Origin of the sequence: Vibrio sp. 10N.247.311.49 (assembly GCF_041467655.1) — a bacterium.
In the GTDB taxonomy this organism is placed as follows: Bacteria; Pseudomonadota; Gammaproteobacteria; order Enterobacterales; family Vibrionaceae; genus Vibrio; species Vibrio crassostreae_C.
In genome coordinates, this window is sequence record NZ_JBFSVA010000020.1 from 1 (window position 1) to 57,671 (window position 57,671).

At 45.2% G+C, this 57,671-nt stretch carries 50 protein-coding genes (1 of these 50 running past the window's edge); 35 read left to right on the forward strand and 15 right to left on the reverse strand.

What is annotated here, in order from left to right; genetic code table 11:
- Window positions 1–509 precede the first annotated feature (509 nt).
- The 5 genes from AB6E54_RS17245 (at window position 510) to AB6E54_RS17265 (ending at window position 3,302) form a co-directional block, all read left to right on the forward strand.
- Window positions 510–764, forward strand: a complete 255-nt coding sequence (locus tag AB6E54_RS17245) for a hypothetical protein (protein WP_017065030.1) — start codon at window positions 510–512, stop codon at window positions 762–764.
- Window positions 757–1,725 carry a glycosyltransferase gene (locus tag AB6E54_RS17250; RefSeq protein WP_372106772.1) on the forward strand — a complete coding sequence of 323 codons (969 nt, stop codon included), beginning with the start codon at window positions 757–759 and terminating at the stop codon, window positions 1,723–1,725. Before AB6E54_RS17245 ends, AB6E54_RS17250 begins: the two co-directional genes overlap by 8 nt.
- Before the next feature lie 266 nt (window positions 1,726–1,991).
- Window positions 1,992–2,315, forward strand: coding sequence for a hypothetical protein (locus AB6E54_RS17255; protein ID WP_240799474.1), 324 nt, complete (start codon window positions 1,992–1,994; stop codon window positions 2,313–2,315).
- Between the two features lie 191 nt (window positions 2,316–2,506).
- Window positions 2,507–2,860 carry a DUF2513 domain-containing protein gene (locus AB6E54_RS17260; RefSeq protein ID WP_157938691.1) on the forward strand — a complete coding sequence of 118 codons (354 nt, stop codon included), beginning with the start codon at window positions 2,507–2,509 and terminating at the stop codon, window positions 2,858–2,860.
- Window positions 2,861–2,894: 34 nt separating this feature from the next.
- Window positions 2,895–3,302, forward strand: coding sequence for a hypothetical protein (locus AB6E54_RS17265; RefSeq protein WP_372106773.1), 408 nt, complete (start codon window positions 2,895–2,897; stop codon window positions 3,300–3,302).
- A 5-nt stretch (window positions 3,303–3,307) separates the two neighbouring features.
- Here the strand turns inward: AB6E54_RS17265 and AB6E54_RS17270 are convergent, their stop codons facing one another.
- Together AB6E54_RS17270 and mpaA are read right to left on the reverse strand one after the other, a co-directional pair.
- Entirely contained in the window at window positions 3,308–4,363 is a 1,056-nt protein-coding gene (locus tag AB6E54_RS17270; protein WP_372106775.1) for an ISAs1 family transposase, read from the reverse strand.
- A 447-nt stretch (window positions 4,364–4,810) separates the two neighbouring features.
- Window positions 4,811–5,518 (reverse strand): murein tripeptide amidase MpaA, encoded by a 708-nt coding sequence (gene mpaA / locus AB6E54_RS17275; protein WP_372102130.1) that lies wholly within the window; start codon window positions 5,516–5,518, stop codon window positions 4,811–4,813.
- Window positions 5,519–5,666: 148 nt separating this feature from the next.
- Here mpaA and AB6E54_RS17280 point away from each other — a divergent pair, with 148 nt between their 5' ends.
- The 8 genes from AB6E54_RS17280 (at window position 5,667) to AB6E54_RS17315 (ending at window position 15,084) form a co-directional block, all read left to right on the forward strand.
- Window positions 5,667–7,292 (forward strand): ABC transporter substrate-binding protein, encoded by a 1,626-nt coding sequence (locus AB6E54_RS17280; protein ID WP_102320879.1) that lies wholly within the window; start codon window positions 5,667–5,669, stop codon window positions 7,290–7,292.
- Window positions 7,293–7,462: 170 nt separating this feature from the next.
- The gene (locus AB6E54_RS17285; protein ID WP_372106776.1) at window positions 7,463–8,365 is read left to right on the forward strand and encodes a LysR substrate-binding domain-containing protein; all 903 of its coding nucleotides are present in this window, start codon (window positions 7,463–7,465) and stop codon (window positions 8,363–8,365) included.
- A gap of 84 nt (window positions 8,366–8,449) precedes the next feature.
- On the forward strand, window positions 8,450–9,334 hold the full coding sequence (locus AB6E54_RS17290) for a carbohydrate ABC transporter permease (RefSeq protein WP_017074494.1): 885 nt from the start codon (window positions 8,450–8,452) through the stop codon (window positions 9,332–9,334).
- A gap of 23 nt (window positions 9,335–9,357) precedes the next feature.
- On the forward strand, window positions 9,358–10,305 hold the full coding sequence (locus tag AB6E54_RS17295) for a carbohydrate ABC transporter permease (protein ID WP_102428702.1): 948 nt from the start codon (window positions 9,358–9,360) through the stop codon (window positions 10,303–10,305).
- 6 nt (window positions 10,306–10,311) lie between these two features.
- On the forward strand, window positions 10,312–11,592 hold the full coding sequence (locus AB6E54_RS17300) for an extracellular solute-binding protein (RefSeq protein WP_065584077.1): 1,281 nt from the start codon (window positions 10,312–10,314) through the stop codon (window positions 11,590–11,592).
- A gap of 105 nt (window positions 11,593–11,697) precedes the next feature.
- The gene (locus AB6E54_RS17305) at window positions 11,698–13,167 is read left to right on the forward strand and encodes a CehA/McbA family metallohydrolase (protein WP_102332228.1); all 1,470 of its coding nucleotides are present in this window, start codon (window positions 11,698–11,700) and stop codon (window positions 13,165–13,167) included.
- Window positions 13,157–13,891, forward strand: coding sequence for an HAD family hydrolase (locus tag AB6E54_RS17310; protein WP_102332227.1), 735 nt, complete (start codon window positions 13,157–13,159; stop codon window positions 13,889–13,891). The genes AB6E54_RS17305 and AB6E54_RS17310 overlap by 11 nt, the downstream gene beginning before the upstream one ends.
- Window positions 13,892–13,947: 56 nt before the next feature.
- Window positions 13,948–15,084: an ABC transporter ATP-binding protein gene (locus AB6E54_RS17315; RefSeq protein WP_017064948.1), complete on the forward strand. Its 1,137-nt coding sequence runs from the start codon at window positions 13,948–13,950 to the stop codon at window positions 15,082–15,084.
- Between the two features lie 159 nt (window positions 15,085–15,243).
- Here the strand turns inward: AB6E54_RS17315 and AB6E54_RS17320 are convergent, their stop codons facing one another.
- From AB6E54_RS17320 to AB6E54_RS17335, 4 genes are all read right to left on the reverse strand, one after another.
- On the reverse strand, window positions 15,244–16,656 hold the full coding sequence (locus AB6E54_RS17320) for a fructose-specific PTS transporter subunit EIIC (protein ID WP_102320881.1): 1,413 nt from the start codon (window positions 16,654–16,656) through the stop codon (window positions 15,244–15,246).
- Window positions 16,657–16,669: 13 nt separating this feature from the next.
- Window positions 16,670–17,110, reverse strand: a complete 441-nt coding sequence (locus AB6E54_RS17325) for a PTS sugar transporter subunit IIA (protein WP_102332226.1) — start codon at window positions 17,108–17,110, stop codon at window positions 16,670–16,672.
- A gap of 266 nt (window positions 17,111–17,376) precedes the next feature.
- A complete protein-coding gene (gene manA, locus AB6E54_RS17330) occupies window positions 17,377–18,594 on the reverse strand; it encodes a mannose-6-phosphate isomerase, class I (RefSeq protein ID WP_102332342.1) in 1,218 nt (405 codons plus the stop codon).
- A gap of 89 nt (window positions 18,595–18,683) precedes the next feature.
- A complete protein-coding gene (locus AB6E54_RS17335) occupies window positions 18,684–20,588 on the reverse strand; it encodes a fructose-specific PTS transporter subunit EIIC (protein WP_102332225.1) in 1,905 nt (634 codons plus the stop codon).
- A gap of 378 nt (window positions 20,589–20,966) precedes the next feature.
- On the opposite strand from AB6E54_RS17335, the gene AB6E54_RS17340 reads away from it, so the two are divergent.
- Together AB6E54_RS17340 and AB6E54_RS17345 are read left to right on the forward strand one after the other, a co-directional pair.
- Window positions 20,967–21,806 (forward strand): helix-turn-helix transcriptional regulator, encoded by an 840-nt coding sequence (locus AB6E54_RS17340; RefSeq protein WP_102332224.1) that lies wholly within the window; start codon window positions 20,967–20,969, stop codon window positions 21,804–21,806.
- A 565-nt stretch (window positions 21,807–22,371) separates the two neighbouring features.
- Entirely contained in the window at window positions 22,372–24,150 is a 1,779-nt protein-coding gene (locus AB6E54_RS17345; protein WP_372106778.1) for a sodium:solute symporter family transporter, read from the forward strand.
- A 149-nt stretch (window positions 24,151–24,299) separates the two neighbouring features.
- Here AB6E54_RS17345 and AB6E54_RS17350 read toward each other — a convergent pair whose 3' ends face one another.
- Together AB6E54_RS17350 and AB6E54_RS17355 are read right to left on the reverse strand one after the other, a co-directional pair.
- The gene (locus AB6E54_RS17350) at window positions 24,300–25,073 is read right to left on the reverse strand and encodes a PTS sugar transporter subunit IIA (RefSeq protein ID WP_280544229.1); all 774 of its coding nucleotides are present in this window, start codon (window positions 25,071–25,073) and stop codon (window positions 24,300–24,302) included.
- Window positions 25,074–25,080: 7 nt separating this feature from the next.
- Window positions 25,081–25,383, reverse strand: a complete 303-nt coding sequence (locus AB6E54_RS17355) for a PTS fructose transporter subunit IIB (protein WP_004732927.1) — start codon at window positions 25,381–25,383, stop codon at window positions 25,081–25,083.
- Between the two features lie 338 nt (window positions 25,384–25,721).
- On the opposite strand from AB6E54_RS17355, the gene AB6E54_RS17360 reads away from it, so the two are divergent.
- On the forward strand, window positions 25,722–27,587 hold the full coding sequence (locus AB6E54_RS17360) for a fructose-specific PTS transporter subunit EIIC (protein WP_372106780.1): 1,866 nt from the start codon (window positions 25,722–25,724) through the stop codon (window positions 27,585–27,587).
- Between the two features lie 126 nt (window positions 27,588–27,713).
- Here the strand turns inward: AB6E54_RS17360 and AB6E54_RS17365 are convergent, their stop codons facing one another.
- On the reverse strand, window positions 27,714–28,298 hold the full coding sequence (locus tag AB6E54_RS17365) for a TetR/AcrR family transcriptional regulator (protein WP_017061660.1): 585 nt from the start codon (window positions 28,296–28,298) through the stop codon (window positions 27,714–27,716).
- A 139-nt stretch (window positions 28,299–28,437) separates the two neighbouring features.
- Window positions 28,438–28,611: a hypothetical protein gene (locus AB6E54_RS17370; protein WP_017061661.1), complete on the reverse strand. Its 174-nt coding sequence runs from the start codon at window positions 28,609–28,611 to the stop codon at window positions 28,438–28,440.
- Between the two features lie 495 nt (window positions 28,612–29,106).
- Between AB6E54_RS17370 and AB6E54_RS17375 the strand changes: the two genes are divergently transcribed.
- Entirely contained in the window at window positions 29,107–31,086 is a 1,980-nt protein-coding gene (locus AB6E54_RS17375) for a methyl-accepting chemotaxis protein (protein ID WP_229648208.1), read from the forward strand.
- A 121-nt stretch (window positions 31,087–31,207) separates the two neighbouring features.
- Here AB6E54_RS17375 and AB6E54_RS17380 read toward each other — a convergent pair whose 3' ends face one another.
- Window positions 31,208–32,371, reverse strand: coding sequence for an amino acid permease (locus AB6E54_RS17380; RefSeq protein WP_102332219.1), 1,164 nt, complete (start codon window positions 32,369–32,371; stop codon window positions 31,208–31,210).
- Between the two features lie 490 nt (window positions 32,372–32,861).
- On the opposite strand from AB6E54_RS17380, the gene AB6E54_RS17385 reads away from it, so the two are divergent.
- From AB6E54_RS17385 to AB6E54_RS17395, 3 genes are all read left to right on the forward strand, one after another.
- Window positions 32,862–34,097 (forward strand): MerR family transcriptional regulator, encoded by a 1,236-nt coding sequence (locus AB6E54_RS17385; RefSeq protein WP_102332218.1) that lies wholly within the window; start codon window positions 32,862–32,864, stop codon window positions 34,095–34,097.
- A complete protein-coding gene (locus AB6E54_RS17390) occupies window positions 34,098–34,667 on the forward strand; it encodes a GNAT family N-acetyltransferase (RefSeq protein WP_102332217.1) in 570 nt (189 codons plus the stop codon).
- Window positions 34,668–34,903: 236 nt separating this feature from the next.
- On the forward strand, window positions 34,904–35,452 hold the full coding sequence (locus AB6E54_RS17395) for a carboxymuconolactone decarboxylase family protein (protein WP_017061666.1): 549 nt from the start codon (window positions 34,904–34,906) through the stop codon (window positions 35,450–35,452).
- A 114-nt stretch (window positions 35,453–35,566) separates the two neighbouring features.
- On the opposite strand, the gene AB6E54_RS17400 is transcribed toward AB6E54_RS17395, so the two are convergent.
- The gene (locus AB6E54_RS17400; protein WP_017064936.1) at window positions 35,567–36,994 is read right to left on the reverse strand and encodes a PLP-dependent aminotransferase family protein; all 1,428 of its coding nucleotides are present in this window, start codon (window positions 36,992–36,994) and stop codon (window positions 35,567–35,569) included.
- 124 nt (window positions 36,995–37,118) lie between these two features.
- On the opposite strand from AB6E54_RS17400, the gene AB6E54_RS17405 reads away from it, so the two are divergent.
- Window positions 37,119–38,018: a DMT family transporter gene (locus tag AB6E54_RS17405; protein ID WP_102429238.1), complete on the forward strand. Its 900-nt coding sequence runs from the start codon at window positions 37,119–37,121 to the stop codon at window positions 38,016–38,018.
- A gap of 103 nt (window positions 38,019–38,121) precedes the next feature.
- Here the strand turns inward: AB6E54_RS17405 and AB6E54_RS17410 are convergent, their stop codons facing one another.
- Window positions 38,122–38,547 (reverse strand): DUF3010 family protein, encoded by a 426-nt coding sequence (locus AB6E54_RS17410; protein ID WP_017071370.1) that lies wholly within the window; start codon window positions 38,545–38,547, stop codon window positions 38,122–38,124.
- 259 nt (window positions 38,548–38,806) lie between these two features.
- Here AB6E54_RS17410 and AB6E54_RS17415 point away from each other — a divergent pair, with 259 nt between their 5' ends.
- Entirely contained in the window at window positions 38,807–40,444 is a 1,638-nt protein-coding gene (locus tag AB6E54_RS17415; RefSeq protein WP_372106782.1) for a methyl-accepting chemotaxis protein, read from the forward strand.
- A 175-nt stretch (window positions 40,445–40,619) separates the two neighbouring features.
- On the opposite strand, the gene AB6E54_RS17420 is transcribed toward AB6E54_RS17415, so the two are convergent.
- Window positions 40,620–40,967 carry a DUF3316 domain-containing protein gene (locus AB6E54_RS17420; RefSeq protein WP_017076504.1) on the reverse strand — a complete coding sequence of 116 codons (348 nt, stop codon included), beginning with the start codon at window positions 40,965–40,967 and terminating at the stop codon, window positions 40,620–40,622.
- A gap of 209 nt (window positions 40,968–41,176) precedes the next feature.
- Between AB6E54_RS17420 and AB6E54_RS17425 the strand changes: the two genes are divergently transcribed.
- Entirely contained in the window at window positions 41,177–42,046 is an 870-nt protein-coding gene (locus tag AB6E54_RS17425; RefSeq protein WP_372106784.1) for a LysR family transcriptional regulator, read from the forward strand.
- Window positions 42,047–42,160: 114 nt separating this feature from the next.
- Here AB6E54_RS17425 and AB6E54_RS17430 read toward each other — a convergent pair whose 3' ends face one another.
- The gene (locus AB6E54_RS17430; RefSeq protein ID WP_372106786.1) at window positions 42,161–43,822 is read right to left on the reverse strand and encodes a methyl-accepting chemotaxis protein; all 1,662 of its coding nucleotides are present in this window, start codon (window positions 43,820–43,822) and stop codon (window positions 42,161–42,163) included.
- A gap of 275 nt (window positions 43,823–44,097) precedes the next feature.
- Here AB6E54_RS17430 and AB6E54_RS17435 point away from each other — a divergent pair, with 275 nt between their 5' ends.
- From AB6E54_RS17435 to phnE (AB6E54_RS17490), 12 genes are all read left to right on the forward strand, one after another.
- Window positions 44,098–44,610, forward strand: a complete 513-nt coding sequence (locus AB6E54_RS17435) for an RNA methyltransferase (RefSeq protein WP_017061674.1) — start codon at window positions 44,098–44,100, stop codon at window positions 44,608–44,610.
- Between the two features lie 87 nt (window positions 44,611–44,697).
- Window positions 44,698–45,534, forward strand: a complete 837-nt coding sequence (locus AB6E54_RS17440) for an SGNH/GDSL hydrolase family protein (RefSeq protein WP_372106787.1) — start codon at window positions 44,698–44,700, stop codon at window positions 45,532–45,534.
- Between the two features lie 119 nt (window positions 45,535–45,653).
- Window positions 45,654–46,544: a LysR family transcriptional regulator gene (locus tag AB6E54_RS17445; RefSeq protein WP_372106789.1), complete on the forward strand. Its 891-nt coding sequence runs from the start codon at window positions 45,654–45,656 to the stop codon at window positions 46,542–46,544.
- Window positions 46,545–46,635: 91 nt separating this feature from the next.
- Window positions 46,636–47,643 carry an N-acetyltransferase DgcN gene (dgcN, locus tag AB6E54_RS17450; protein WP_102332208.1) on the forward strand — a complete coding sequence of 336 codons (1,008 nt, stop codon included), beginning with the start codon at window positions 46,636–46,638 and terminating at the stop codon, window positions 47,641–47,643.
- A gap of 57 nt (window positions 47,644–47,700) precedes the next feature.
- Window positions 47,701–48,687: an N-acetyl-D-Glu racemase DgcA gene (gene dgcA, locus AB6E54_RS17455; RefSeq protein ID WP_102332207.1), complete on the forward strand. Its 987-nt coding sequence runs from the start codon at window positions 47,701–47,703 to the stop codon at window positions 48,685–48,687.
- Window positions 48,688–49,069: 382 nt separating this feature from the next.
- The gene (locus AB6E54_RS17460) at window positions 49,070–51,043 is read left to right on the forward strand and encodes an ATP-binding protein (RefSeq protein ID WP_102332206.1); all 1,974 of its coding nucleotides are present in this window, start codon (window positions 49,070–49,072) and stop codon (window positions 51,041–51,043) included.
- Window positions 51,040–52,392 (forward strand): sigma-54 dependent transcriptional regulator, encoded by a 1,353-nt coding sequence (locus AB6E54_RS17465; protein ID WP_102332205.1) that lies wholly within the window; start codon window positions 51,040–51,042, stop codon window positions 52,390–52,392. The genes AB6E54_RS17460 and AB6E54_RS17465 overlap by 4 nt, the downstream gene beginning before the upstream one ends.
- A 295-nt stretch (window positions 52,393–52,687) precedes the next feature.
- On the forward strand, window positions 52,688–53,908 hold the full coding sequence (locus tag AB6E54_RS17470; RefSeq protein ID WP_102332204.1) for a glycerophosphodiester phosphodiesterase family protein: 1,221 nt from the start codon (window positions 52,688–52,690) through the stop codon (window positions 53,906–53,908).
- Between the two features lie 300 nt (window positions 53,909–54,208).
- Complete coding sequence (gene phnD, locus AB6E54_RS17475; RefSeq protein ID WP_004732989.1) at window positions 54,209–55,249, forward strand: phosphate/phosphite/phosphonate ABC transporter substrate-binding protein; 1,041 nt, start codon at window positions 54,209–54,211, stop codon at window positions 55,247–55,249.
- 129 nt (window positions 55,250–55,378) lie between these two features.
- On the forward strand, window positions 55,379–56,149 hold the full coding sequence (gene phnC, locus AB6E54_RS17480; RefSeq protein ID WP_004732991.1) for a phosphonate ABC transporter ATP-binding protein: 771 nt from the start codon (window positions 55,379–55,381) through the stop codon (window positions 56,147–56,149).
- Window positions 56,137–56,961: a phosphonate ABC transporter, permease protein PhnE gene (gene phnE, locus AB6E54_RS17485; protein ID WP_102332203.1), complete on the forward strand. Its 825-nt coding sequence runs from the start codon at window positions 56,137–56,139 to the stop codon at window positions 56,959–56,961. The genes phnC and phnE (AB6E54_RS17485) overlap by 13 nt, the downstream gene beginning before the upstream one ends.
- Window positions 56,961–57,671 carry the 5' portion of a phosphonate ABC transporter, permease protein PhnE gene (gene phnE, locus AB6E54_RS17490; protein WP_004732994.1) on the forward strand. 93 nt of this gene lie beyond the right edge of the window, so the window shows 711 of its 804 coding nt (coding positions 1–711); it begins with the start codon at window positions 56,961–56,963; the stop codon falls past the right edge of the window. The genes phnE (AB6E54_RS17485) and phnE (AB6E54_RS17490) overlap by 1 nt, the downstream gene beginning before the upstream one ends.

Sequence of the window (57,671 nt, forward strand, 5' to 3'; positions counted from 1 at the left end):
AAAATCTTCGCTAAGAGCGTTTGAGGTGGTCTGAGGGCTGTTTCTGATAGCAAACGCGCACATTTACCATAATAGGAATAATGAACACCTAGTTTATGCACTAACTTTGTTATTATCTATGCCTTAATTTTTTAGCGTTTTTAGGTCTGATATGAAAAAAATGGCAAAATTCAGAGTGATATTTTTACTCTTAGCAACCTCGATGTTGTCAGCTTGTGTGTATACATCCAATGTTGATTATGTGCGTATTTCGGTGATTGCGATCGCCTGTTTCGGTTTATTCCGATCACCGGATCCTACCTTTTTTCTCTCTTCTTATTTTTACTCTAAGTGATCGGAGAATCGCGGAATCAGTGATCGGTTTAAACCGAAATGGGTGATCGGATAATCACGAAGTGATTTCGCACACATCGGTACGATGTATAAGTGCGCATTTCCTCATAATCAGAAATGTGTTTTCACAGCATTGTGATGGTAAAATACCCAAGTATCAACAACAGGATTTGACCATGACAACAAAACTAGAAAAGCTAAAGCGAAAACAAGAGCAACTGAAAGAGCAGATACAAAAAGAGGCACAACGAGTTAAAGCTCAAAACAGAAAGAATGACACAAGACGAAAGATTCTTTTAGGGACGATGGTATTAGATAGGATGTCAAAAAATGACGAGTACAAACAAAAGATCCTATTAATGTTGGATTCTTATTTAAAAAATGAACGTGATAGACTTCTATTTTCGTTAGAGGATAAAAAGCATGACTAGATGTATTCTTCACATACACTCCCAGCCATTACCACCAAATAAAAATAGTGGTGGTGCAAACCGATTGGTTGATTGGTTAGCAAAAGAACAATCCAATATGGGATTTAAAATATATGTATTGTCTCCAGAAGGTTACTCAACAAAACAATATACTCACATTACATTGACAGATGAAGCGAAATGTAATTTACAAAAACTTTCAACATTAATCCCAAAAGATATTACAGACATAGAATATCATGGAGGATTATCCACGGAAATAATATTTAAGTTACGAGATAGATATAAAAACTTTATATCTATCTGCCACGCAGGAGATGGAATTCAGTGTAATACTGTGTTTGTATCAAAAAGCCACGCATCTCAGTCTAAATATAATAAAAATAAAATTAATTTTAATTACATCTATAATGGAATCCCAGAATCAGAATTTGAATATAACGAACAAAAAAAAGGATATTTTCTTTTTTTAGCCAAAGTAAAAAGAAGTAAAAAAGGAATACAGACAGCAATAAAAGTAGCAAAGAAAACAAAATCAAATTTGATTGTGGCTGGCGGACACCGACTAGGCTCACCAGAAACATGGTTTAAATGGCATCCATTAATTACACCAGTTGGATTTGTGAATGGTGATTTTAAAAAAGACTTGTTAAGAAACGCAAAAGCATTACTTGTTCCAATATCTTGGGAAGAACCTTTTGGGCTAACAATTATTGAAGCAATGCTATCAGGAACACCTGTAATAGCATACAACAGGGGGGCAATGAGTGAATTGATAGTACATGGTGAAACAGGGTTTCTGTGTGAGAATGAAGACGAATTTATCAAAGCGATGTCACTTACCCATCAGCTAAATAAGAAAAAAATGAGAGAAAGAGCGGTAAAATATTTCTCATCCTCAGCAATGGCAATAGGTCATCTCAAAATGCTCGATCAGGCATCAACAAAGCAGTGGGAATAAGTGCGTGAAATGCCCCTTATGTTAAATGCGCTACTTAGCTATTAAAAATCAATGCTAGAGGCTCTAAAATCGACGTAGAGCGCATTACACCACACAAACCACACCCAGATAGCTGCGTATTTCGGTGATTGCGATCGCCTGTTTCGGTTTATTCCGATCACCAGATCCTACCTTTTTTCTCTCTTCTTATTTTTACTCTAAGTGATCGGATAATCGCGGAATCAGTGATCGGTTTAAACCGAAATGGGTGATCGGATAATCCCGAAATGACTGAGCGGAATGCTCCGAAATATGCAGATTATGGAACAAAGTTTACTGAAGAACAGGTTTCTCAAATAGAGAAAAAGGTGACAACTAAGAATGATCTAATCAGAATTTTTGGTGAACCGTCTATAAAAACAGTAATCAGCGAAACTGGTGAAAAGTGGGTGTATTCTTATACTGGAGGTAGTGCTTCATCCCAAGCTTTTACAATGAAAACAACATCCGATATCACAACGCACACGATTGATATCTTGTTAGAAAATGGTGTCGTTGTGAATTTTGCAGAAACCAAAAACAAACAAAACATGAATATGTCAGTAGAATAGTATTGAACATTGTACTGGTGTGCGAACCCAGATTTAGACACAAGAACGGCTCCCAATTGGGAGCCGTTCTTCGTTACGGAGTCACGCCGATTGAACATAATAGGAATAATGAACACCGACTTTATGTTGATGTGTCAATGCATTACAATATGCGCTTATTTGATTACTGGAGAGTTACTTTGAAGCGAGATATGGAATTAATTCGCAGCTTATTACTCGCGATAGAAGAAAGTCCGAATGACTATAAACTCGATAAGTATGATGGTGGTGTGGTTCGATATCATGAGGCTCTACTTGTTGAGAAAGGGCTAGTCGAGGGTTCGATAAGTAAAGAGTTAGGAGGAATTGAACCACCATTCGTTCGTATTTATAAGCTAACTTGGGATGGTCACGAGTTCATCGACAACCTTCGTGACGAAAGTGTTTGGAATTCAATCAAAAGTGATTTCAAAGAAGCTAGTTTTTCTACTATCGCTAAAGTCAGTAAAGATTTAGCTGAGGGATTAGCAAAGAAAAAACTAGAATCGATATTGAGCTATATTTAATAATAATATCAATGATTTATAATAAAGATGAGAGATGAGTAGTAAGATAGCTTTTTTCGCAATTGTATTTTCTTTGATTTCTGGATGTGCAGGTTTCAATGACAAAATGACACCTTCTGTGTCTATCCATCAGGATCAATTTGATGGTTCACTTCGTATTGAGCAGCCCCCTGTTAGCGCCTCCTCTAGCTTATCTGAAGGATGGCACACTTTAGGTTTTCAATGGAATCAAAAATTTCCCAATGTGGTCTTTCTTGAAGTCGGTGTGAGTGGCATTACAAATGTCATGGGAGTTGCATTTAATGTTGATGGTCAAATCATCGAAAATGTAAAAGAGGCCAGCAAATTAACTAAGTATGGTGATTGGTCAACTCGTAGACTTGTAATGCCACTCTCCGATTTTGTGAAGGTCTCTCAAGGCCAGGGCGGGAGCATACTTTGATGGATTTATAACCCAAAGAAGACTCTAGCCCGATAATCGTCGTTCCATCCCGCTTTTTTCAACTTCACCTTTTGACTTGGCGCACCGCAATCACATTGCTTAAGCATGTTCATTACAAAGCGTCTGAACAACGCTATGTTCTCAACGGCACCATCCAAAGTGATTCGAGAGCTATCCTCTTTAAAAACAACATCTAATACGTAGTGTTGGCTGTTTTCAATTCGCCAGTGTTGACGAATATAATGACCAAGTAATTTGTGATTCGGCGACATGGAACTTATGTAGTATGACGTATCTACGGTGCCTTTCCCGTTTATCACTCGGTGGCGTTCCACTGCTATAATGCTTCTTACCGTCGGCCATTTCTTTGCTAGTTCTTCGGGCAACTTAGCCTTAAGTTGAAAAACGTATCGCTCTTCGTTACGACCATGATGTGTCTCTTTGATTTCAGTGACTATTTTCTCTTTCCTAGCATCGAAGATAGCCTGAAACTGTTCAACAACATGCGCTTTCTTTTCTTTTATCTTCTCTAGGGTTTCGCGCTGGCAATGCAGCGCATCAATCGTGACCACACTGCCTTTTACATTTATAACATCAAGCATTTGGCGCACAACACTGATCTCGCCATTCTTGTTTTCCGTCGGTTTTTGGCTCAGAACAAGGCCACGCTCAGTGTCATATGCCGTGACCAACTGCAACGCTGTTTTCCTGTCATTTCGATAAGAGCCACGCAGGACTTTTCCGTCGAATGCGATTATGGGTTTATTTTGGTTGGCTCTTTGTTCGTTTATCCACAAGGCCAACGCTTCAAGCAATGACTCCGCAACAACTGAGCGTAATATGCGTGCTATTGTGTGTCGTCGGGGGATTCCATGTTTGAATGGCCTGTACTTTCTTAACCAGCTTAACTTCTCTTCCCCATAAAATTCAATGTCTTGCCATCCTTCGCACCCAGATGCAATAGCACTAATAACGAGGAACATAACGTCAATAAGGTCATGTTTTTGGTTAATGTCAGAACGAGTATCTTCGATGACGGATAGGTGCTCAATTAAGTTCAAAATGGCTGTCTAGCTAAGGGTTTGACGCTATTAGATCATATTTGTTAACAAAGTGCGATCCCGCCCTGCTCTCAAGGCAAAGATGTAAAAATGAAAGTCATCCAAATAGATACTTATTCGGTATCTTCGTTTGGTTCAGCTAACTCGGGCGCAGTAGTTAACACAAAATTTGCTCCATTCGTTCAAAAATTGAAAGAGCAAAATATACAAATAAAAACAGATGTTTAACGAAGGTTTTGCGTGTAGCACCTTGTACTAATATGGGACATCTTTCTGATGGTGATTTACCATAACGGCACTTAGTGCGCACCTAACCCAATACTTTTGCTAGCGCGATGCTACTCACCGCACTAGCACTTCACAAGTAAATTTGCCATACCTGTAGTTATTGATGGTTTTCTAATTTAGAAAAAACACTGGCAAGCTTTTGTCCAAAAATGAGTTGCGCTAACTTCCCTCACACCCCAACACAGCCACAAACGCATCCAAATATTGCTCGATAGTTAAATCCGCAGAAACGGGCGGCAGTTCTACGGTAATACACGGTAAGTTTCTTTCTTGGCACCATGTACCGAATGAGCCTGGGGTTTCGTAATCCACGTCTTCCACGAGTGGTAGGTTGAACTGCTTGCCTAGCCAAGTGGCGAGTTCCGATTGGGTTGGGTCGTCGACCATAGCGAGTGGTTCGTGGAAAGAGATGACGAACTTGGGTTGGCGTTGCTCAATGAGGTTAATGAGCGACTGCACTTCCGGTTCAAGCAGATCGGCTTGTCCCGTTTTTACTTTTACATCTCTGACTGGTGTGTGAGAACTCCAGCGATAGACGGTCCCGTTTTCTGTCCAGTTCTGAGTCGGAAAGGCGCGGTTTAGATCGACTTGGTTAGCGTTGGCACGAGTACCCAATTGATTGCCGTCCGGGTTCATCGACAGGATTACATCGTGTCGTAAGTTGGCGGCAGGCAAACATCTTAGCGCGCAAGATAAACCTGCGATAGAAGCCGTTTCATCACCGTGTGTGCCTGCTAAAATCAGCCCGCGAGACTCGCTTTCTACTTGCGCGGGGAAATAGAGCAAGGGTGCGCCCAATACCGAATTTCCATATGACAGCGGCTTTATTGAAAATGCAGCTCTTTCCGTTCTTGGAATTAAACTCACCTTAATCTCCTGATTGATCAAGTACTATCAAATAGTCACTACTATTTAGATGACCTCTATTAAATAAACCATAGCGTCAAAACTCGTCAACAGTCGCATTGTTAATTTTATTACTTGCTTCAAAGATAGGCTAGGAGAGCAAAAACATATGGATTTTAAGAAACATTCAACGGCTTTACTCATTTCATCTCTATTGACCCCTTTTATCTCAGTAACTGCCGTTGCTGACACATTGCCTGCGGGAACTTCTCTGGCGAAAGAACAACATTTAGTTCGTGCTAACGATGCAGAAGCGGCGACGCTTGACCCTGCGAAAGCAGAAGGCCTGCCAGAAATGCACATTCTACGTGACCTATTTGAAGGTTTAGTGATTCAAGATCGCGATGGCAATATCACCCCAGGTGTTGCACAGTCTTGGGAAACCGAAGACAACCAGACGTTTGTATTCCACCTACGTAAAGACGCGAAATGGTCGAATGGCGATCCAGTGACGGCCGATGATTTCGTGTATGCGATAAGACGCGCGGTCGATCCTAAAACGGCATCGCCGAATGTTTGGTATCTCAAGCTTACTCAAATCAACAACATTGCTGACGTAGCCGAAGGCAAAAAGCCCGTTGAAGAGTTAGGTATCTCTGCAGTCGATAAACACACGGTGAAATTCGAACTCGATAGTAAAGTGCCTTACTTTGTGGCGATGACAGGCCACACATCCATGATGCCAGTGCACAAAGCAACCCTAGAAAGTAGTGACAAGCCGTGGAGCGATCCTAAGCAATTTGTTGGTAATGGTGCATTCGTACTAGATGAGTGGGTGGTGAACGAGCGCATTGAGCTTAAGAAGAACCCGACGTACTGGGACAGTTCAGATACCCACTTAACCGAAGTAACTTATATTCCGTTTGAGAATCAGAATGCCTCGATTAACCGTTATGCGGTGGGCGAGGTCGATATTACTTCGGACGTGCCTACACACATGGCGCAGCAGCTTAAAAGCAAATATCAAGATGCGTTTACCACAGTGCCTCTGTTGTGTACTTACTACTACGCATTCAATACTACGCGACCACCTTTTGATGATGCGCGAGTACGTAAAGCTGTCTCTTATTCTATGATGCGTGACGTTATCACCAATGGTGTGACTCAGGTGGGCAACTTACCGGCTTATACCTTTGCTCATGAGTACACGGCTGGTTTTGATGCGACACAACCTGAATACAGTACTTGGACTCAGAAGGAGCGTGATCAAAAAGCAAAAGAGCTACTGAAAGAAGCGGGCTACGATGCGTCTAATCCGTTGGACTTCAAACTGCTTTACAACACCAGTGAATCGAACAAGTCCATAGCAGTGGCGATTGCATCAATGCTGAAAGGCAACTTAGGTGCACAAGTTGAGCTTGAAAACCAAGAGTGGAAGTCTTACTTGGTGTCACGTCGCCAAGGTGATTTCGATGTAATGCGCGCCTCTTGGTGTGGTGACTATAACGAAGCATCAACCTTCTTGAGCCTATTGCGCTCTGGTTCTTCGGGTAACTTTGCTCGTTACAATAACGACAAGTACGACGCAGCAATGGACAGCGCCTTAGCTGCAACCAGTGAACAAGATCGCCAAGGTTTCTATGATCAAGCAGAACAGTTGTTGGCAGAAGATATGCCGATCGCACCAATTTACTACTACATGCAGGCTCGTCTAGTACGACCAAGTGTTGGTGGTTTTGCGAAGAACAATGTAGAAGGGCGTATCTATTCTAAGGATCTCTACATCAAAGAGTAATTGCGTTTGATTCACGCGGCGACACACCGCTAAGAACATGAAATAAAGAAAAGGGACGTTGATCATAAATATCTGATCAACGTCCCTTCGTCATTAATCTGTAACGGTAAGCGCAAAAAACTGAAACCTGATTGAAGTATTTTTCACTTTTATTTCAATCAGGTGAAGCCATGTTACCCCCTCTACGTGCCCTTGTTGCGTTCGAAGCTGTTGCCCGCCTCGGTTCTATTGGCGCTGCTGCGCGCGAGCTTTGTGTTACCCAAGCTGCGGTGAGTCAGCAGCTTAAAAGTTTAGAAACCTTTCTCGATACCACATTGTTTGAGCGAAGCTCCAAAGGCGTAAAGCTGACGTCAGCTGCCCAGCACTATCAACCGATTGTTGCGGGTTCATTAGCACACCTGAAATTACAGACTCAAATCCTCTTCGGGGAAAAAGAAACCGACGTGTTGAGCCTGCGCGTTAATCACACCTTTTGTCATAACTGGCTGTTACCTCGACTGCCAGCCTTCTATAAGAAATACCCTTTTATCAGGCTCGATATTCAGCTGGTGGACTGGCCATCAACCAACCCTTGTCAGAATGTCGATATCGAGCTGACCAACGGCAAGGTCGAAAGCGAAGACACCCATAGCGAGCGACTGTTTCAAGAACATTGGCAGTTAGTTTGCAGCCCTCAATTCAAATCCGAGCATCAAGAATTACTCAGCAAGCATGACTTTGTTGCTCTGCCGACGGTTCAGGTGAAAGGCTACCGAGAGAATTGGTTGCAATGGCTCGGCCATAACCAATTCGAGATGACATTACCTAAGGTTCTGCTCGAAGTGAGTAACTCTTTACATGCCTTAGAAGCGGTTAAGCACGGTATTGGAATGTTGCTGGTGCGTTCGCTCGCGGTGTCTGAATTGCTCAAGAAAGAAGACCTTGTGTTGGCAAACGAATCCTCAATGCCTGCTGAATCTGCCCACTATTTGATTACTAAACACCGACGCAGTGCCAAGGTGAATTTCTTTTGTGATTGGCTTTATCACCAGATGGAAGACGGTGAACTGGAAGAAAGATTTTCTAATGGGTAGCCATAAAAAAAATGAAGGGCGCTCTTACTAACCTGTCACACAAACCCCTTAATTTAACCGCATACAAATAAGGACGAGGTCACCATGAGTGCTTTCTCACAACCAATGAAAAACCGCTTAAAGGTACTGTTATTTACCGCACCGTTGTTGGTGCCACTGTTTACTTTTTGGCTCGTACCATTTGGTTACTCAATTTATATCAGCTTCACCGATTGGGATTACATCTCGCCAGATTATTCGTTCATCGGTTTAGAAAATTACGAGTACATGGTTGAGGACTATGAGTTCATTCAAGCAGTACTCAACACGTTTTGGTTCTCTGTCGGAGTGGTGATTCCAACCATCATTCTTGGGCTTGTGTTTGCGATGTTGTTGCACAAAAACTTCAAGGGCAGCCAGTTCTATCGTGCGGTGATCTTCTCTCCTTGGATCACGCCAACGGTCGCGGTGTCGATTGTGTGGTCTTGGGTGTTCGAGACGAAGTCAGGCTTGGCCAACCACTTATTAGAGTCGGCAGGGTTTAGCGCAATTCCATGGTTAGAGAACGGAAACACAGCCTTGATTGCGGTGATTATCGTGACGGTTTGGCAGGCGATTGGTTGGACGATGCTGTTTTACATCAGTGCGCTCAACAAGATTCCAGAGTCCCTGTATGAGGCCTCTTTGATCGATGGTTGCAGCAGCTTAACGCGATTTTTGAAGATAACGTTGCCGCTGATTTCACCAACCACATTCTTCTTAGTAGTGGTCAACATTATCACGGCAATGCAGGCGTTCGATCAGTTCCAGATCCTAACGCAAGGCGGGCCGGGCGGTGAGACTCGTACCTTGTTGTACTTGTTCTACCAACAAGCGTTTGAGCGTTACGAAATGGGACCTGCGGCCGCAACATCGTTAGTGATATTCCTGATTACTGGATTGTTGGCACTTATTAATACTTACATCGGCAAGCGCTGGGTGTACTACTAGTCGATTTTTGAAAGGACAGAATTATGACCACGCAAGTATTGGATGCCAATCAAGTCTTAAATCAAAGAGCGGCTGAATCTAAAGTCACAACCCAAACGAAAGCGGCCAAATCAGAGATTGCGTCAAAGAGAAGCTCAGTGGATCGCCGTTCGTTTATCGCACTGGCTAAGCACCTGTTCTTGGCAACCTGCGGAACCATTATGGTGTTCCCGTTCTTATGGATGTTGTCTGGTTCTCTGAAAACCAATGATGAGATCTTTGCTAACCCACTGGACTTGATTCCAGAGCAGTTTCGCTGGGAGACCTTTGTCGAAACCTTCCACAGCGCGCCGTTTGGCTTGTACATCTTCAACAGCTTTAGCGTGGCTTTGTTCACGACTCTGTTGGTGATTGTGAATTCCGCGATGTTTGCATACGCGCTGACTCAGCTGAAGTTTCGCTCGAAGACCGTGCTCTATTTCATCGTGATGGGCTGTTACATGCTGCCGGGTGCAGTGACTTACATTCCGTCTTACATCACTTTGGCAAAACTGGGTTTGTTGGATTCACACATGGGCTTAGTTGCGTCGAACGCGGCGTCGGTTTTCGGTGTGTTTTATCTACGCCAAGTGTTTATCAAGGTGCATCCGTCGCTGATTGAAGCGGCACGAATTGATGGTGCAGGTGAGCTCAAGATCTTATGGGCAATCATCTTACCGCAATGCCGAGCAGCAGTCGCAACACTGTTCCTCATCACTTTTATTACCAATTACAACAGCTACATGTGGCCAAGCCTGGTGATTACGACTCAGGATTTAAATCTGATCGCTACTGGTATTCGTCACTACTTTATTGCCGAAGGTAACTATGGGTTGAACTGGTCGCAAATTATGGCGGCGAGCACCATTGCAGTATTGCCTTTGTTAATTCTATTCGTCATTTGTCAAAAGACGATTCTTTCAGGTATCGCCGATAACGGCGTAAAAGAGTAAACGGAAATGAAACTAAAAACTCTCGCACTAGTGTGTGCTGGCGCAGCAAGCGCGTCGATGTTCTCTAGCAGTGTTCTTGCGGCAACCGAAGTTAACTTTTGGTATTCCGGTGGTACTAAGCCACAGCAAATGATGACTAAGCTCATCGAAGAGTTCAACGCGAGCCAAGATGAGTATGTGGTGAAGCCTGCATTGCAAGGTAACTACACGGAAACCTACCAGAAGCTGCAAGCTGGTTTAGCGTCGAAAACGGCACCTGAACTTGTGCTATTAGATTCAGGTCGTGCGGAAGCGATGCACGGGCGTGGTCTGAGCCGTGACCTAACGCCGTTCATGGATGAAGAGTTCAACTTCTCTGATTTCATTGGCGCGTTTAAAGACCAAGTGACGGCAGACGACGGCACCATCATCGGCTTACCTGCTTACGGTACGACTCAAGTGTTTTACTACAACAAGCAGGTATTGGCAGATAACGGCTTTACCGAGCAAGACCTAAACACATGGCAAGGCGTGGCTAAAGTCGCGGAGAAAGTTACTCAACGTGATGACAAAGGCAACGTGACCTTTTACGGCTGGGAGCCGATGTGGGGCCAAGACAACATGATTGACGCGGCTTTCTCTAACGGTGCGAAGATCATCAGTGATGATGGCAAAACAGTGCTAATCGATTCAGCTGAATGGGTTGAGGTGTGGGACAGTTTCCGTAAGTGGATCCACGACGATCAAATCATGCGTATTCACTACGGCGGTCAAGGCTGGGAATACTGGTACAAAACCATTGATGACGTGATGAAAGACAACGCATTGGGCTATACCGGTTCATCAGGTGACCAAGGTGACTTGGACTTCACTAAGCTTTCAGCAACTACACAGCCGGGTTGGGGTTCAAACCCTTCTGCGCCACAAGCGGGTGCGCTGGTTTACGTAATGCCAAAAGGCACAGATGACGCAGCAGCGAAAGGTGCATTTGAGTTTGTTGAGTTCTACACCAACGCGAAAAACACGGCAGCATGGTCGATGTTTACGGGCTACATCCCTGTGCGCAACAGTGTTTCTGAAGTTCCAGAATACCAAGCGTTCACCAAAGACAACCCACAAGCTCTGATTCCGTTGAAGCAAGCAAACACGGCGACCAAAGATTTCCTTGACCCTACCAACGGTAAGATTATGGATGCGCTGAAGGTGGCTGCAGACCAGATTCAAATCCAAAACGTGCCTGCTGACAAAGCGCTAAAACAAGCGGCTAAGAAAGCGCAACGTGCACTAGACCGAGCGAATCGTTCTTAATCTGCAAAGTGGATTAACACTATCTTTGCATGCATAAAGGCCCATCTACTCGGGTGGGCCTCTTTTTGACCCAGTCCTTCAATTAGGACGAATTTGGTGAAGACAATGACCCAATTTCAAGGTGAACTGCCGTTTGGCAGAGTACGTATCCCCTTTGATGTACCAGCAGGTTCTCACTGCGTAACCATTACTGGTACGACGGTGAAAAAAGGATTCTTATACGCTGCGGCATACGATGCCAACCAAGCATTTCGTGGCAAGGTGTTGTTTGAAAAGGCGCACAAGTCACTCACTATCCAACCGGAAAACTCTGGCTTAGGCGCGATTGATGGTGTGACCCCGCCGGGCGAGTGGTTCTTAGAACTTTATAACCTTGAAGGTGAGTTTCGCACTGAGCGCGCGATGCAGTATCAAGTGGATGTTCTTTGCTCTGATGAGTTAGTGAATAACGATATTGAGCTAGAACTGAACCCAACGGTGACAAGTGAACATGATATCGAGTTCGATTACAGCCACATGCTGAGTTCTGATTCTCGCTGGTATCGTGGCGACTTACACGCTCACACTCAGCTTTCTGATGGTCACAATACCTTGGCTGCGGCTAAAGATATTGTTGAATCTCAAGGGCTCGATTTTTTCTTCTTCACTGAGCACAACATTTGCCAGCCTAAGCTGCCCGTTTCAACACAGTGTTTGTTCTTACCCGCGTTAGAAGTCACAACCGATCTCGGACACTTTAATGTACATGGCCCAGTTAAGTCTTTAGACCTGAGAGACGTTGAACACAGCAGCCAAGCGACCATGGAAGCGGGATTGAGTTTAGCTAAAAGTGGACACAGTTCCCTTGGCATTAATCACCCGATGATGAAGCCGTGGCATTGGCATTACGATCAAGTGGATCTCAGCCAAGTGTCTACGTTTGAAGTGTCCTGCGACCCAACGTGGTCGACCTCGCCAAAAGCGACCGAAGAGGCGTTATTGGTTCTCAATGACATGTGGAATTGTGGCCAACGCATTACGGCGATTGGCGGCAGTGATTCACACCTTGAACCCCATGAACGCAATCCAAAATCGGATGAACCTTCTATCTACGGTGACCCATCAACTTTCGTTTACAGCCATGGTTTGAGCGGCGAAGGCATCTTGTCTGGTTTGCGTAATGGGCAAGTTTACCTAGAGCGCCGCTGTGGCCTGAAGTTTGACATCAACTTAGGCGACTTGCTACCGGGTAATGACTCTCAAGGACAGGCACTTAGTTACCGTATTGCAGTTACTGATTCAGAAAACCCTTACTACGCTGAGTGCGTGGTCGATGGCGAGATTATTGACCGAATCGTTTTGAGTGATGAGCTACAAAGTATCCATATTGATGAAGGCTACCGTTGGTGTCGAGTGGATATCCGTCGTGGAGAACTTTCTTCTGCATTAATCAACAGCCCTCAACCCGTATCTGACGAACGTGAGTTTGAAGGCTGCATCAACGCCGTATTCGACGGCAAACAACCAGAATTTAACCAACCCCTAGTGCGTACTTGGGGAGAACTAATGGAGCGAATGAGCCGTGATGAAGTTTAAGGCGATGTTATTTGATAAAGACGGCACATTGTTAGAGTTCCACAAGATGTGGCTTAACGTTTCTCGTGGTGCTTGTGAGCGTGTGAAATCTTACAGTGACCAACACCAAGGTAATCAAACTGTCACACCTGTTGAGTTACTCTTGGCCATCGGTGTTGAAGGTGATGTGGTTGATAACTATGGACTATTAGCCTCAAATCCAGTGGAAGATACCGCAACAGCGTGGTTCAACATGCTGCAACCGAATGTCTCGCTCACTGAATTCACTAAGGTGACCAAAGCCGCTTTCAATGATGAAGTGGAAGAGAACCCAAGCTGGATTGAAGCCCTGCCGGGTGTGGCTGAAAAGCTTGACCTGTTTAAGCAGCAAGGCATGATTTTAGGTATCGCGACCGCAGACACCAAAGACTCGACCATCTACACACTGGAGCAATCGGGTTTGAGCGAGATGTTCGATTATGTTGGTTATTCTGATGGCGATATCGAACCTAAACCAGCGCCGGCACTACTCAATGCCTTCTGTGAGCAATGCGGTATTGAGCCACATGAAGTGATCATGTTTGGTGACACGGTTTCAGATATGGAATTTGGCCGCAATGCAGGCGCAAGCAATGTTGGTGTGCTGACGGGTACGGCTCAACACAGCGAATTAGAACCAGTAGCGGATCTGGTTATCGCATCGGTTGCCCATTTTGAGCTCAATCAACTGCAAGAACGTGGCTAAAACGTCCACGACAGATTGCAAAGATAGTATTTAACGAATTGATTTAAGGACAGGTTATGGCTGAAGTCACACTGAGAGGGGTAGAAAAAACCTACCCAAATGGTTTTAAGGCTGTGCACGGTGTCGATCTGAATATTCGCGAAGGTGAGTTCATGGTGTTTGTTGGGCCGTCTGGCTGCGCAAAATCCACGACACTTCGCATGATCGCAGGCCTTGAAGATATCTCAGAAGGTGATGTCTACATTGGCGATAAGCGTGTAAACGAATTGCCACCTAAAGATCGTGGTATCTCGATGGTGTTTCAGAACTACGCGCTTTATCCGCACATGTCGGTGTACGAAAACATGGCTTTTGGCCTGAAGCAACAGAAGCTGCCAAAGCATGAAATCAATGAGCGAATTGAAGATGCAGCCAAGACTCTGGATATTGAACATCTGCTAAATAATAAGCCGGGTGAAATGTCGGGTGGTCAAAGGCAGCGTGTGGCGCTTGGCCGTGCGATGGTGCGTAAGCCAGATGTGTTTTTGTTTGACGAGCCCTTGTCTAACTTGGATGCAAAGCTGCGTGTTTCGACTCGTGTCAGCATTGCACAGCTGCACAATAACCTGAAGCAAGAAGGGCAGAACGCCACCATGATCTATGTGACACACGATCAGGTGGAAGCCATGACCCTTGGCGATCGCATCTGTGTGTTGAATCAAGGTGAGATTATGCAAGTCGATACGCCAATGAACCTTTATCAGTACCCAGCAAACAAGTTTGTCGCAGGCTTTATTGGTTCGCCAGCGATGAATCTTCTCAAGGTGAGATTGGATGAGATTGATGGCGTGATGAACGTGGTCTCTGAAAGTGGGACTCGTTGGACACTGCCACAAGACAAGCAGATTATCGCTCGTGAAAAGATGGGTGAGTGGGTATGGTTTGGTGTTCGTCCAGAGCACATTCAACTGGCTAATCACGATGCGCCGCTGGCGGAAGTGAATACTCAAACGCACAGGCTTGATGTGGTTGAGTCGATGGGTAATGAGCTGTATCTCTACTTTAAACTCGGTGCAGATAAGCTGGTGGCTCGCGTGCCTTTTGATGCGGATCGCACGGCAAACAGTGGTGAAGAAACGGTGCTGCATTTCAACACCAGCCAATGTCACCTGTTCGATTTAGAAACCGAAGAGACGCTCGATCCTAAGAGCTGATTCTGTTGATCCTACGAGTTGTTTTGTAAAAAGAAATCCCCATTCGTTGACTAGACGAATGGGGATTTTAGTTACTAGGGGTAGTTACTTTATCAATAGTGAACATTCACTAATTTATTGATTATTTAGATAACCTTTGGTTTTAAATAATCTTAGGTTTTAGATAGCCACCATAGTCGCGGCTTTCTTCATTGCTTCCTTGGTTGAACACTCAATCACGTTCGCGTTAGCAAAGCGGTGAGCGTCTTTCACTTGAATATCGTGAGCCAAGATAACCAGCTTCGCGTTCGCCACATCTAGGTCGGTGATGCGGTTCTGAATACCGTTTTGACCTTGAGTTTCTACTTTGATTTTCAGACCCGCTGCCGCACCTGCTTTTTCTAGTGCTTTCGCCGCCATGAAGGTGTGTGCAACACCAGAAGGGCAACATGTTACAGCTACGATGTCGTACTCGCCTTCGCCTGCTGCAGGAGCGGCTTGAGCTTGTACTGGCGCTTCAACCATGTCTTCTTCTGTTTCTACCGCTACCGGTTTCCAGAAGCCTACGATAACGGCTGTGGTTAGCGAGCCAAGCGCAATACCGACGACGTACATTGGAATGTTGCTTGATACTGGCGCAGTGATTAGGCCGCCCCACGGTGCGTGCAGTAGAACGTCTGTCATGAAGCCGAATACACAGCCCACGATACCACCGGCAACGATTGAAGGAAGAACGCGCATTGGGTCATTCGCTGCGAATGGGATAGCACCTTCAGAGATACCGATAGAGCCCATGATTGCTGCCGCTTTACCTGCTTCTTGCTCTTGTTTAGAGAACTTGTTTTTGAATAGGAAAGTCGCCAGAGCCATACCTAGAGGTGGAGTACAAATCGCGATGCCAACGCCGCCCATTAGCCAAGGTTGTGTGTCTACTTGAGTTTGGGCAAATAGGGTCGCGACTTTGTTGATAGGGCCGCCCATATCAAACGCCGTCATACCGCCAAGGATTGTGCCCAGAACCATCTTAGATGCACCAGCCATTGAAGCTAGGAACTCGTTCATTGAAGACATGAACAGTTTAATTGGCTCACCGATGCCCCACAGTACGATACCTGCAGAGATTAACGTACCTAGAAGCGGGTAGATGAAGTACGCACCTAGTGCCGTCATGTTTGCAGAAAGTGGGATCTTCTTAAGTTGGAACACCACGCCACCGGCGATAAAGCCTGCCACGATACAGCCAAGGAAACCGCCGCCCATGTCAGCCATGATGCCAGAAGAGATCATTGCAGGTGCTAGTGCTGGTTTATCTGCAATGGAGTAACCAATAAAGCCGCCAAGAATGATTGGGAAAAGAACAAGGCCTTTGATACCGATATTAGAGATGTCTGCCAGCAAGCCGTCTGCTGGTACGGCACCTTTGCCTGATGCCATTACCGCTAACGCCAACAGAACACCACCGGCTACGATGAAAGGCAGCATGTGTGAGGTTCCGAAAAGCAGGTGGCCTTTCATGGTACTAAGGAGTTTTTTAAAGTCGCTACTACTGTTTTTATTATTAGTATTCGTAGCTTGAGTTGTTAGGGTGCTCATAATTTTCTATGCCTTATGAATTAATTAAAATATTAAGGATCTGTTGTTCGTCTTTTGCGTTATGGATATATTGAATAAATTCATCGCTGAATTTTCCAAATAGTTCTTGTAATACATAAATATGATGGTCAGCACCGTTGTCTGGTGAAGCAATCATAAAAAATACGGTTGGATTAATGCCGTCTTCATCGCCATATTCGATGCCTTCGCACTTTACACCGACAGCGATTGCCGGCTCAGTGACCGCCTTGCTTTTTGAGTGTGGGTAAGCGATGCCGTCCATCGAGGTAATGCTTTGAGATTCACGAATTTCGATGTCTGCCAAGAAGGCTTCTTTATTACTGATTCGGTTGTTCTCAAATAACATGCTTGCCAATTCTTCAAACAGTTCTTTTTTATTATTCGCTTGAAGGTTGTTATTAATTAAGTTGACGTTAGTTAGCTGTGTGATCATTTATTAACTCATTCACTATTGAAGTTCTTGAATTAAAATTAATGGATTAACCCGATTCGCGAAATAGCAAATAAAAGCCCTTCATTGTACATTTGTACCAAGCAAAATTAAGTGTGATTTGCATCATTCATCCAGTGTGAGATGAGTCATATTTAATGGTGTACTTCGGTGTTGAAATAACTTTCTGTAGGAAGAAAAATGCCCCGCAAAGCAGGGCATTATCAGTGTTTGTATCTACTCGGGAGAGCTAGATTTACTTGATAGAGCTAGCTGTAAGCACGCGCCACGCGTCCAACGCAATCCAGTTTGTAGCTCTCTGCGTAAGCTGGAATGAACACCGATTGGCCTTTCTCTATTACGCAGGTTTCACCACATTGATGAGTTAGCACCATGGGTTCATCGAGTGGTAATAGGATCTCGGCGCCTTCGGTTGTGATCTGTCGTTGCTGCGAATTTTGTACGATAGAGAACTTAAAATCCTCGACTGGAATTTGGTATTCCATCACATCACCTTGCTCAATAGGGCTGAGCAGTAGCCTATCTGCAGGCTTTTCATTGAATTGAGTACAAGAGACTAATTCATTGATATCCATGTACTTAGGCGTCAACCCTGCGCGGAGTACATTGTCTGAATTCGCCATCACTTCTAAGCCCGTACCTTTAATGTAAGCGTGGGGCGTCTCGGCATCCAGATACATGGCTTGCCCCGGCTTTAGCGTGATAACGTTCAATAGCAGCGGAGCAAACAGGCCGACATCCCCCGGATACTGTTGTTCCAACTCTGAAATCAACTGGAACACAGGGGCATCTGAAAGTTTCGCCTTCATCAACAACATGGTCAGCGCCATGCCTTTTTGTTCTCCTTGTAAAGACAATAAGCTCGCGAAGAAGCTGGCTAACCCATTAGGCGTTTGATCGCCCGCGAGATCGTTGACCATCGAATGAAGCTCTGGAATGTCGAGATAATGGAAGTGCTCTAGGATCTCGCTGATCGACCTAAAACCATTCATCGCGGTGTAGTCGGTTAGGGCATACACCAGTTCTGGCTTGTGGTTGGGATCCTTGTAGTTACGGTTGCCCGCTGTCATCGGAATGCCTTGCTGCTCTTCTAGAGCATAGCCAGATTCGGCTTGCTGCTTGTTCGGGTGAACTTGAACAGAGAGCGCTTTCTCCGCCGCTAACACCTTAAACAGATACGGAAGTTCACCAAAACGGCTCGCGACTTTCTCGCTCAGAAACAGGTTTAGGTTCTTAGAAATCAAGTTCGACAACGTGGTTTGATGACCATTGTCAGTGACTATCGAACAACCATTAGGGTGAGCGCCCATCCAGATCTCCGCTTGTGGCTCACCTGATTGGTTATCAATACCAAACAGTTGGCTAAACGAAGAAGGGCTACCCCATGCGTAGTTTTGAATTACGTTGGTCATAGGGTAGAAAAAGCGTTGTACGAACGAGTCGTTCGCTAAAGAAAAATCAGACATCGAAATCACCATGAAGGGAAACATGGCTTGAGCTCTATTCGTTCCTAAAAGGACAGTAGAGGGGCTCAAACCATTGGAATTGAAATGGCTTAAGCCGCTGCTGCTGTCAGCTTGGCTTTGCGTAGATTTTTAAGCGCGATACAAGTAACCGCAGTTACGCCCGCACCAGATGCCATGCACACGAGTGCTAGCAGTGGGTAGTTCATTGCGCCAAGTAGAGCGACCACTGGACCACCGTGAGCAACGCTGTTGGTGATGCCAAATGAGAACGCCATTACCGCAGCAGTCATTGAGCCAAGCACGTTGGCAGGGATAACTGACATTGGATCTTGAGCCGCGAAAGGAATGGCACCTTCAGAGATACCCACTAAGCCCATCGCGCCTGCTGCTTTGCCTGCTTCAATTTCAGAAGATTCAAATAAGTCGAACTTACGGCCGATTCTGGTTGCGATAGCCATACCCAGTGGAGCCACAGGGATTGCGCACGCCATAGCACCCATGAATTGAGTTTGACCGCTGGCAATCATGCCGACCGAGAATAGGAACGCCACCTTGTTGAATGGGCCGCCCATATCGAAACCGGCCATGCCACCAAGGACGATGCCAAGCAGAACCACGTTGCCTGTGCTCATGCTCGTTAGTAGTGCAGTAAGCGCATCCATCAGCCCAGCGATAGGTGCACCGATAACAAAGATGAACAGACCCGCGATGAATAGAGAGCCAGTGATCGGAGCGATCATGATAGGCACAAGTGGTTGAACGAATTTGTGGTAGTTAAACGAAGTAATCCATTTAACGAAGTAACCCACTAATAAACCCGCGATGATTGCGCCAATGAAGCCAGTGCCTGCGTCAGCGCCATAGAAAGAGCCGTTGTTGGCAATCCAACCGCCAATTAAGCCAGGGGTTAGGGCTGGGCGGTCAGCAATCGCGTAAGCAATATAACCAGCCAAAATCGGAATCATCAGTGTGAAGGCAACCACACCGACTTCTAGAATTTGGTTCCACATGCTGCCAGCAGGAATCGCCATGCCAGATTCACTTGGCTCGCCGCCAATCGCCAGAGCAAGGGCAATCAATAGGCCGCCAGTCACCACGAATGGGATCATGTGTGATACGCCATTCATCAAGTAACGATAAAGGTCTGAACGTGCTTGCGAGGCTTTCTCTGCAACAGATTGGTTGGTCGGTGCTTGTTCAGCTTGGTAGCTAGGTGCATTGAGCGCTTGCTGAATCAAGCCTTGTGCGTCTTTGATTGGTGCTTTTACGTTAGTGCAGACAACGCGTTTGCCAGCAAAACGAGCCATGTCGACCTGTTTGTCACAAGCGACCACAATCGCATCTGCGCGTTCGATCTCTTCTTGAGTCGGGCTGTTTTTAACGCCTATCGAGCCGTTGGTTTCGACCTTGATGTCATAGCCAAGAGCCGCTGCGCCTTTCTCTAGCGCTTCAGCTGCCAAATAAGTGTGTGCAACGCCAGCAGGACAGCCTGTCACACCAATGATGAAGCCTTGTTTCTCAACGTTGGTTTCAGTTTCTGATGGCTCAGGTTTGGTAAGCAGTAGTTCTAATGCTTCTTCTTCAGATTGAGCATTCATAAAGCTTTCGATAAAGCCTTCTTCAATCAGTTTTGAAGAAAGCTCTGCCAGTACTTCGATGTGGTGATCATCGCCGCCATCTGGAGACGCAATCATGAAGAACAGTTTTGATGGCAGACCGTCATCTGCGCCGTACTCGATCCCTTCTTTGTGGACACCGATCACTACTGCAGGTTTGATCACCGCGCTACTTTTCGCATGTGGTAAGGCGATGCCTTCTTCAAATCCGGTATTACCTTGTTCTTCACGAGCCTTAATGTCGGCAAGAAACTGTGCTTTGTCTGAGATTCTACCTTGTGCGTAAAGCACGTCTATCAGCTCTTTAAATACGTCTTCTTTTGAATTAGTGCTAAGCGAAAGCTTAATCAAATCTTGATTGATCAATGTCGTGATCATAATGAACCCCTACTCTGTTTTTATTTTGTTAGGGGTATTCTGGAATCTACGGCTTGCCTTCTGTAGTGAAGAAAAAATGCATTTACTGGATGATTGTTGCGTTATAAGTGGAGTGTGATTTTGATCGGTTGAGTGGTCGTTTTTAGGGCGGTGTTGACAGAGTTTAAGATGTTTTGAGGCTTTTATTTATAAGGGCTGTAGCGTATTTGTTTATCCAGTCAGGAACGTGCTAGGTCAGTTTCGTTACTGGAGATTTATTTCTACGACTGGATTTTTGTAACTTAGATCTCAAATTGTGATTTTGCTCAATAGCGCTATGTTTCAGTTACAGGTATATCTATTCCGGTAGCCTTATTGCTGCTTATAAGAGTTCGAATAATGATATTTCATGACTTAATCTCGTCGGTGTTAAATGAGCGAGAACCGTTTCATAACATCTGGTTTGCTGGAGATTTTCATACACCTTCAGCGTGCAGTTATCAGGTGAACTTTCCGCGCTTAGAGCTGGTGCTAGACGGAGAGTATATTAATGAAATGGAGAGTCATGATCGCAAAATAACTAACGTTATTGCCAAAGCTGGAGACGCGATTTTCATCCCACCGAACTGCTGGAATAAACCCAATTGGGATACTTACTGCTCAGTGTTGAGTATGTTGTTTGGTCGTCGTCAGCTTGGTTTAAGCTTGGTGAGTAAGCGCAAAGGCGAGGAGAGCTTTTACGATATCCAAAAGCACAGTATTCAGACTCGATCAGGGTTTGCGATTGATAATATCTTGGAGGCGCTTAGCTCGCTAGCGAGGGAGAGCAACAAGCAGCCGATGGATGAGTTATTGCTGCAAGCTCTACTGCAATACAGTAAAATCATGCTGGAAGCGCCCGTAGAAAAATCTCATAGCCGAGTACAGGATGTGTATCAGGGGATTTGTATCTACATTCAAGAGAACTTCCACCGCCAAATCACCCGAGACAGCATTGCCTCACGCTTTAGCATTTCATCCAATCACTTGTCGCGAATGTTCCGTCAGCAAGGCCACATGACGCTAGCAGAGTACATTACCCGCGTGCGGGTCGATCGCGCTAAGTTCATGCTCAAAAAGTACAACTTCAAGCTCAATGAAGTGGCAGTGCGTTGTGGCTTTAAGGATGTGAACTACTTCTGTCGAGTGTTTAAGAATCGCACCGGAAGAACGCCGACCGAATATCGTGGCTCTATCTAATATCCCTTCAAATGACCTTTTCTGACCAGAGCGTATACGACCGAAATTTGTATGACTAGATCACCACAGTGAGCTCTGTGTTGTGGTGATCAATTTGCTTTGTGTTCTCCTCTGCCGTTTATTTCTACACCTTATTTCCCAACCTTATCTTTAGGCACGATTTCTATTTATCCCGTTTCACTAAATAACCCCAATTAATAACATTACGGGTTCGCTTTGCGAGTTGCTTATTATTTTTCGTTGCCTATTTATTGAATTAAACGTGTGAGAGTTGATGTATTAATGCGATGCATTTAATGAATGCTAAGTAAATTAAAAACCACTTATCGAGACGATAAAATCTTGTTATTGTTGTCCAGATTACTGATTGAAATGTTTTTAAGTTATTGATTTTAAATGTTTACTTTTCGTTGGATTGTTCTTTATTTACTAACGTGTAATTCATGCCTCGAAATCAAATATTCAGGTTTATACGCCCCATCACAACCTTGACTTATAATACTACAAATTAAAAATTCAATAGATAATATGCTCTTCAGATATTCATCATAAAGAAGACTTATACATGGAACTCAATACTCTGATCGTAGGAATTTATTTCCTTTTCCTTATCGCAATAGGTTGGATGTTTAGAACGTTCACCAGTACAACCAGTGACTATTTCCGCGGGGGCGGTAACATGCTTTGGTGGATGGTAGGCGCAACTGCGTTTATGACTCAGTTCAGTGCTTGGACCTTCACTGGCGCAGCGGGTAAAGCGTATGCCGATGGTATGGCTGTCGCGGTTATCTTCCTAGCGAACGCATTTGGTTACCTGATGAACTACCTGTACTTCGCTCCGAAATTCCGTCAACTACGCGTGGTAACGCCAATTGACGCGATTCGTATGCGTTTTGGTAGCTTCAACGAGCAAGTGTTTACTTGGTCTGGCATGCCGAACAGTATTGTTTCTGCGGGTATCTGGCTTAACGGCTTGGCGATTATCGCATCGGGTATCTTTGGCTTCGATATGACAACCACTATCGTTCTAACTGGTCTTGTTGTACTAGTGATGTCGGTAACGGGCGGTTCATGGGCGGTTATCGCGTCTGATTTCATGCAGATGGTTATCATCATGGCAGTAACCGTAACATGTGCTGCTGTGGCTATCGTGCAAGGTGGCGGCGTGACTGAAATCATCAACGATTTCCCTGTAGCAGAAGGCGCATCATTTGTTTCTGGTAACAACCTGAACTATGTAAGCATCTTCGGAATCTGGGCATTCTTCATCTTCTTCAAGCAGTTCAGTATCACCAACAATATGTTGAACTCTTACCGTTACCTAGCGGCAAAAGACTCTAAGAACGCGAAGAAAGCGGCGCTGTTGGCGTGTATTCTGATGACAATTGGTCCAATCATTTGGTTCATGCCACCTTGGTTTGTAGCAGGACAAGGCGTTGACCTTGCAGCACATTACCCAGACGCAGGTTCTAAAGCAGGCGACTTCGCTTACCTTTACTTCGTAGAGCAATACATGCCAGCGGGTATGGTGGGGCTTCTAATCGCAGCAATGTTCGCAGCAACCATGTCTTCTATGGACTCAGGCTTAAACCGTAACTCAGGTATCTTTGTAATCAACTTCTACCAACCGATTCTTCGTCCAAACGCGACAGAGAAAGAGTTGATGGTTGTATCTAAGTTGATGTCTTCGGTTTTCGGTGTCGCTATCATCCTTATCGCACTGTTTATCAATTCATTGAAAGGCTTGAGCTTGTTCGACACCATGATGTACGTAGGTGCATTAATCGGTTTCCCAATGACGATTCCAGCATTCTGTGGCTTCTTCATTAAGAAGACTCCGGACTGGGCAGGTTGGGGCACGTTAGTGGTTGGCGCGATTGTGTCTTACATCGTAGGCTTCGTGATTACCGCTGAAATGCTACAAAATTGGTTCAACCTAGAGCCGCTAACAGGTCGTGAATGGTCTGATTTGAAAGTAGCGGTAGGTCTGATTGCTCACTTAACGTTTACAGGCGGCTTCTTTCTTCTTTCGACTTTGTTCTATAAACTACTGGAAGCGTCTCGTCAGAAAGATGTTGATACCTTCTTCACTAACCTATCGACGCCTTTGGTTTCTGAATCAACCGCGCAGAAGAAACTGGATAACAAACAACGTCACATGCTGGGTTCATTGATCGCAGTGTCTGGTGTAGCTGTGATGGCGATGTTTGCTCTACCAAACCCATTTTGGGGAAGAATGATGTTCGTACTGTGTGGCGGTATCGTGTTTATCGTTGGTCTACTGTTAGTGAAAGCTGTAGACGACTCGGTTGAGGATGCGAAACAAGCGAAAAAAACGGCTTGAGTAACTAAACCTACAAGATAAGCAATTTAGAATAGAACGGCTGAGCGTAATTGCTCAGCCGTTTTTTATTGTGTGAGCAATTGGGATTATAACCAATGGAGTGAGCAACTTAGCTGAATAAGAAATTGAACTTAAAAGGGTGAGATGAATTAAATCAGACGAGAAGAGATGTACATCAACAGGGCTTGCAGGTCGACACTGCTTCGGGTCTTTTGCAGACGTTCATTGACCTGATCGTGAAGCAGGTTTCGAGTTAGGTTGGTCGCCGCCACAATGTGCTCACGCTGTGGCTTGGTTGGCAATACCAAAGCAATGGCTACATGCACTTCGCCAATACGTGATGCCCAGTCAATCGGGTCGTCACTGACAATAACGGCAATTGAGAGATCTTGAGTCGATTCAAACATCACATGCGGCAAGGCGATACCCGGTGACACGCACGTAGACGAGCGTTCTTCTCGCTTAATGAATGCCAGAATTAGTTCATCTGGGTCTTCTGGATAAACAAGGTGAGCGAGGCCTTTCAAGCATTCAAATTTGGTCAGTTGAGTTTGTGCTTTGGCATGGTGCCACTTGATGTCACAGGGCGGGCATATTTGCGGCATACGCTGGATTAGATCTTTCGAGAATTCATGGTTCACTTGTGAACCAACCATGTCGTAATGCTCAGCAATTACATCTTTGAGAACGAAACAGGCCAGCTCCGCATCAATCCCAACCGCGGTTATCTGACACAAATCACCACGAAGTAAACCTACTTGCAGCATCGCAACGGATTTGGAGAGATCAGCCGTTCGATTTTGAGTGATGTTGATAATGCGGATGTTGCTTTTGAACTTCTTCGCTAATCGAGTAAGGGGCTGCGCGACATGTGAGTTCGCGGAAGGATCGTTAACGAAGAAGGTGATCTGGTATTCGTTCATGAAAAGTTTAAGTTCGACAATGCTTAATAAAGACTTTATCGACACTCAACAACACCTCTTCCATGGGAATGAATACGGTTTTAGCTGGGTCGAACCGGCTTGGTTGTTCAATATCGATATCAGAGACGATCAACACTTTGTCTGCGAGGGTAATATCTTGGGCGGTCAGTAAGTTTTCAATACCCATAGCGCCTTGCGTCTCAACCTTGATTGAAACGTTGAACTTAGGGGCTGTTTTATTTAGAGCATCAGCTGCCATATAGGTGTGCGCAATGCCTGTAGGGCACGCAGTTACCGCTACAATTCTCATTATTATTCTCGGCTTAATCTCGTCCCTGTTACGTTACAAAAGCTACCTTTCAGAAGCTACCTTGGAAAAGCTATCTTGCATGGAAAATCCAGTATAGAAAGCTCGCATAAGGGAGGGGCGATATTGTTATGGGTTCTGTGGATTTTATGGATTGGCGTTTTTTATTCCAAGGTGAAAGTCACACTCTGAGTTCTTGGTTACAATAATCCAGTTAATGCACCTTTCGTCCTATATATTGAGTGCCTTCACACCGTTAATCTTTTCATCTTATTAACCTTATCTCTAGGTTAACAGATACTAATTACTTCAGTCTGAAATCAGGCGAGGCAGAGCAGCATATGGATATCACCAACATTATCGAGCCCGAGATCATCTGCTTAGATTTACAAGCAGACTCAAAACAGGCGGTATTTGAAGAGCTTGTTGAACTGCTCGACCGTGCCGGTAAGCTCTCCAATAAACGTGAATTCCTTGATGATATCTGGAAGCGTGAAGCCATCGGTAATACAGGCTTTGACGATGGTATTGCGATTCCACACGCGAAAAGTACTGCCGTAGCTAAACCAGCTGTGGCGGTAGGTATCAGCCGATCTGGCATCGATTATGGCGCAGACGGCGGCGAGCTGTCGGACGTGTTCTTTATGCTCGCTTCACCAAACAACCACGACGACCACCATATCGAGGTACTAGCTCAGATTTCGACCAGACTTATCGAAGATGGCTTTGTTACAAAATTAAAGGCGGTGGAGTCGGTCGAAGAAGCTCAAGAGCTGTTTCTCGAAGCCAATTTTGAACCTTTCGATAGTTACGCCTCTAGCCATCATGAAGTTTATGTCGAACCACTAAGCCCTTGGGCACAATCTCTTAATCGTCTTAAAGAACACTTGTTATACGGCACCTCACACATGATTCCATTCGTGGTCGCGGGTGGTGTGCTTTTGTCTTTGTCGGTAATGATGTCGGGTCATGGCGCAGTGCCTGAGAGTGGCGTTTTGGCTGACATCGCACAAATGGGCATCGCAGGGTTAACCCTGTTTACCGCCGTGCTGGGTGGTTACATCGCGTATTCAATGGCCGACAAACCGGGTTTAGCGCCCGGTATGATTGGTTCTTGGGTCGCGGTCAATCAATACAACACCGGTTTTCTCGGTGCAATTGTGGTCGGCTTCTTTGCGGGTTTTGTGGTGAATCTGCTCAAGAAGATCAAACTGCCAGATAGCATGATCTCGCTGAGCTCGATCTTCATCTATCCACTAGTCGGCACCTTTGTTACCTGTGGCGCTGTGATGTGGGTGATTGGTTCTCCTATTGCCCAAGTGATGCTAGAGATGAACCAGATGCTGACTGGCATGGCAGGTTCAGGGAAAGTGGTGTTGGGTAGCATTTTGGGTGCGATGACGGCCTTTGATATGGGCGGCCCGATCAACAAAGTAGCCACGCTGTTTGCTCAAACGCAGGTGAATACTCAGCCATGGTTGATGGGCGGTGTCGGGATAGCAATTTGTACACCGCCACTCGGCATGGCATTGGCGACTTTCATATCACCGAAGAAATTCAAACGCGACGAACGCGAAGCCGGAAAAGCCGCAGGCATCATGGGAATGATTGGCATCAGTGAAGGCGCGATTCCTTTTGCAGCCGCCGATCCTGCGCGCGTTCTGCCTGCTGTTGTTGCTGGTGGCGTAGTTGGTAACGTGGTCGGCTTTATGTTCCATGTAGTGAACCATGCACCATGGGGCGGCTGGATTGTGCTGCCGGTGGTGGATGGCAAGATTGGCTACATCATTGGCACACTCGCAGGGGCTCTTACCACGGCTTTAATTGTAATACTGCTGAAAAAGAACGTGGTCGAAGGCGAAGCGAACTCTAATCAGTTCACGGGTGGCTCGGTAACGGAAGAAGGGCAAGCGGAGGTATTGGCGATTACTTCTTGTCCGTCAGGCGTTGCCCACACATTCTTAGCAGCGAAATCCTTAGAAAAGGCGGCGCATCATCTTGGGGTTCGGATTAAAGTCGAAACGCAGGGTGCCAACGGAATAGGCAATCGTATCACGCAGAAAGATATTGAAAGGGCGAGGCTGGTGATCTTTGCTCACGACGTGGCGATTAAAGAAGTAGAACGCTTTGCGAACGTGAAAACGTTAGATGTCAGTACTAAGGAAGCGATGCTTAATGCTCAGGCGTTGATCATGAGAAAGGTGTAACTCTTTAAACCGCAAAGTTTATCATCTATAAAGTTAACTAGATCAAAACTAAAAAGACTCCGCTCAGGCCGGTTAAGGTGAAAGTGGAGTCTTTTTGTATCGCTTTCTAATGTATAAGTTCAGCCCTTAAAAAGGGTGGTACTTAAATACGTCTTCAACCATTGAGTTGAGCAAATCGATATCGTCACAGGTTTTGGCGTAAGTACGCAGGCCTGCGATTTGAACCTGAACATGACGAGCAAGTTGAGTCGGATCGCGCTCTTTGCTGATCTCACCCAATTCTTGTGATTCTGAAATCAGCTTGGCGAACTCACCTTCCATTATCTTGAGTGACTTCTTCGCTTCTGCTAACAATTCTGCGTGTTCATCAGTCAGTTCTGCGACCGTTTTAGCCAACATACACATGCCGTTTGGTGCGCTCTGTTTCGATTCGACAACCGCACGTTTTACGAAGTTTTCCAACGCTTTGATAGGCGATTCGGTTTCACTGCGGAAGCGGTTCAGATTCAGGATGCCAAGTTCGGTATAGCGAGCAAGCGTCTCTTTAAACAAACCTTCTTTGCTGCCGAACGTCGCGTAGATGCTGCCCGGACGCATATCAATCACGTCTTGCAGGTTGCGCATAGAAGTCGCATGAAAGCCCTTTTCCCAATACAGGTTCGTTGCTTTATCTACTACGTCTTGTCTATCGAACTTAGCGGTCTTAGCCATAACATCTACTTCATTAATCTGAACATATGTTCAATATTTTATGCTGAACGCCCGTTCTAGTAAAGGTGTGTTTAGCTGCTTTGCGCAGGCTTAGAACATCAAAGAGTTAATAAAACATCCAGATCATCAGGAAATAATCTTAATCATCAATAACTTCTACGGTCTTGTGCTGAGCGCCGTAGTAGGTGCCTTCATCGATGGTGTACATCAATGTTGCTTCGCACTCTGGACAATCGAATTCCTCATTGGGTTCAATAGCCGCTTCTTCTACCCATTCCCAACCGATATGTTCTTCGCAAGCGGGACAATCCATACAATATCTCTCAGTTGTTGTCGCATATTTATTGCGAATCTCTACTTTGATAATTCGGCATTATACATATTTAGTTAACGAGGAATAGACAGTTAATCAGCGCAGAATAGGGAGTTGATTAGTTGTGAATCAATCGCTGGTGAGCGTTGAATCTATAGTTAGTTCTGAATATATCGTTTTCTCTGAGCACATAATTGGTGCAGGCCTACACCTTTTGGGTAGTTAAAGTGTGTCAGATTTCAGTCGCTTACGTCAATAAAATGTTGTCGCATGTGTTTTGGGTATCGTTAGGTCGCTTAGCTAACAGTTTTATCGGTAAATCAATGAATTTTGTAAGGTTAAATGTTACCTTCATCGCATCGCGATCTGTGTGGCACGGTAATTGATGCACATTGATCAAGTTGAATAATTATACAGTCACAATTGAGGCGCATCTTATTAAGGGTGTGCGAGTTAGATGACTGAAAAGATTTGTTAGCTGCTAGGGAAATGATAATGAAATTAACCGATATGTCTTTTAAGCAAAAAATCATCGCTTTGCTTATTTTACCGATCTTGGGATTTCTATGGCTTAGCGTTTCTGCGATTTCAAAAGGCGTAGAAACCACCAGTGAATTGTCTTCATTAAACCAACTTACCCGTTTGTCGGTTGTGTACAGTGAACTTGTGCATGAGTTACAAAAAGAGCGTGGAATGACGGCTGGGTTTATCGGCTCACAGGGCACTAAGTTTGTCAGTGAACTACGTGCACAAAGAGCCAGTGCAGATAATAGACGTAATCTGAAAACCGAATACTGGCAATCTGCTGAAATCGATTTACCGCAGATCACTCGGCTGAACACTGAAATAAGCCAAAGCCTAAATCAAATCACTTCTATTCGTAATCGAGTGGATTCTCAATCGATTCCTCTGTCTGAAGCTTTGGGTTACTACACCCAACTTAATGCAAAGCTGCTGAGCGTATCGGCGTTAATTGCTGAGCTTAGCTCTGATGCTGCCATCACCACTGAAACCATCGCTTACTACAACTTTTTACAAGGTAAAGAGCGAGCGGGTATCGAGCGTGCTGTCCTAAATAATACCTTCTCTAAAAATGAATTTGGCCCAGGCATGTTGGTTAAATTCATCTCTTTGGTGACTGAGCAAAATACCTATTTCTCAAACTTTGAGGTATTGAGTAACCCAGCTAACGTTCGTTTCTTTGAACAGCAATTGAATGATCGTTCGGTGGCAGAAGTAGAAAAGCTTCGTGGTTTGGCTGAATCTAAGATGAGCGGTTTTGATGTTGATCCTGTGTACTGGTTCTCGCAATCTACCGCTCGTATTGTTCAGCTAAAGAAAACAGAAAACCACCTAGCAGAGTCGCTTATCGCACTGACAGAGAAAAAAATGTCAGAGGCGCAGTCTGCGATGATGATGAGTATTGGTCTGTTTGCTTTGATAACCTTGTTCGCGACCTTCGTGAGCTATAAGGCGATCAGCGACCTGACGATGAGAGTAAAAGATCTTACAGTGATGTTGTCTAAGGTTCGTAATGACAACGACTTAACAGTTCGCGCTAAGTTCGTTGGCAACAGCGAGCTTGGACAGATCTCTTCGGCACTCAACGAAACGCTAGAGAAGTTTTCAAACGTTATCGACAACCTGTCTCAGTCGAGTCTGACCTTAGCTTCAGCCGCTGAAGAAACCTCACAAACCTGTCACTACAATTCGAACACGCTAGTGCAACAACAAGACCAAATTGGCTTGGTTGCGACGGCGACAGAAGAGTTATCAGCAACGGTAAATGAGGTGGCGGCTAAAACTCAGCAGACAGCAAGTTCCGCTAAACTGGTCGATGAGCAGTCTCAAGAAGGTTTGAGTACGGTTCAAAACTCTTACCACTCTATCGAAAAACTGGCATCTGAAATTAATGATCTAGCGGAAAAGATCACGCACTTACACGAGAGCAGTAATAACATCAACAGTGTGATTGATGTGATTAAGTCCGTCGCTGAACAGACTAACTTGTTAGCATTGAACGCGGCAATTGAAGCGGCAAGAGCGGGTGAGCAAGGTCGTGGATTTGCGGTAGTGGCTGATGAAGTTCGCACGTTAGCACAGCGTACTCAGCAGTCGACAGCTGAAATTGAAGGTTTCATCAGCTCGTTACAGTCTGATGTGCAAACCGCGTTTAATGTAATTGATAACAGTCAGAAGATGTCGTCTAAAGCGGTTGAGGATTCAAAAGAGGTGGAACACACCTTACAAGGTATCTCAGCATCGGTGAGCGAGATCTTTAGCATGACTGAGCAGATCGCAACCGCTACCGAAGAGCAAGCGGTAGTGACTCAAGATATTGCTCAAAACGTCATGGCAGTAGAGCAGAAGTCGACAGAATCTACGACAGGTGCAACGCAAATAGCTGCAACAGCCAAAGAACAAGCTCAGTTAGCAGCTTCATTGAAAGATATTGCGAGTACGTTTAAGAGCTAACTAGCAAGCACTCCAATAAGAAGTAAAATGCCCGTTAGTCTCTACTTTTAATAGCAGGACTAACGGGCTATTTGTATCTGCTGTCTTCTAAATGGCAACAGATAGTCCATTCAATGGGGATCTACCCCATAAACAAAGACACGAAAATCAACGCACCAAAACCAAATGTCGCCATTAATGCCGTGTCGCCACCGGCTGCTGTGTAGCTGCCTTCGGTTTGTAGGTGAGGGAAGTCAGGTCTGCGAACCTTAACTACCATTGCGAGTGGGCCCCAGATAGCTAGGAACACCAGGACCATGCCTGCATAGTCCAGCATGCTTACAAACTGGCTAGCGAACAGCTCAGCTAATACCAAAGGTAAGATGAAGGTTAGCGCATAAGCCAACGCTTTGTTGTTGGTCACCGCATCTTTGTTTTGGTCGTAAAGCGCCATCGACACGCCGAGGAAAGAAGTCACCAAGGCCAGAGCAGAGAACAGAGCGATCACCACTTTCAACCAAGCAGATTGGCCGCTGAACGCAGAGATCAACTCAGAGATATTGTGGAACTGGCTTATCGCGTCTGTGCCAAGGTTGCCGATAATCGCGAATAACCAAGTTAGGTAGCAAATTAATGGAATCACTGAGCCTAGCAGAATCATATTGCGGATCTGCTTTTGAGTTGCTTCACGGTTGTAGATAACCAGTGACGGGATCACCACCATAGAGGCAAAGCTAGTAAAGATAACTGCGCTGTATTGCACCACGTCGTTGGCCGTGTATTGGCTGGTTTGAGTTAGGTAATCAAGGCGAATGTTGCTAAATAATGACGCGATAACGATAAACAGCATCACGACCATCAAGATGAATAGCCCGCGATTCAGTTTGTCGATATAAGACTTGCCCGAGACGACGATAGCACCCATCAATAGGCTGAAAATGGTATACGCAACGGATGCTGATACATCGACACCAACGTCGAGCAGTAGCTTATGAATGATGTCACCGACACCCAAGATATAAGCGATCAACATGCATACTAGCAACAGGTAAAAGAGTGCATTGATAAAGTGTTTACCTTTGCTGCCCAGAGTGAGGTAAGCAACACTGCTCATGCCACTGTTGTCTTTAGTTTTAGTGCATGCTTCTGCCAGGAGGAGTGCAGAGTATGTGGTGCCGATAAAGATAAGTAGCATCAGCACTGAGCTGATCATGAAGCCAAATTGGGCCAACACCATGGGAATAGCGAGCATGCCAGCCCCTAATGCAGTTCCTGACAGAATCAAAGAACTGCCGAATAATTTCATATTCAAGAAAAACAACCTCAAGCGATCCAATTAAATTTTGTTTGGATTGTAAATAATTGTTTCCAAGACTAACAAAATACTCAGTAAAGTTAGGGGTTAATTTCTAATAAATTTTGAATTTTTCTAAAAAATTTAAGCAGGAATTTCTGGTGTATATGTGTGGTTGATTTAAGTATTCACTCGGTGAGTTTATTTATCGTTTAGTTAACGTTCGTCCATTATTGAATGATTTAGAAATTGGCAAAATTCAGTTAAAAAGAAGTATGTTTATGAGCTAATTGTTTTCAATTCATCAAGTTTAATACTTCTCCTTTCCTGAATCCCGTTCAGGCAATGTCGATGACTAACCGTTCTATGGGTAAAAGACACGCTCAGATCGCTTTATCAATTTGAAGGTAAATAGGTAAAGAACGAGAAAAGTGTCGAAAATTCTGTTGACCTGACTACAACTTCATAGTTTATCTTTACTACTGAAATGAGGGAGAAGTGGATGTATCGCATATCTGAATTAGCGGAGCTCGTTGGCCTGAGCCGTTCAACGCTTTTGTACTATGGAAAGTTGGGTTTGATAGAAGCTCAACGCACCAATAATGGTTATCGAAGTTATTCCGAACGCGACTTGCAGCGTGTGAAATTGTTGCAGCAGTTACAAGCGGGTGGACTGACGTTGAAAGAGTGTCAGGCGTGTTTGGATGCCAAGGTTGACCGCTCCTTGTTACAAAACCGACTCGAACAATTGGACGAAGAGATCGCTCAGAAACAGCGTTCGAGAGATCTTTTATCGGCCTTGTTAGGCGAGAGTGGTTTGCAAGATTGGCATGAATCGATGGACAAGGTGGCGCCTGATGCGCATCTCGATTGGCTCATTAAGCAAGGCTTTGATGAGAAGCAAGTACTGCGACTGAAATGGCTTTCAAAAGACATGAACGATCATGACCAGTACATGGCGGATTTTGAGGTGATCTTTGAGGGTTTACAGCGTTTAGGGCCAGGAACAGCGGAAGATACTTTAGCGGCGTTGGTACACGTTTCGGTTTCTCCTAAACGTGTGCTTGAGATCGGTTGTGGTAAAGGTATTGCCACCTCTGTGTTAGCGAAAGCCTTAGTAGAATATCAAGTGGATGTGCAAATAACGGCGGTAGATAATGATCAACCGAGTTTAGATGTTCTGACTCAGCAAGCACGGGTTCTTGGCTTAGAAAGCAACGTCAAAACCGTATGCGCGAGCATGATGGATCTGCCGTTTGAAGCTAAGTCGTTTGACCTAATTTGGTCGGAAGGCAGCGCTTACATCATGGGTGTTGAAAAGGCGCTAAAGCAGTGGCGAAATTTACTCAGTGATGACGGCATATTGGTCGTTAATGATTTGGTGTGGAATACCGAACAACCTAACGAATCGAGCAAAGCGTTCTGGCAGAAAGAGTACCCGGACATGACGACGGTTTCCGAGCGTATTAAACAGGCAAAAGCAGCGGGTTATGAAATTTTGGATCACTTTGCAATGAGTGACGCTGGTTGGCTTGCGTATTACCAGCCCTTTCAAAAGCGAATAGAAGCGCTTAAAGCAACGATGCCGAACTCAAAAGCGCTCGTCGATTGCGACAATGAAGTTAAACAATTTTTCGATAGCAGCACATCAAAGAACGGTTTGGGTCAAGAGCCTTCGAAAGGTTCTGAACAACGTGATTTTGATTATCAGTTCTTTGTGCTCAAGAAATTAAAGTAAATGAGTAACACCATGAAATTTAGGCAATATAATTCAAATGAAATCGAAACGATCACTCAAGTTTTCACTCAAACCTTTACGGATTCAGAAGGTGAGAACGAAGGTAAAACTTTGGGTGAGCTTGCCAACGATCTTTTAACGACCACAGCTCCGACAGAGCTATTTTGCTTTGTTGTTGAAGATGATTCTAGTGAGTCGGATGCGGATAGTACGATTGTAGGCTCGATTATCTTTACGTCGCTTTCATTTGACGATGAAACCAAGGCATATTTGCTTTCGCCAGTCGCGGCGAGCACTCAGGTGCAAAAGCGTGGTATTGGTCAGCGCCTGATTAACTCCGGTTTGCAGCTCCTAAAAGAGCAGGGTATTGAGCTTGCAGTGACGTACGGTGATCCTAACTACTATTCAAAAGTGGGCTTTGAGCAAATTACCGTTGAGCAAGTCCCTGCGCCCTTTGAATTGAGTTTCTCTCACGGTTGGTTGGCTCAATCGTTGACTGGTGGTGAAATTAAAGTAACAAGTGGCAAGTCGAGCTGTGTTAAAGGCTTGGCCCACGCAGAATATTGGTAGCCGCTTGCAAAAAAATTGAGAAAAAGAGAAAGCCCATCAGGTGTTGCCTGTTGGGCTTTCTTGTTATGAACGAAGACATTCTTCTGGCTTCAATGTATAAATTGAACAACTGTTCAAAATAACACTTGAACGATCGTTCTTGTTTGATCTATATTGTTTTTACACCAACGGAGAACATTCATTAATTGCTCCGTGATTGAATAACTTTAGAACCGAAAATTGATAGGGATAGAGCAATGAGCAACTTCAAAATTCACTCAGTAGAATCCGCGCCAGAGCAAAGCCAACCTATTCTTGAGGGCGCTAAAAAGCAGATGGGCAGAGTGCCGGGCTTGTTTGGTGTGTTGGCTGAATCTCCAAACACACTTAAGGCTTACACTCAGCTTCATCAGGCGTTTAGTGACTCATCTTTCGATGCTGAAGAGCTAACGGTTGTTTGGCAAACCATCAACGTTGAACACGAATGCCACTACTGCGTTCCTGCACACACTGGCATTGCACATTCAATGAAGGTTGATCCTGCAATCACCGAAGCACTGCGTAATCGCACAGCTTTACCCACTGAAAAGCTGCAAGCCCTGCATGATTTTACGCTGAGCATGGTACGTAACCGCGGCAATGTGCCTGAAAGTGAAATGGCAGCATTTTTCGAAGCGGGCTACGGTCAGCAACAAGTGCTAGAAGTGATTCTTGGCCTGTCTCAGAAAGTGATCAGTAATTACGTAAACCACGTTGCTAAAACGCCAGTCGACAAAGTTTTTGAACAGTTCGCTTGGCAAGGGTAATCGTATTTAACTAACCATCGTATTTAAGCAACTCAAGATATTATAATGATGAAAGCCCCACTCAGTTGAATGGGGCTTTGTTGTTTTGGTCTAAATGGTAATTAGAAAGGTAACCTAACGCACGTGCTTAGCGATTATTTTCGCTAGTGTCACAACCCCTTCTTTCCACTCTTTGCTCTCTTCAATGTTGGCAACAGTAAAGCGCAAGCAGTGTTTATATTGGTCGTTGGTGCCAAATACTGTTCCGGGTAAAATCCCCAACTTATGCTTTAAACAGTCTTGATAGACCGCGTAGCTATCGACCGATTCAGGCAGTGTTATCCAGTTTAAAAAAGAGCCTTCCGGTTTTGATAGGTGGTATTGCCCGACAAGGTGTGGGTGGCTATCTAGTGCTTGTATTAACAGGCTTTGGAATTGCTTTTGGTTGGTTTGGTAGAGCCGTTTCATTTTGGATAAGTGGCTGCGATATTTACCGGTAGTGAGGAATTGCCCTACCGCGGATTGCATCAGGTTTGAGCTGCCCATGTTGTCGCATAAAAGGTACTTTTCGACTAAAGGTTGGTAGCGTCCCGACAATAACCAACCGATTCGCAAGCGTGAGTCTAAGGTTTTAGACAGTGAGTTGACGTAGATGACTCTATCTTGGTCATCAAGCTCTTTGAGGCTAGCGATTGGTGTATCGAACGCCAAGCTACCGAACACATCGTCTTCGATAATTGGTAAAGATCCGGTGATCTCCAGTAATGCTTTTCGATTCGCCAATGGCATTCTTGAGCCGGTTGGGTTAGTAAAGTTTGGCGTTAGCAGTAAGGTTTTTACTTCCCATTTGTCCAACGCGCTCTGCAGTGATGGAATGTCAATGCCATGGCTAACACTGCTCGGGATTTCTAAAGCTTGCAAGCCAAGTGATTCGAGCAACAATAAATTACCGAAGTAACAAGGTGACTCGACTGCCACGATGTCACCCGGTTTGGTGAGCGCACGTAGTGCCAAACTGATCGCCTGTTGAGCACCATGAGTAATCGCAATCTCTTTGGATCCCGCAGGTACGCCTAGATCATGGGTGATCTTTAACAATTGCTTTACTAATTGCTCGTCGCCGGGAGGTAATTGGTAATACCCAGGCAATTGAGTTTGTAATCGACTGTGGCGACCAATCTCGGCATACAAGCTACGAATCGCAGGGTTGTTTATGTTCGGGTGCGCAGAACCTGCCAACAGTTTCAGGCGGCCTTTCGGGCGAGAGAGTACCGATTTGGTGACAGATAAGAGGTCCACTTTTTGAGGTTGGCTTGGTGTATCCCAGCAGGTGGTGTTCGGTGTCTTTACGCGATAGCCAGATTTAGGTACCGAGTAAACCCAACCCGTTGCTTCGAGTTCTTGATAGGCTCGAATTACGGTATTTTTGCTTACGCCAAGCTGTTCGCTTAACTGGCGGATCGAGGGAAGGCGATCGTCTGGATGAAAAAGTCCTTTATCGATCTGAGCCTTAATATGTTGTTCGGTAGCAAGGTATTTATTGCCGCTGAGTTCTGCTTCCACGTGTTTCTCCCTCGTTGTACACTCTCAATCTGTAACCATTTAAAGTGTTATATCTGTATCTTTATTAGTTATCTGTACCCAACTAAGGTAACAGCATTGATGAAGAGTTGACCAGAGGTTTGTAATGCTGATTAAAATGATTCCGTTTGTGTTTGTAATATTGTGGTCGTCAGGTTTTGTCGGCGCACGTCTTGGTGTTGAATATGCCGAACCCGCAACATTACTTTCATTGAGGATGGTAGCCAACGTGGCGCTGTTCTTGGTTTTGATTGCAATCCTTAAGCGTCGTATTCCTCGTGGTCGAGCATTCTTCCACGCAAGTGTGGTTGGCATCTTGATTCATGGTTTCTACCTTGGTGGCACCTATCTGGCGATTGATATAGGTATGCCCGCCGGGTTGAGTTCTCTACTTGTTGGCTTACAACCGATTCTTACCGCATTGATTATGATCAGCTGTACTTCGCAGCGTTTTAATTTTGCACAGTGGTTGGGGTTAGCGCTTGGTTTTGCGGGTATTAGTTTGGTGTTGATGGGCAATATTGAATGGCAGTCAGACGACCAAAAAGGCTTGGCAACGTTATTGTGTTTGGTTTCTTTGGTGGGTATTACCTGCGGCACTTTGTATCAGAAGCGCTTCTGTCAGGGGACAGATATGGTCGGCGGTGCGATGGTGCAATATTTGGCTTCTGCCGCGTTGTTTCTGCCGTTCGCAATGCGTTACGAAACTATGCAAGTAAACTGGACGATAGAATTCACGTTGACTCTAATTTGGCTGGTGGTCGTTCTGTCTTGTGTTGCCATCCTATTGTTGCTTTACATGGTAGAGCACGGTGCATCTTCAAGTGTGGCTTCGGTCTTTTACTTGGTGCCACCGACGACAGCAATCCAAGCGTGGCTTATTTTCGGTGAGTCGTTCGACATGTATGGCGCGATGGGCTTTGCCTTGTCTGCTGCGGCGGTTTATTTGGTGGTGAAAAAGCCTGAGTTAATTAAGGCTCGTAGGCGAACAGTGTTAGAGCGGTAGTTTGTATACCAAACTCATCCTACTAAAAATCGATGACTAGAAACAAAAAAGAGCCTGAATATTCAGGCTCTTTCTATATAAAATATTGGCTAGCGACTTTTGATTAGCGTTTCATCAAGCAAGCGTAAGCCGTTGTAAACGGTGCTTCTTGGTATTGCTTAAGGCCAGTTTCTTTGAACTTCATCATAAGAGGGTTGCGCTTAAGGCTCTCCTTGATGTCAGCAGGTGATACAACGGTTACGTCTAGGCCGTCGATCAACTGAATTGCTGCTTCTAGTTTGAAGCCGAAGCCACCGCCAGCAAATTTGCCTTTAGTCTGACGTTGGCGAATTACAACTTTTTCTACTTGGTAATCTTCCATTAACTTTGCAAAAGAGAATTGAAAGTCTTTCATATTCTGTGTGTCGTTTGCGTCGCTAATCGCAACCTTAGAAACTCGGCAATCAGGAATGTTAAATACGCCGTCTGACAGAGAAAGAAGACAGATGACTGCATCGTTACCTTTGATTTCAACACCACAAATTTTCATGTTCTTACCTACTTATTTTAGAGCCCTACATTATGGTGTTATTTCTAACACTTCTCCAGTATTTGCGCGTATCAGCAGCAAATAAGTCTAAATCAGAGAGTATTTTAGTCGCCGAAAGTTAACCTTTGATTGAAAAAGCATCACACGAATTTACGGTATCGTTTGCTATGAGATGAAGCTCACAAAAGCTTAGCGGGATTTTATATGTGTGCTGTATATTGCGCGCGCATCCCTATTTTAAGTGTGGTTATTAATCCCAATGAATATCAATAATCTTTCGATTAAGAGTAAAATCGCGATCCCGCTGTTGGTGATTGTGATTGTTTTTTCTACCGTTACTGTGCTCAACGTTATCAGATCAAATGCTCAGGCTGCGATTAATAACGAGCTCAATAATGTGGTTCAGCCAGTGCTAGATAACCTAGAAGATGGCTACCGAGATACCTACCAAATTATCGCTTCGGCACAAGGTCTGTTGCTTGCGAAAGACCAAGCGGCGGTCGAGTACCAAAAGTTTGAATTTAAAGACAACGCTTACAAAGCGGTTCCTCGTTTTCAAAGTGTCGAAACCTTGTATCAAGCGGGCGTGTTGGACCCATCTTCACGTGGCGAGTTAGCAAAGCTTGTTAACGCGATGAGCAAGTGGGTGGCACTGCACGAGCCAATGTTCGCTGATCCAGCAAACGCAGACCAATACAATATTGATTACTCGCCAGCGCTTGACGCAGAGTTTGCGATCATTCGTACTCAACTGCGCGATATCCGAACTCTGATCGAATTGAAACAGAAAGAGCTTCGCCAGCAAGCCGATGACTCTATTGAATCGAGTAAGTTGATCATTGAAGTGGGTATGGCCGTTGCTGTTTTCGCTGCACTTTTCGCTATGTGGTTATCCAATCGGTTTATCGTTCAGCCAATCCAGAACGTAGAGAAAGCGATGAATGAGATCGCATCGGGTGACGGTAACTTGTCTCAACGTATGAAGGTCGAAGGTAATGATGAGATCGCTCGTTTAAGTTCTGCTTTCAACCAGTTTGTTGGCAAGATCCATGTCACCGTCGAACAAGTTATTTTTACATCGAATGCGGTACGCGCTGAGATGGAAAACATTAAATCGTTAACGCAAAGTGTTGCTGAATTTTCATCGAACCAACAGCGTGAAAGTGAAGTAGTCGCGGCGGCGGTTCATGAGATGCAAGCAACCAGTGAAGTGGTGAGTGGTAATGCATTAGATGCGGCAACCGCCAGTAATGTTGCCAATCATGAAGTGGAATCGGCAGACACCACGCTTGGCTTGACCGTGACTTCGATTGAACGCCTTGCGCAAGATATCGAGAACGCGGGCGGTGTTGTTCAAGAGCTGGACACAGACGTGAAGAACATTGCCTCAATCCTTGGTGTGATCAAAGGCATTGCAGAGCAAACCAACCTACTTGCTTTGAATGCGGCTATTGAAGCGGCACGAGCGGGTGAACAAGGCCGTGGCTTTGCGGTTGTGGCTGATGAAGTTCGAGCGCTTGCGAGTAAAACTCAAGACAGCACTGGCGAAATCCAATCAATGATTGAACGCTTAGAAGTGGGTGCTAAACACGCGGTTGGTGTGATGACTGAAAGCAAAGTGAGTGGCGAGAAAACCATTGTTCAAGCAGGAACTGCAGCATCTTCATTGAGTGAGATTCGTAACTCAATTGGCAAGATGAATGACATGAACACACAAATTGCTGCGGCGGCTTCGCAACAGTCTCAAGTGTCTGAAGAAGTGAATAAGAATGTTCAACGCATCGCTGAAAGCACCATGCAAATGGTTGAGATGGCAAGCAGCGCAGAAAATGCATGTATGGCATTGGCTGAACAGTGTGAAGCGCTAGATAGCCTTGTGTCTCAGTTTGAAGTGTAATTTTCAAAATTAGACAGACGAATATGAGCTGATAATGGTTGCTCGTATTGAGTCCCATTAATCAGCGGTGAACGACAAAAAAGCCCGCACTCTATGAGTGCGGGCTTTCTTTTTGACTAGGTGATCAGTCTTTTGACTAGGTGATCAGTTTTTAGACCTGATCAATCATTCGGTGTTAGCTGCTGCGACCGTCTTTGTATGTGTAACGGTAGTCCACTTTTACGTTCGCTTGGTAATGAATGTCACCGCTCATGTTAGTGATTTTCTTCACTTCCATATTCGCGTCATCAATCTTGAACGAATCGTATTTGGTTGTCTGTTGGAACTGTGGCAGTTCTCTTGAAAGCTCAAAAGGTGTTTTTGCGCTTAACTCATCCATAAGGTTGGTGCCTGCATCGTATGCTTCCGCTTCAGTAACAAATGTATCAGATTTTAGCGTTGTTTCTTGAATTGTTGTTTTAGTTGCTGCAAACGCAGTGGTGCTGAGTACAAGAGTTGATGCAAGTATGATTAACTTCTTCAAAGGGATACCTTACTTTGTTGTACCAGTGTTTTAGAGATTCTCACCCTAGCAATAGGGGATGAGGTTAATGTTAGGACAAAAATATGGTTCTGTAAGGGAATGACTATAGGTGCCGAAGATTAATGCACAGCGCATATCAAGCAAGGTGACACTGATATCTAACTTCAATACACTGTATGGGTAACCAAAGTTCAGCATAAGGTAAAGGCATGGCCAATTGGGAAGGGGTAAGTGAGTTTGTTGCAGTGGCAGAGCGTGAAAGCTTTACTGGTGCGGCGCAGAAGCTCGCTACGTCGGTGGCTCAAATCAGTCGTAGAGTAGCAAACCTCGAAGAACGACTCGCAGTGAAACTGCTCAATCGAACGACTCGAAAGGTGTCTCTTACAGAGGCTGGGCAACTCTATTACCAACAATGTAAGTTGTTGGTCGAAGGTTTAGAAATTGCTGAGCTTGCGGTCACGCAGATGCAATCCACACCCAAAGGCTTACTGAAAGTCACCGCGCCTGTGACTTATGGTGAGCGCCAACTCGCCCCAATACTGCATCAATTCTTAAAGCTTCACCCGCAAGTAGAGCTTGAGCTGATGCTGACCAATCAAAAGCTCGATCTTATCGATTCGGGTGTTGATGTTGCGATTCGTCTTGGCCGCTTGGAAGATTCAAGCCTTGTGGCAAAGAGGCTGTCTCAACGCCAACTTTATGTATGTGCAAGCCCTGAATATATTGAACGTTATGGCGAGCCGCATACATTATCAGAATTAAATAATCACCAATGTTTAGTCGGTGGATTTGAACATTGGCGTTTCAAAGAAAATAGACGCCCTCGCTCAGTTCGTGTTAATGGGCGAATTAGGTGTAACAGTGGACTAGCCTTATTGGACGCCGCTAAACAGAGCATTGGCTTGGTTCAACTGCCAGAATATTACGTGAGTGAAGATCTAGAGTCGGGAGAGTTGGTAGAAGTACTATCCGATTATCGAGACGACAAAGAAGGGATATGGGCGCTTTATCCTCAGAACCGCAACTTATCTTCAAAGGTTCGCTTGCTGGTGGACTTCCTGTCTGAGCAATTGGATTAGTGTATGGCTTAAAACCTCCACCGATAAAAACGGGCTTCAGAATAGAGATTCTGAAGCCCGACGTGTTTTAGGATTAATTATCGTTTGATTACGGCTTACTAGACCGAAAATGTATTAGACGGTGAAGCGATCCACCAAGTGATACAGCTCATTTGCACGACTGTTGAGGTTTTGGCTACCTGTACGGTTTTGATTCGCGAGTTCTGCCGATTGTGAGCTTTGGTCAGAAATCACCACGATGCGTTGAGATATTTCTTGTCCTACAATATTTTGCTGTTCAGTGGCTGTCGCAATAAGCGAGTTCATGTCCATGATAGTATCAATCGACGCTTGGATCTTCGCCAGTGCTTTGGCTGCGGCATTCGCTTCTTCCACGGTTTGCGCACTTCGGTTTTGACTTGAATCCATCGCTTTCACAGCAGCATCTGAGGCAGCTTTAAGTTGCTCAATCATCTTGTGAATGTCGCCAGTGCTTTCTTGAGTACGGCTTGCCAGTTTACGAACCTCATCGGCAACCACAGCAAACCCACGACCTTGTTCGCCTGCACGTGCAGCTTCAATCGCGGCATTCAACGCGAGTAGGTTAGTTTGCTCGGCAATGTCTTGGATGACCGCCAACGAAGAGGAGATATTCTGCACATCACCTTCTAAACGAGACACGACAGTGTTGGCTTCTGATACTTCGCTCGCTAGGCCTGCCACCGAATCTGCAGCGGCGTTTACTATCTGTTGCGCTTCTTTGGCATTGCCCTCTGCAAGTTTAGCGGAATCCGCCGCTTGGCTAGCGTTGCTCGAGATCTCTTGCGCCGTTGTGGTCATTTCAGTCATCGCCGTTGCAACTTGTTCAGTCTCTTCACGTTGCCCAGTAGCAATCTCGTCGACCTGCGCAGCGCGAGAAGACATGCTAGATGTCTCGGCTACGACTTGCTGACCGACATCGCTTACGCTGCGAATGATGGTTTGAAGGCTTGCCACGAAGGCGTTGAAGTTCTCGCTGAGCTTAGTGAACTCAGGCGCTTTAAATGTTTCCATTCGAGCGGTTAAATCGGCTTCGCCACTCGCGAATGCGCTGATTGAACGATCAAACTGCTCGAGTGGTCGCATGATTGTGCGGTTGACGGCAACGGCAAACGCAGCAACTACTAGGGCAATCAAACCACAGAATATAGCGATCGCCGTCAATGAGCTTTGTAACGCGACATTCGAGCTCTCTTTCATCTCTGCGATTACAGCATCGATGTCGTCAGTATAAAAACCTGTGCCTAGCATCAAGTCCCACTGGGGAACGAATATCGAGTAGCTCAGTTTCGGTAGAGCTTCTGATTGACCAAGTTTTGGAAAGTAGTAGGTGGTGAACTCACCAAGCTTTGAGTTCTTGATCAAGTCACGAATCAGGTAGTTGCCTTTTTTGTCTTGCAGGTCGTAGTAGTTTTTACCAATGCCATCGTTATTTTGCCCAACAACTACTCGAATGCCTTTAGAGTCGTAGCCAAAGATGTAGCCAGACTCGCCATATTCGAGAGTTCTTAATGTCGGTAAGGCTTCTTCTAATGTTGCACCTCTTTCCAAGAACGGGCTAATAGAAGATTGAGCCATTTGCAGATACGCTTTAAGTTCCTTTTCTTTCATCGCCATCATATTGCTACGCGTCGATTCTACTTGTTGTGCGGTTAGCTCGGTGCTCTTCATATACGTCACGCTCATCATCCCAATTGCCATCAGTAGCAGTGGAATAAAAGAGAGAATATAAAGGCGGTTTTTGATGGTTAGGGTCATGTCACGCTTCCTGTGTGATTGTCTCATGCAATTTTCAACACATTATTAATGTGGTTTCAAAATGTAAATGGGCTTGTTGTTTAATTGTTATCCTAGAGTGTTTTTGTTTTATAAATATGATGACGGTTAGGTTTTTGGGGTGAGAAGCCTTGCAACTAGAGGCTTAAGCGCGAAAAAGTGAGTTTGTATCGATGCTTTTGAATTCGACGCTGCTTTGTTAGAATGCGACGCTTTGTAGCACCCTGCTATGTCTATTCGTTAAGTGAGAAAGATTCATGAACAAAAGCCATGTGACTATTGGTTTAACTAACCCAAAGAGCCCGACAAACGTTGGTGCTGTTATGCGTGCGGCTGGTTGTTACCAAGTCGACGAAGTTAAATACACAGGGCAACGCTACGAAAAAGCCGCAAAATTCCACACCGATACTAAGAGTGCTGCGCGTACTATCCCGTTGACTGGTGTTGAGTCGTTTTTAGACAATCTTGATCCAGAAACTAAGATCGTTTGCGTAGAACTCGCAGAAGGTGCAACACCACTACCGCGTTTTAAACACCCAGAAAATGCCATTTATATCTTTGGCCCTGAAGACGGCTCTATTTCTCAAGATGTCGCCGACAGAGCCGATCATGTTGTGTACGTACCAACAGTTGGCTGCATGAACTTGGCAGCGACAGTGAATGTGCTGCTTTACGATCGTCTTGCTAAATCTGATGAAATGGATGAGAGCAACGAACTGATTAAGAAAAGCCGTGATAACCGTAACCATCTGCTAATCAAAGAAAAGTAATTCTCTGCTTCTAGTGTTATCTATCCCGTACGCAATCGGATATTATCTTGAGTTCATCATCAGATAATTGAAGGGTTAGATAACACCATGGAAGACAAGCAATTACTTGCCGCGCTACAGCAACACTCTGTCCTCGATCTCTATCAGTTATTCCAAGAAGTTGGTCAAAACCGCTCTTTGTATGCATTACTAGAGAGGTTATCTTCCCTTAAAGAACATCATCAACTGAGTACTCGTCTTAGCCCTTTTAAGCCTCATATCGAAGGATTGCTAGCTCAATTTGATAGCGCCACGCCAGATAGCGAGATCCTCAAGGCAGTCGCTCTTCAGTCTGAGATTCAGCAACGAGGCCACAGTATGAGTCGTTACATCATGACATCAGATAACCATCGCCATTTTTCCCCAAGTGCAGACCTAGTCATGTTTGGTGATTCGATCACCGAATGGGCCCCGTGGGCGGATATTTTCCGCGATGTCTCGATGGTCAATCGCGGCTTAGCGGGTGACACCACAACTGGTATGTTGCGCCGTATTGATACCACGTTGAATGTGAAACCAAAGCTTGTATGTTTTATGGCAGGGATAAACGATTTAGCTCAGGGGTATGATGTTGAACATATCTACCAGAATTACATTGATATGCTTAAGGTGTGGCAAGAAAACGATATTCGAATCTTGGTGCAATCAACGCTTTATGTTGGCTCTAAACTGCAAGGTTTGAATCCTTCGGTTGAACTGCTCAATAGCAAGATAAGCGAGTACTGTTCTCAGCAAGGCATTGCATTCTTAGATGTGAATTCTGTATTGTCACCTAATCAGCTTTTGTCGAATGAGTACTCATGTGATGATTTGCATTTGAATGCCAAGGCTTATCAAGTTTGGGCTGAGGTGCTTCAACCTGCGATAGCTGAGCTACTAAAGTAGACTCACGCAAATAAATAGAAAAATAGACAGCTAATTAAACAGATAGACCGTTAACCAGCTTAGCTAATACAAGAAAAGCCAACCCCTAGATTTGTTTCGCGAACCATAAGGACATCAATGTGAACTTAAGACAGTTGGAAGTCTTTTACGCCATCATGCAAACCGGAACCGTATCTGGAGCCGCACGTAATCTACATGTGTCGCAACCTAATGTGACTCGTATTCTGGCGCACACTGAGCAACAACTTGGGTTTGGTTTATTCGAACGTGTTAAAGGGCGATTAGTGCCAACGGTAGAGGCCCAAACCTTGTTACCTGAAGCAGAAAAAGTGTATCAGCAACTGGGTCAGTTTCGATCTTTGACCAACAAAGTTAAGCAAGGCCATCAGCATTTACGTATTGGTGCGCCACCGATTCTGGCGACCAAGTTGCTGACGCAAGTGATTGCTCAAATGTCTCGCGAACAAGAGCTCTCTTTTGAGTTGCTGACAGCAAACCGTGATGAACTGTGTGCTGGGTTGTTAAAGCATGAGCTTGATATTGCTATCGCGTTTGGCGATGAAGCACCGCCTGCGATATTAAGTGAAACGCTATTAACCGAATCGCTCAAGGTTTTGGTTCCATCCAATACGGTTGAGCAGTTACCGGCAGAATTAACGCTAGATGAGCTTATCAATTATCCGCTCCCAATCATCGGGCTTGATAGCCGCGATCCATTAGGCCTCCTGTTACATCAAAGCCTTATTGCACGCGATGAGCATTATCACCACCCGATATCTGTACGTGGGTATAGCGCTGCGGCGGAACTGGTGAAGCACCAAGCAGGATTTGCGATTGTTGACCCGTGGACGGCAGATCAGTATCAAAATGACGATGCGGTTTGTGTGTTGCCACTTCAACCAGATATTCAATTCTCGGTATCGATGCTTTGCGCAGAGCACACCCCTCAGTCAATTTCCGTTAAGCAATTTATCGCTTCATTGAAGATCTATACTCACCCTATAACTTAAGGTTATAGGCTCGCCATAAATAGGTATTCGGCAGCTATCTAATTCCTAATTAAAGTAAATCCATACAAGGATTTATTAATTAGGAACACTCATGTCTATCGCTCAACCTTACCTTCTTTTTCTTGGGGATGTTACTGACCCACTCGCCGCAAAAACAGCTCGCGGTATTCATCAATGGCGACCAGAAATCTGCCTAGGTCAACTGCGTTTAACGGGTGATACCGTTTCACTGGGCTTAACGGATATGACCCTGCAAGAGGCGCAAGCGCAGGGCGCGAAGACGCTAGTGATTGGTACCGCAAATCCGGGTGGTGTTATTCCTGATTCTTGGCAGTCAACCATTATGGCCGCTGCAGAAATGGGATATGAGATTGCATCTGGCATGCACCAACGATTGAGTGAATTTTCACCGCTTGCTGACATGCAGCAACAAGGATTGACTAAGCTTCATGATGTACGCCATTTTGACGGTGTTCTTAATGTTGGTAACGGTAAGCTTCGTCAAGGTAAGCGCCTGCTTACTGTCGGAACTGATTGCTCAGTAGGCAAAATGTTCTCGGCATTAGCGATTGAAAAGTCGCTTAAACAAGCGGGAACATCTGCTCAGTTTAAAGCGACAGGGCAGACCGGTATTTTGATTGAAGGCAGCGGAATTTCGATTGATGCGGTGGTTGCGGATTTTATTTCCGGCGCGGTTGAAGCGATTAGCCCCGATTTTACCGACCACGAGTGGGACATCATTGAAGGGCAGGGTTCTTTGTTCAACCCTTCGTTTGCAGGCGTGAGTTTGGGGTTATTACATGGCGCACAAGCCGATGCTTTGGTGTTGTGCCATGAAGTCGGGCGACCACATATTCGTAACCTTCCTCATGCTCAATTGCCAAGCATAGAACAGACGATTGAAGCCAACTTACAAGCGGCACGACTGACGAATCCAGATGTGAAATTGGTTGGTATCTGCTTGAACACTTCGGCAATTAGCATTGAAGACGCTGAGACATTATGCCAAGAATGGACCACACTCTATCAAGTGCCCGTGACGGACCCTGTGCGTTTTGGTGTACAACACATTACTGATCATTTGCGACATTCACTTTAACGACTTCATCATTTCTACGTTTCCATTTGTTAAAGCGAACATCAACCGAGTGAAATTATGAAGATTACAGCAGAACCCATTACTATCGCGATGCAAACGCCTTTTCGCATCTCTCGTGGCAGCCGAACCGAGTGTCACGTTGTTCGTGTCTACATTGAACATGATGGCAAACAAGCTCAGGGAGAGTGCACCCCTTACCCACGATACGGCGAGTCATCGGAGTCTGTGTTAGCGCAAATCCAACAAGCGTCTAGCGCACTTGAAGGTATGTTTGAGCGAGGTGTTACCGATCCGGCAGAGCTAAGAGATCATCTTCAGTCTTTATTGACCGGAGGGGCAGCGCGAAATGCGGTCGATTGTGCGCTTTGGGAGCTTGAAGCCAAACAACATGACCAGGTCTTCCCAAATAGCCTGTTTGAGTTACCGAATCAAATCGTGACAGCCATGACCGTCTCGATTGGTACGCCAGAAGCGATGGCGATTCAGACTCGAGACTATGTCGCAAATGGAGCGAAACTCTTAAAAGTGAAGCTTGATGGAGAGCAAGTGGTAGAGCGTGTTCGCGCGGTACGAGAAGCTGCGGCAGATGTTCAGATTGTACTGGATGCTAATGAAGCGTGGACGGGGCTGAATCTCGAAGAGTTGTTTAATCAACTAACAGAGTTTGATATTGCGATGATCGAACAACCTCTTCCACAGCAGCACGATGCGTCACTGGCACACATCAATCACCCGATCCCACTGTGTGCTGATGAAAGCTGTCATACCACTTCACAGCTCTCATCGCTGTTGGGTAAGTATGAAATGGTCAACATCAAACTCGATAAAACGGGCGGTTTGACTGAAGCATTGGTTCTTGCAGAAGAAGCCCAAAGGCTAGGATTTACGTTGATGTCTGGTTGTATGCTCGGAACTTCTTTGGCGATGCGTGCAGCTTTGCCTATCGCCGTTCAATCTGAAATTGTCGACCTTGATGGCCCAGTCTTACTTGGCCAAGACGTTTCTCCTGCTCTGACTTATCGCGATGGGATGATTATTCTCTAAGTTCGTTGAGCTTCGGGTTAGTCGATGGGCATGACATAAATGAAATCGCATGAGTGAAAGCTTGTGCGATTTTTTAGATCTATAGTCCTTAACTTATTAAATAATCAAAGGTTTTTACTGCTTGATTGAGCGTGCTATTCGTATGATTTACGGGCGTATTGATAAAGTAATCACGTTTCTGTCGGTGCGGTCACTTTCTATTATCGCAAAACAGACAGCTCAAGCTTTATAAAATAATTGTTATGATATCTTATGTGAAATGTTAATGATTACTCTTCATTTAATAGTTTAACTAAAGCTATTCGATGCAAGCCCAAGTAAGGCTCACACCCTAACTGATTGAATCATTGACAGTTCCTGTTGATTATTTGATGAGAAGAAGGTGGGGCGAGTGAGTAGTCATTTCTCCGAGGTTGTAGAAAATAAGGATAGTTTCGAGCGCCCGTTCTCGATCAAGATTCCACGTCGTAAGTGGTTTGGTTGGAAAGGTATTGAGCTGCGCTTGGTACTTGCGTTAGCCATGCTATCGATGACCACTATCTTCCTCTCGGTTGTCTCTAGCTTTACCTTCGATGATTTAAACCAACGTCTTGTTGAGCTAAAGGAGAGTGAAATCCCGGCCTTAGATAATGCCGCACGCCTTGATGATATGGTGCGAGTGATTATTACAACGTCTTCTCAGCTTAGTGACGCTGAATCGAATTTAGAGCGCAAGCAGGCGATGCTAAAAATCGAAGACGCTATTTCCGTTATGAATAGCGTTATGGTTCAGTTCCCGGACTATCACTCCTATTTTAAAGATCTTATCGCCCAAGTTAATAACAGCCTTAGCTTGTTGTATCAAAGTGAAATTGAGTCAGAACAGCTCAACCAAGAACTTCGTAATTTGCTCGAAGGTTTTTACCCGCTACTGCAACAGGCCAGTGATTCACTTGATAGCCTACCTGAGTCTGCCAAAGATCAAATCCAGTACACACAGCTCAAGTCTCTGCTTTATTACCAATTAGGCTTGGTCGAAAAGCTGTATAACGACTCCAGCTTTAATGAGCTCGATTACACCAGTTTGCGATTAGAGCAGGTAGGGGAAGAGTGGTGGAAGCTCTGGGTCAGTGGTGATTTAAGAAGTGATTTTCCTGAATTAGATCATCAACTCACGGTGATTTATAACCTTGCCTCAAGCGATAGCAGCTTGTATGGGATGAAAAACAAAGCGCTCGATCATCTTTATCAAGAGCAATACTTCCTGCAAAACAGCCGCGAGCATTTGAACCAATTAACCGTGCAGATCGAAAGCAACACCAGCAAGGTGAATAGCAATATTGACCAATCGATTCAGCAGGCACAGCAATCTTTGCAATCTAACCAGCGTCTCTCTCTCTTCCTTTCTCTATTTAGCGTATTGGCTGCCGCTGCTATTTCATGGTTCTATGTGCGTAAGAGCATTTTGGAAAGGCTTTTACAGCTTAAAGACAACATGTTTGCGATTTCTACCGGCCATTTAGATACCGAAGTGTCCATTCGTGGCAAAGACGAAGTGACGCAAATGGCCAAGTACCTAAAGGTATTCCAAACCACGGCCAAAGTCGTTAAGAAAACCAACCGAAAATTAGAAGCTGAAGTGGAAGAGCGAACCCTAGCCGAAGCCAAACTACGAGTGACTCAAGATGAGTTGATCCAAGCCGGAAAACTGGCTGCATTGGGGCAACTCAGTGTTGGGATAACGCACGAGATCAATCAACCTCTGACGGCTGTGAATAGCCACGTTCGAAGTGCTCAGCTTTGGCTCGGTAAAAATAGACCAGACAGAGCACAAGAGAATCTTAAAAAGATCGAAGTCCTGCTAGAAAAGGTGGCTGCGATAACTCGTCACTTAAAAGCATTCTCACGTAAGAGCGACGGCAAGATTGATAATGTGGAACTAGATAAGGTGATTGGTGATGCGATTGATCTGTTTGAAACCAGACAGAGCCCAGTATCGATTCAATATTCGTCCCAAAGCTACCAGATGGTTCGAGCCAACAGCATACGCTTGGAACAAGTGCTGGTGAACCTCATCAGCAATGCTCTGGATGCCATTGAGCATAAAGAGCAGCCTCAACTTAGTATTGCTACGCAAGTGCTTTCGAACACCACTCAGATTTTGGTTAAGGACAACGGACTGGGCATACCTGAAGAAGATATCCCGTATTTGTTTGACCCATTTTATTCCAGCAAAACAACAGGTAAGGGGCTCGGGCTCGGCTTGTCTATCGCATACAACATAATAAAAGATTTTGGCGGCTCGATTCACGTGGAATCGGTTGAACACCAAGGCACCACCTTTATCGTCACTCTACCAAAAGGCACAGGTTCATGATTTCAGAAAAACACATAGTTCTTATCGACGATGAAATAGATGTCGTCGAAGCCGTGAGCGAAATGTTAGAGCTAGAAGGGTTTAGTGTCACCACCTTCACTGATCCCAACCTTGGCCTAAAGTCGCTTAAAGCGAACAGTCAGTCGGTTGTGTTGTGTGACGTGCGCATGCCGAAAGTGGACGGTTTGACGTTGTTGAGCTCAATCCAACACCGTGCCCCGAATGTGCCCGTTTTATTGATGAGTGGCCATGGCGATATCCCAATGGCGATCGAAGCGATGAAGTTGGGCGCTTTTGACTTCCTAGAAAAACCGCTTAATTCGAGTGAGCTGGTGGAGAAGCTTGATTTGGCGATTACCCAATGTCAGCACAGTTGCCCGTCAACCTCGGATGGCGATGGGCAAGAGGATTTACCGATTGAATCCGTGGTTATTGGCCAATCAAAAGCGATGGATACGATACGTAAGCAAGTGCTCGCTTTAGCGCATACCGGTGTCGATACCATCATCAACGGAGAAACGGGAACGGGCAAAGAGGTGATAGCTCAAGCTCTGCATCAATTCAGTCGTCGTAAGACTAAGCCATTTGTCGCGATTAACTGTGGTGGTATGACAGAGAGCATTATTGAGAGTGAGTTGTTTGGCCATGAAGCGGGTTCGTTTACTAGCGCGAACAAGAAGCGTATTGGCAAAATAGAACAAGCCAATGGCGGCACTCTGTTTCTCGATGAAATTGAGAGCATGCCGATTGCGGTACAAATAAAACTGCTGCGCGTGATTCAAGAGCGAATGATTGAGCGTGTTGGTGGTAATGAGTTGATACCTGTCGACATCGTCGTGGTCGCAGCCAGTAAAGCCGATCTTGTGAGCTTGAGTGAGTCTGGGGAATTCAGAGCCGATCTCTTTTATCGCTTGAACATTGCGAGCTTAAACCTTCCGGCACTGCGCCAACGGAAAGAAGACATTCAGGTGTTGTTCCGTCACTTTGTGATTCAAGCGAGCCACAAATACAAGACACGCCCATCAACGATTTACCCTGAGCAGATTCAGCAACTATGTCGGCATGAATGGCCGGGTAACGTGCGTGAATTACGCAATGTCGCTGATCGATTTGTGTTGGGTATCGTCGGTGATGGCTTCGATCTTCAATCGCCAATTTGTGAAGCGTCCGGAGAAGATTTCGCTTTTGAAAAGCAGATGGAGCAGTACGAAAGGAATGTACTGACGGAGGCGCTAATAGAAAGCGCAGGTAACATTAACGAGGTATCAAGTAAGCTGAATTTACCGCGTAAAACCCTTTATCGAAAAATGAAGAAACACCAATTAGATAAAGAGAGTTTCAAAGCCTAATTCGTTCAGGTGTTTGTTAAATGGAAAACCAAAACCAAAAGAAAAAGCACAAGACAACAATGACCCATTTGGTTTTTAGTCGAATGGCTAACTGTTTCAAGTGATTGTAATAAAAGAGCTTTAACATCTGGCATAAAGCGTGCAATCCCTACATTGTGGCGTCAGCCCACATGAGGTTATTCGATGTTGAGTCAAAAAACATATGACAGCTATCTATATATGACAGCTATCCAACACCGAATGATCGAATAAAGGACATTAGAAAAATAATTGCTTGTTGCAAGGAGATACAAACATGAAGCAAATACTGAAAGGTTCGATTGCTCTGATATTAGGCATGAGTTCAATAACGGCATGGGCCGCTGCAGAACCAGCAAACTTAGGACCTCGTCCCCTCTTTTTAGTCAACAATATGGATGAGAGCCCTTTGAAAACTAAGCTGTTGAGTTGCAGCGAAGGACCTTTTCATCGTAGTGATTTTTCTATTGGGCATCGCGGAGCTGCGATGCAGTTTCCTGAGCACACTAAGGAATCTTATTTAGCGGCGATTCAAATGGGCGCAGGCGTTGTCGAATGTGATGTCACTTTCACCAAAGATAAGGCGTTGGTATGCCGTCACTCGCAAAGTGATCTACACACGACGACCGATGTATTAGCACACCCAGATCTTGCGAAGAAGTGCTCAACCCCGTTTACACCAGCAAACCCCGCGACAGGCGAAGATGCACAGGTTGAGTGCCGTACTTCTGATTTCACGCTGGCTGAGTTTAAGACGCTCAAAGGTAAAATGGACGGCGCGAACCCAAAAGCCACCACGGTTGAAGAGTACATGAACGGGACTCCAGGTTGGAGAACCGATCTTTACAGTCAAAGTGGGACACTGATGACACACGCAGAAAGTGCAGCACTGTTTAAAGAGCACGGCGTGAGGGTCACTCCTGAATTGAAATCAGCAGCGGTAGATATGCCTTTCAATGGATTTAGCCAAGAGATGTATGCGCAGAAGTTGGTGGATGAACTGAAAGAAGCGGGTTTCAAGCCTTCTGAGACTTACCTACAGTCATTCAACTTGGATGATGTGAAGTACTGGATCAAAGCAGCACCGAAGTTCGGCAAACAAGCGGTTTATCTTGATGACCGTGTTTACGAACAAGCGGACTTTGTTGCGTCTGTTGAAAACATGAAAGAGCTACACGATGCGGGCGTGAATATCATCGCACCACCTCTGTTTGCTTTGGTTGAACTTGATAAGAACAACGAATTAGTGGCGTCTAACTACGCGAAACTGGCTAAGGATGCGGACCTCGACATTATCGCATGGACACTGGAACGTTCTGGCCCGCTAGCGCAAGGCGGTGGTTGGTACTACAAGAGCGTGAAAGACGGCATCAACAATGATGGCGATATGATGAAAATGCTTGATGTGCTGGCACAAGATGTTGGTGTAATGGGTGTATTCAGCGATTGGCCTGCAACGGTAACTTATTACGCTAACTGCATGGACAGTGACGCATAGGCGATTCTGAGAGCGCTGTTACGTCGCTAATTATAGCGTTTGTATAGAGAGCGCTTAGCCAAAGAATAACAAGAGAAAAAGCAGTGAACCAAAGAGCCTTCGGGCTCTTTTTTTACCACTGAAATTGGTGGGACAAAAATGACCCAAATGATGGGTTTTGAGTTGGACACTTATGACTCAAAAGATCTTGGTTAGTTTGAGGTTGTTTGTAAGTTGTTGAAATTTAGTAAATAAAAATATGGCACGAAGGCTGCAGTAGCTAAGGTGACTTTCAACAATAAGTAAAAGTAAGGTTTGAATATGAAAATCAGTGTTAAAGGACTGTTAATCGCTAGCTCATTACTGCTTCCTTCAATGGCTATGGCAAGCGACTGCTCTAGCCGTGGTGTGTTAGACGATCGATACTGTGATGAAAACCAAGATTTGGTGGCCGACTCACCAAAGAACCCAGATGAGTGGAACGACCCAAGTACGCTTGTATTTACCTACACGCCAGTAGAAGACCCTGCGTTGTACAAAGATGCGTTTGCGGATTTCCAAGCTCACCTAAGTAAAATCACGGGTAAGCGAGTGATTTACTACACAGTTCACTCGAACTCTGCGCAAGTAGAAGCGATGCGTTCTGGTCGACTGCACGTTGCAGGTTTCTCTACGGGCCCAACAGGCTACGCAGTTAACTTAGCAGGTTACGTTCCAATTGCGGTGAAGGGCGATGAGTCTGGTTTCCAAGGCTACAACCTAATCACGATTGTGCGTAAGGACAGCGGCATTAACAAAATGTCTGATCTGAAAGGCAAAAAGGTTGCACACACTTCTGCATCTTCCAACTCTGGCAACCTAGCTCCACGTGCGTTATTCCCAGCGAAAGGCCTAGTGCCAGATGAAGATTACAAGGTGCTTTACTCAGGTAAGCATGACCAATCGATTCTAGGTGTCTTCAATGGAGATTATGACGCAGCACCTGTGGCATCGGACGTGTACGATCGTATGGTAGCAGCAGGTCGTGTTGACGATTCTGAACTGAAGATCATCTACCGCAGCCCACGCTTCCCAACGTCTGCGTTTGGCTATGCTTACAACCTAAAACCAGAGCTAGTTGAGAAGATCAACGAGGCTTTCTTTAGCTACCGCTTTACACCAGAAATGAGCGCATCGTTCAAAGGTGCAGACCGCTTCTCGCCAATCAGCTACAAAGAAGAGTGGGATGTGATTCGTGATATCGCTCATGCGACAGGTACGGCTTACACCAAAACTGGTCTGAAAAAGTTAGCTGAAAAAGATGCGGCTAAACGCGCAAAGAAAAAAGCCGCTGAGCTAGCAAAACAAGCAAACAACGGCTAGTTCTTCACTCTGTTGGAAGGCTAAGTTTTAGAAAGACTTAGCCCTTTAAAAACACCTACCTTAACTAAAAATCTATGCCCTCGCGGGTAGGGCATAGATCATTCTAAAATTCGCACAAGGAAATGCAGTATGGCCGTAGCAAGCTATGAAGGAATAAAGATAAACAACCTTTTCCACGAATACGTGGCAGGCAAGCCAATCCTTAAAGGTATTAATATTGATATCGATGAGCCAGGTATCATCGCGATCATTGGTCCATCTGGTACCGGTAAAAGTACGCTTCTGCGCTGTATCAACCGACTCAACGATCCAAGTCAAGGTGAGATCATATTTGATGGCGCAGACCTGACTCAATTAAAAGGCCAAGCGCTACGTAAACAGCGTCGACATATCGGCATGGTGTTTCAAGAATATAACCTCGTGGAACGTTTAACGGTTATCGAGAACGTGTTGAGTGGCCGTTTGGGTTACATGACCGCTTGGAATGCATGGCGTCGTAACTACTCTGCGCAAGACTTAGCCAAAGCGTTCGAGCTACTTGAATTTGTTGGCTTGCAAGACTTTGCTAACCAACGTGCCGACAGTTTATCGGGCGGCCAAAGACAGCGTGTCGGTATCGCTCGCGCCGTTATGCAAGACCCATATATCTTATTGGCGGATGAACCGACGTCATCACTCGACCCGAAAACCGCGGTTGAGATCATGGAGTTGATGGAGACATTCGCAGAACAGAAAAACATTCCCGTGTTGGTTAACATCCACGATGTGAACTTAGCCAAGCGTTATGCCAAGCGCATCATCGGCATGTGTAACGGTAAAGTTCATTATGACGGTAGCCCTGAAGGGATCTCAGAAGAAGATCTAAAAATCATTTACGGGGGTGAGTCATGGCTGGATTAACCCCAAATTCATCGCCAAGCGTGCCGTCAAACCAGTCGCCAGCGAAGCATGAAAACCCGTTCAAAACCTCATGGACTAACCGAGCAATCATCGCTGCAATCATTGGCTACCTGTTTTACAGCTTTGCGACGTTAGGACTGACTTTTGATCGTTTGGTCATCGGTTTTGGTGAAAGTGAGCGGTTACTATCAAGAATGTTCCCGCCAGATTTCTCGCGTACTAATCTACTGCTAAGTGGCTTAGCGGAGAGCTTGCAGATAGCGATCATTTCGAGTTTCTTCGGCATCGTCATCTCATTGTTTCTTGGCTTGTTAGCTGCGAGAAATATGATGCCTTCAATCGTATCGACGCCAATACGTTGTTTCATCGCACTATGTCGCTCTTTTCACCCGGTGATTATCGCAATCCTATTTGTGAAAGCGGTAGGCTTCGGTGCCCTAGCTGGGATCCTGACCTTGGTCTTCGCATCGATTGGTTTTATTGCCAAGCTTTTTGCAGAAGCGATTGAAGAGATATCTTTTAAACCGGTTGAAGCGATTAAAGCAACCGGTGCCAGTTTTATCAGCGTCATTTTGTATGCGGTAATGCCTCAAGTATTTACTCGTTTTATTGGCTTTGCTAGCTACCAGCTTGATTCCAATCTACGTAACTCAACCATGGTTGGCATTGTGGGTGCGGGCGGCCTTGGCGGTACGCTTTTCTCGGCATTCCAACGCTTTGACTACGACTTCGTCGCTGCTATTTTGATCACCATTATCGCATTGATTCTTGTGGGTGAATTTCTTTCCAACATTGTTAGGAGAATCTTCTAATGACAACAGCATCTATCGATAAAGAGTGGCAGCGCTTTACACCAAACGAACGCGTGGCTCGATTTGCCGTTTACCTTAGCTTAGTGTGTGCGATTGTTTGGTCTTGGCAGACGGTTGAAGTGATTCCTGAGTTCCTATACGACGCGCCAGCGCAGTTTGCTGACATGTTCGAGCGTATGGTGCCAGTGGACTACGCTTTCTATCCTGAATCAATCCACGCAGCGATGATTGAAACACTGCACATTGCGACGTTAGGCACCTTGTTTACCTTGATATTTGCGATTCCGTTGGCGTTATTGAACGCGCCAAATATCACACCTAATAAAGCGTTGAACTGGGTGGCTCAATTCTTTCTGGTGTCTTCACGTTCTGTGAACTCATTGGTTTGGGCTTTGTTGTTTATCGCACTATTTGGCCCCGGTGTTCTCGCAGGCATTATGGCAATTGCTATTCGCAGTATCGGCTTTGTAGGGAAGCTGTTAGCGGAAGCGATTGCCGAAGTGAACATGGGGCCTATCGAAGCTCTGCGCGCAACCGGCGCTTCTTGGATGAGCATCTTGCTTAAAGGGTATTGGCCACAAGTGATGCCCGCATTCTACTCCATCGTGTTGTTCCGTTGGGACATCAATGTGCGTGAATCTGCGGTATTGGGGTTAGTGGGCGCTGGTGGTATTGGCGTGGTGCTAAACGATGCGCAGAACCTTTTTGAG

What these genes read in the sequence shown, in the direction of transcription:
- AB6E54_RS17245 (WP_017065030.1), top strand. Translation starts at nt 510, where the DNA reads ATGACAACAAAACTAGAAAAGCTAAAGCGAAAACAAGAGCAACTGAAA.
- AB6E54_RS17250 (WP_372106772.1), top strand. Translation starts at nt 757, where the DNA reads ATGACTAGATGTATTCTTCACATACACTCCCAGCCATTACCACCAAAT.
- AB6E54_RS17255 (WP_240799474.1), top strand. Translation starts at nt 1,992, where the DNA reads ATGACTGAGCGGAATGCTCCGAAATATGCAGATTATGGAACAAAGTTT.
- AB6E54_RS17260 (WP_157938691.1), top strand. Translation starts at nt 2,507, where the DNA reads ATGGAATTAATTCGCAGCTTATTACTCGCGATAGAAGAAAGTCCGAAT.
- AB6E54_RS17265 (WP_372106773.1), top strand. Translation starts at nt 2,895, where the DNA reads ATGAGTAGTAAGATAGCTTTTTTCGCAATTGTATTTTCTTTGATTTCT.
- AB6E54_RS17280 (WP_102320879.1), top strand. Translation starts at nt 5,667, where the DNA reads ATGGATTTTAAGAAACATTCAACGGCTTTACTCATTTCATCTCTATTG.
- AB6E54_RS17285 (WP_372106776.1), top strand. Translation starts at nt 7,463, where the DNA reads ATGTTACCCCCTCTACGTGCCCTTGTTGCGTTCGAAGCTGTTGCCCGC.
- AB6E54_RS17290 (WP_017074494.1), top strand. Translation starts at nt 8,450, where the DNA reads ATGAGTGCTTTCTCACAACCAATGAAAAACCGCTTAAAGGTACTGTTA.
- AB6E54_RS17295 (WP_102428702.1), top strand. Translation starts at nt 9,358, where the DNA reads ATGACCACGCAAGTATTGGATGCCAATCAAGTCTTAAATCAAAGAGCG.
- AB6E54_RS17300 (WP_065584077.1), top strand. Translation starts at nt 10,312, where the DNA reads ATGAAACTAAAAACTCTCGCACTAGTGTGTGCTGGCGCAGCAAGCGCG.
- AB6E54_RS17305 (WP_102332228.1), top strand. Translation starts at nt 11,698, where the DNA reads ATGACCCAATTTCAAGGTGAACTGCCGTTTGGCAGAGTACGTATCCCC.
- AB6E54_RS17310 (WP_102332227.1), top strand. Translation starts at nt 13,157, where the DNA reads ATGAAGTTTAAGGCGATGTTATTTGATAAAGACGGCACATTGTTAGAG.
- AB6E54_RS17315 (WP_017064948.1), top strand. Translation starts at nt 13,948, where the DNA reads ATGGCTGAAGTCACACTGAGAGGGGTAGAAAAAACCTACCCAAATGGT.
- AB6E54_RS17320 (WP_102320881.1), bottom strand. Translation starts at nt 16,656, where the DNA reads ATGAGCACCCTAACAACTCAAGCTACGAATACTAATAATAAAAACAGT.
- AB6E54_RS17325 (WP_102332226.1), bottom strand. Translation starts at nt 17,110, where the DNA reads ATGATCACACAGCTAACTAACGTCAACTTAATTAATAACAACCTTCAA.
- manA (WP_102332342.1), bottom strand. Translation starts at nt 18,594, where the DNA reads ATGTCTGATTTTTCTTTAGCGAACGACTCGTTCGTACAACGCTTTTTC.
- AB6E54_RS17335 (WP_102332225.1), bottom strand. Translation starts at nt 20,588, where the DNA reads ATGATCACGACATTGATCAATCAAGATTTGATTAAGCTTTCGCTTAGC.
- AB6E54_RS17340 (WP_102332224.1), top strand. Translation starts at nt 20,967, where the DNA reads ATGATATTTCATGACTTAATCTCGTCGGTGTTAAATGAGCGAGAACCG.
- AB6E54_RS17345 (WP_372106778.1), top strand. Translation starts at nt 22,372, where the DNA reads ATGGAACTCAATACTCTGATCGTAGGAATTTATTTCCTTTTCCTTATC.
- AB6E54_RS17350 (WP_280544229.1), bottom strand. Translation starts at nt 25,073, where the DNA reads ATGAACGAATACCAGATCACCTTCTTCGTTAACGATCCTTCCGCGAAC.
- AB6E54_RS17355 (WP_004732927.1), bottom strand. Translation starts at nt 25,383, where the DNA reads ATGAGAATTGTAGCGGTAACTGCGTGCCCTACAGGCATTGCGCACACC.
- AB6E54_RS17360 (WP_372106780.1), top strand. Translation starts at nt 25,722, where the DNA reads ATGGATATCACCAACATTATCGAGCCCGAGATCATCTGCTTAGATTTA.
- AB6E54_RS17365 (WP_017061660.1), bottom strand. Translation starts at nt 28,298, where the DNA reads ATGGCTAAGACCGCTAAGTTCGATAGACAAGACGTAGTAGATAAAGCA.
- AB6E54_RS17370 (WP_017061661.1), bottom strand. Translation starts at nt 28,611, where the DNA reads ATGGATTGTCCCGCTTGCGAAGAACATATCGGTTGGGAATGGGTAGAA.
- AB6E54_RS17375 (WP_229648208.1), top strand. Translation starts at nt 29,107, where the DNA reads ATGAAATTAACCGATATGTCTTTTAAGCAAAAAATCATCGCTTTGCTT.
- AB6E54_RS17380 (WP_102332219.1), bottom strand. Translation starts at nt 32,371, where the DNA reads ATGAAATTATTCGGCAGTTCTTTGATTCTGTCAGGAACTGCATTAGGG.
- AB6E54_RS17385 (WP_102332218.1), top strand. Translation starts at nt 32,862, where the DNA reads ATGTATCGCATATCTGAATTAGCGGAGCTCGTTGGCCTGAGCCGTTCA.
- AB6E54_RS17390 (WP_102332217.1), top strand. Translation starts at nt 34,098, where the DNA reads ATGAGTAACACCATGAAATTTAGGCAATATAATTCAAATGAAATCGAA.
- AB6E54_RS17395 (WP_017061666.1), top strand. Translation starts at nt 34,904, where the DNA reads ATGAGCAACTTCAAAATTCACTCAGTAGAATCCGCGCCAGAGCAAAGC.
- AB6E54_RS17405 (WP_102429238.1), top strand. Translation starts at nt 37,119, where the DNA reads ATGCTGATTAAAATGATTCCGTTTGTGTTTGTAATATTGTGGTCGTCA.
- AB6E54_RS17410 (WP_017071370.1), bottom strand. Translation starts at nt 38,547, where the DNA reads ATGAAAATTTGTGGTGTTGAAATCAAAGGTAACGATGCAGTCATCTGT.
- AB6E54_RS17415 (WP_372106782.1), top strand. Translation starts at nt 38,807, where the DNA reads ATGAATATCAATAATCTTTCGATTAAGAGTAAAATCGCGATCCCGCTG.
- AB6E54_RS17425 (WP_372106784.1), top strand. Translation starts at nt 41,177, where the DNA reads ATGGCCAATTGGGAAGGGGTAAGTGAGTTTGTTGCAGTGGCAGAGCGT.
- AB6E54_RS17430 (WP_372106786.1), bottom strand. Translation starts at nt 43,822, where the DNA reads ATGACCCTAACCATCAAAAACCGCCTTTATATTCTCTCTTTTATTCCA.
- AB6E54_RS17435 (WP_017061674.1), top strand. Translation starts at nt 44,098, where the DNA reads ATGAACAAAAGCCATGTGACTATTGGTTTAACTAACCCAAAGAGCCCG.
- AB6E54_RS17440 (WP_372106787.1), top strand. Translation starts at nt 44,698, where the DNA reads ATGGAAGACAAGCAATTACTTGCCGCGCTACAGCAACACTCTGTCCTC.
- dgcN (WP_102332208.1), top strand. Translation starts at nt 46,636, where the DNA reads ATGTCTATCGCTCAACCTTACCTTCTTTTTCTTGGGGATGTTACTGAC.
- dgcA (WP_102332207.1), top strand. Translation starts at nt 47,701, where the DNA reads ATGAAGATTACAGCAGAACCCATTACTATCGCGATGCAAACGCCTTTT.
- AB6E54_RS17465 (WP_102332205.1), top strand. Translation starts at nt 51,040, where the DNA reads ATGATTTCAGAAAAACACATAGTTCTTATCGACGATGAAATAGATGTC.
- AB6E54_RS17470 (WP_102332204.1), top strand. Translation starts at nt 52,688, where the DNA reads ATGAAGCAAATACTGAAAGGTTCGATTGCTCTGATATTAGGCATGAGT.
- phnD (WP_004732989.1), top strand. Translation starts at nt 54,209, where the DNA reads ATGAAAATCAGTGTTAAAGGACTGTTAATCGCTAGCTCATTACTGCTT.
- phnC (WP_004732991.1), top strand. Translation starts at nt 55,379, where the DNA reads ATGGCCGTAGCAAGCTATGAAGGAATAAAGATAAACAACCTTTTCCAC.
- phnE (WP_102332203.1), top strand. Translation starts at nt 56,137, where the DNA reads ATGGCTGGATTAACCCCAAATTCATCGCCAAGCGTGCCGTCAAACCAG.